The 57,671-nt window shown below is 69.2% G+C and carries 38 protein-coding genes (1 of these 38 running past the window's edge); 6 read left to right on the plus strand and 32 right to left on the minus strand.

The features are described from left to right. Positions 1–231: 231 nt before the first annotated feature. From EGT67_RS24255 to map, 6 genes are all read right to left on the minus strand, one after another. Positions 232–720: a hypothetical protein gene (locus tag EGT67_RS24255; RefSeq protein ID WP_127918674.1), complete on the minus strand. Its 489-nt coding sequence runs from the start codon at positions 718–720 to the stop codon at positions 232–234. A 5-nt stretch (positions 721–725) separates the two neighbouring features. Further along, complete coding sequence (locus EGT67_RS24260; RefSeq protein WP_127918675.1) at positions 726–908, minus strand: hypothetical protein; 183 nt, start codon at positions 906–908, stop codon at positions 726–728. A gap of 14 nt (positions 909–922) precedes the next feature. Further along, positions 923–3,730, minus strand: a complete 2,808-nt coding sequence (locus EGT67_RS24265; protein WP_127918676.1) for an FAD-binding and (Fe-S)-binding domain-containing protein — start codon at positions 3,728–3,730, stop codon at positions 923–925. 22 nt (positions 3,731–3,752) lie between these two features. After that, positions 3,753–4,826, minus strand: coding sequence for a hypothetical protein (locus EGT67_RS24270; RefSeq protein ID WP_127918677.1), 1,074 nt, complete (start codon positions 4,824–4,826; stop codon positions 3,753–3,755). Positions 4,827–4,835: 9 nt separating this feature from the next. After that, entirely contained in the window at positions 4,836–5,012 is a 177-nt protein-coding gene (locus EGT67_RS25185; protein ID WP_164877648.1) for a hypothetical protein, read from the minus strand. A 262-nt stretch (positions 5,013–5,274) separates the two neighbouring features. Further along, positions 5,275–6,042: a type I methionyl aminopeptidase gene (gene map / locus EGT67_RS24275; RefSeq protein WP_127918678.1), complete on the minus strand. Its 768-nt coding sequence runs from the start codon at positions 6,040–6,042 to the stop codon at positions 5,275–5,277. Positions 6,043–6,089: 47 nt separating this feature from the next. Here map and EGT67_RS24280 point away from each other — a divergent pair, with 47 nt between their 5' ends. Beyond that, positions 6,090–6,371: a helix-turn-helix domain-containing protein gene (locus EGT67_RS24280; protein WP_127918679.1), complete on the plus strand. Its 282-nt coding sequence runs from the start codon at positions 6,090–6,092 to the stop codon at positions 6,369–6,371. A 27-nt stretch (positions 6,372–6,398) separates the two neighbouring features. Here EGT67_RS24280 and EGT67_RS24285 read toward each other — a convergent pair whose 3' ends face one another. The 3 genes from EGT67_RS24285 to EGT67_RS24295 form a co-directional block, all read right to left on the minus strand. After that, on the minus strand, positions 6,399–6,755 hold the full coding sequence (locus EGT67_RS24285) for a hypothetical protein (protein WP_241566226.1): 357 nt from the start codon (positions 6,753–6,755) through the stop codon (positions 6,399–6,401). Positions 6,756–6,826: 71 nt separating this feature from the next. Next, positions 6,827–7,168, minus strand: a complete 342-nt coding sequence (locus EGT67_RS24290) for an ArsR/SmtB family transcription factor (RefSeq protein WP_127918681.1) — start codon at positions 7,166–7,168, stop codon at positions 6,827–6,829. Continuing rightward, positions 7,155–7,607 (minus strand): SRPBCC domain-containing protein, encoded by a 453-nt coding sequence (locus EGT67_RS24295; RefSeq protein WP_127918682.1) that lies wholly within the window; start codon positions 7,605–7,607, stop codon positions 7,155–7,157. The genes EGT67_RS24290 and EGT67_RS24295 overlap by 14 nt, the downstream gene beginning before the upstream one ends. A 255-nt stretch (positions 7,608–7,862) precedes the next feature. Here EGT67_RS24295 and EGT67_RS24300 point away from each other — a divergent pair, with 255 nt between their 5' ends. From EGT67_RS24300 to EGT67_RS24315, 4 genes are all read left to right on the plus strand, one after another. Next, positions 7,863–9,668 carry a glycosyl transferase gene (locus tag EGT67_RS24300; RefSeq protein ID WP_127918683.1) on the plus strand — a complete coding sequence of 602 codons (1,806 nt, stop codon included), beginning with the start codon at positions 7,863–7,865 and terminating at the stop codon, positions 9,666–9,668. A 22-nt stretch (positions 9,669–9,690) separates the two neighbouring features. Beyond that, positions 9,691–13,008, plus strand: a complete 3,318-nt coding sequence (locus EGT67_RS24305; RefSeq protein ID WP_127918684.1) for an arabinosyltransferase domain-containing protein — start codon at positions 9,691–9,693, stop codon at positions 13,006–13,008. Positions 13,009–13,081: 73 nt separating this feature from the next. Next, complete coding sequence (locus tag EGT67_RS24310; RefSeq protein WP_127918685.1) at positions 13,082–16,405, plus strand: arabinosyltransferase domain-containing protein; 3,324 nt, start codon at positions 13,082–13,084, stop codon at positions 16,403–16,405. A 172-nt stretch (positions 16,406–16,577) separates the two neighbouring features. Continuing rightward, the gene (locus tag EGT67_RS24315; protein ID WP_421958165.1) at positions 16,578–17,555 is read left to right on the plus strand and encodes a hypothetical protein; all 978 of its coding nucleotides are present in this window, start codon (positions 16,578–16,580) and stop codon (positions 17,553–17,555) included. Positions 17,556–17,611: 56 nt separating this feature from the next. Here the strand turns inward: EGT67_RS24315 and EGT67_RS24320 are convergent, their stop codons facing one another. The 15 genes from EGT67_RS24320 to EGT67_RS24390 all read right to left on the minus strand — a co-directional run bounded on the left by EGT67_RS24320 (position 17,612) and on the right by EGT67_RS24390 (position 41,677). Then, complete coding sequence (locus tag EGT67_RS24320) at positions 17,612–19,156, minus strand: acyl-CoA carboxylase subunit beta (protein ID WP_127918687.1); 1,545 nt, start codon at positions 19,154–19,156, stop codon at positions 17,612–17,614. Beyond that, a complete protein-coding gene (gene pks13, locus EGT67_RS24325) occupies positions 19,157–24,064 on the minus strand; it encodes a polyketide synthase Pks13 (RefSeq protein WP_127918738.1) in 4,908 nt (1,635 codons plus the stop codon). A 46-nt stretch (positions 24,065–24,110) separates the two neighbouring features. Beyond that, the gene (gene fadD32, locus EGT67_RS24330) at positions 24,111–26,006 is read right to left on the minus strand and encodes a long-chain-fatty-acid--AMP ligase FadD32 (RefSeq protein ID WP_127918688.1); all 1,896 of its coding nucleotides are present in this window, start codon (positions 26,004–26,006) and stop codon (positions 24,111–24,113) included. Positions 26,007–26,244: 238 nt separating this feature from the next. Further along, positions 26,245–27,258, minus strand: a complete 1,014-nt coding sequence (locus tag EGT67_RS24335; protein WP_127918689.1) for an LLM class F420-dependent oxidoreductase — start codon at positions 27,256–27,258, stop codon at positions 26,245–26,247. A 167-nt stretch (positions 27,259–27,425) separates the two neighbouring features. Further along, entirely contained in the window at positions 27,426–28,418 is a 993-nt protein-coding gene (locus tag EGT67_RS24340; protein WP_127918690.1) for a cutinase family protein, read from the minus strand. 6 nt (positions 28,419–28,424) lie between these two features. Then, on the minus strand, positions 28,425–28,985 hold the full coding sequence (locus EGT67_RS24345; protein WP_127918691.1) for a DUF732 domain-containing protein: 561 nt from the start codon (positions 28,983–28,985) through the stop codon (positions 28,425–28,427). Between the two features lie 134 nt (positions 28,986–29,119). Further along, a complete protein-coding gene (locus EGT67_RS24350; RefSeq protein WP_127918692.1) occupies positions 29,120–31,006 on the minus strand; it encodes an alpha/beta hydrolase-fold protein in 1,887 nt (628 codons plus the stop codon). A 213-nt stretch (positions 31,007–31,219) separates the two neighbouring features. Beyond that, positions 31,220–32,218 carry an alpha/beta hydrolase gene (locus EGT67_RS24355; RefSeq protein ID WP_127918693.1) on the minus strand — a complete coding sequence of 333 codons (999 nt, stop codon included), beginning with the start codon at positions 32,216–32,218 and terminating at the stop codon, positions 31,220–31,222. Positions 32,219–32,587: 369 nt separating this feature from the next. After that, positions 32,588–34,468, minus strand: a complete 1,881-nt coding sequence (locus tag EGT67_RS24360; RefSeq protein ID WP_127918694.1) for an arabinofuranosyltransferase AftB family protein — start codon at positions 34,466–34,468, stop codon at positions 32,588–32,590. A 28-nt stretch (positions 34,469–34,496) separates the two neighbouring features. Next, on the minus strand, positions 34,497–35,402 hold the full coding sequence (locus tag EGT67_RS24365; RefSeq protein ID WP_127918695.1) for a decaprenyl-phosphate phosphoribosyltransferase: 906 nt from the start codon (positions 35,400–35,402) through the stop codon (positions 34,497–34,499). Then, positions 35,399–35,914 carry a phosphatase PAP2 family protein gene (locus EGT67_RS24370; protein ID WP_127918696.1) on the minus strand — a complete coding sequence of 172 codons (516 nt, stop codon included), beginning with the start codon at positions 35,912–35,914 and terminating at the stop codon, positions 35,399–35,401. Before EGT67_RS24370 ends, EGT67_RS24365 begins: the two co-directional genes overlap by 4 nt. After that, a complete protein-coding gene (locus tag EGT67_RS24375; protein ID WP_127918697.1) occupies positions 35,898–37,754 on the minus strand; it encodes a glycosyltransferase in 1,857 nt (618 codons plus the stop codon). Before EGT67_RS24375 ends, EGT67_RS24370 begins: the two co-directional genes overlap by 17 nt. Beyond that, complete coding sequence (glf, locus tag EGT67_RS24380) at positions 37,751–38,968, minus strand: UDP-galactopyranose mutase (protein ID WP_127918698.1); 1,218 nt, start codon at positions 38,966–38,968, stop codon at positions 37,751–37,753. The genes EGT67_RS24375 and glf overlap by 4 nt, the downstream gene beginning before the upstream one ends. Positions 38,969–39,058: 90 nt before the next feature. Then, positions 39,059–39,820 (minus strand): MerR family transcriptional regulator, encoded by a 762-nt coding sequence (locus EGT67_RS24385; RefSeq protein WP_127918699.1) that lies wholly within the window; start codon positions 39,818–39,820, stop codon positions 39,059–39,061. A gap of 144 nt (positions 39,821–39,964) precedes the next feature. Then, the gene (locus EGT67_RS24390; RefSeq protein WP_127918700.1) at positions 39,965–41,677 is read right to left on the minus strand and encodes a SpoIID/LytB domain-containing protein; all 1,713 of its coding nucleotides are present in this window, start codon (positions 41,675–41,677) and stop codon (positions 39,965–39,967) included. Between the two features lie 381 nt (positions 41,678–42,058). Between EGT67_RS24390 and EGT67_RS24395 the strand changes: the two genes are divergently transcribed. Then, positions 42,059–44,101 carry an N-acetylmuramoyl-L-alanine amidase gene (locus tag EGT67_RS24395; protein ID WP_127918701.1) on the plus strand — a complete coding sequence of 681 codons (2,043 nt, stop codon included), beginning with the start codon at positions 42,059–42,061 and terminating at the stop codon, positions 44,099–44,101. Between the two features lie 71 nt (positions 44,102–44,172). Here the strand turns inward: EGT67_RS24395 and EGT67_RS24400 are convergent, their stop codons facing one another. The 8 genes from EGT67_RS24400 to EGT67_RS24435 form a co-directional block, all read right to left on the minus strand. After that, positions 44,173–44,997, minus strand: coding sequence for an HAD family hydrolase (locus EGT67_RS24400; RefSeq protein ID WP_127918702.1), 825 nt, complete (start codon positions 44,995–44,997; stop codon positions 44,173–44,175). A 75-nt stretch (positions 44,998–45,072) separates the two neighbouring features. Further along, positions 45,073–45,825 (minus strand): lysophospholipid acyltransferase family protein, encoded by a 753-nt coding sequence (locus EGT67_RS24405; protein WP_127918703.1) that lies wholly within the window; start codon positions 45,823–45,825, stop codon positions 45,073–45,075. A 107-nt stretch (positions 45,826–45,932) separates the two neighbouring features. Next, complete coding sequence (locus EGT67_RS24410) at positions 45,933–47,447, minus strand: Ig-like domain-containing protein (protein WP_241566228.1); 1,515 nt, start codon at positions 47,445–47,447, stop codon at positions 45,933–45,935. 259 nt (positions 47,448–47,706) lie between these two features. Further along, entirely contained in the window at positions 47,707–50,226 is a 2,520-nt protein-coding gene (locus EGT67_RS24415) for an Ig-like domain-containing protein (RefSeq protein ID WP_241566229.1), read from the minus strand. A gap of 149 nt (positions 50,227–50,375) precedes the next feature. Further along, positions 50,376–52,406: an Ig-like domain-containing protein gene (locus tag EGT67_RS24420; RefSeq protein WP_127918706.1), complete on the minus strand. Its 2,031-nt coding sequence runs from the start codon at positions 52,404–52,406 to the stop codon at positions 50,376–50,378. Positions 52,407–52,513: 107 nt separating this feature from the next. Beyond that, positions 52,514–53,971, minus strand: coding sequence for an Ig-like domain-containing protein (locus EGT67_RS24425; protein WP_127918707.1), 1,458 nt, complete (start codon positions 53,969–53,971; stop codon positions 52,514–52,516). Positions 53,972–54,308: 337 nt separating this feature from the next. Continuing rightward, complete coding sequence (locus EGT67_RS24430) at positions 54,309–55,562, minus strand: Ig-like domain-containing protein (protein WP_127918708.1); 1,254 nt, start codon at positions 55,560–55,562, stop codon at positions 54,309–54,311. A gap of 238 nt (positions 55,563–55,800) precedes the next feature. After that, a protein-coding gene (locus EGT67_RS24435; protein ID WP_241566230.1) for an Ig-like domain-containing protein crosses the window boundary here: on the minus strand, positions 55,801–57,671 show its 3' portion. It continues 136 nt past the right edge of the window; 1,871 of the gene's 2,007 nt are visible here — the last part of the coding sequence; the start codon falls outside the window, past its right edge — the gene reads right to left on this strand; the stop codon is at positions 55,801–55,803.

Genomic DNA, 57,671 nt, shown 5'->3' on the forward strand with positions numbered 1-57,671 from the left:
CCCTACAGGATGTTTCACACTCGGATTACCAGGCGCTCCCCGTACAACCTCGTTTTCCCTCGCTGACCTGTGAAGATCGCGTCCGGGTCGGTGTCCGTGTCGCTCTGACCTGGAATAAGTTACGCGAACCGTTCGAAGAATGCCAAATCGCCTGGTCAAACCGCCTGAAGGGGTTGATTCGGGCGCAGATTCGGTGCATCCGGGTCCCCGACGCCCCCCGGAGTGCGGCTTCTAGGGCATCTCGATGGTCTCCGCACGTGCGATCTCCCCGATCGCGGCCTTCAGATACCCGTACGGTGCCGCGTCCGCCGCGGACAAGAGTTCGGCCATCACCAGTACTGCGCTCCGGAGGTAGTCGGCCTGGCCGATCCGCTGGGCGTCGTCACTCATCTCCGTCAGCCCCAGTGCCCCGGTGAGGACGGCGGCGAGCGCGGAGACGTCGAGACCGGGCAGCCACACGAGAGCCGCGCCGGCGACCCTCGTCAACGCGCCCTGGATGTCTTCGCCGGAGAAGCCGTCGGGATGGAGGTCCTCGAGCAGCGCCCGCACGACACCTGCGTGCACCAGGGTCACCTGTTCGAACGGCAGGACCGTCAGTTTCCCGATCGCCTCGGCGAACGGTTCAGCCGAGGCGGCGCGCGCCGCGTCGATCGCGGCGTCGGTCACGACCGCGATCTCACGCGGGATCGTCGGCCACTCGGCCGGCCAGTTGCTGCTCATCGGCGTCACACCGCCGCGCTCAGCGCGACCGACAGCGGCACAGCCGTCAGACACAGGACTGCCGCGACCAGCAGACCGATCACCAGGCGCTTGTCCCACTTCCCTCGCGCACCACTCGCTGCCAGAACGAACAGTACGAATCCGATGCAGACGGAGATGATCGTGACGAGGACCGGTGTGGAGAGCATGGCTGGATTGTGCCTCAGCCCTGTTTGCCCTGATCGGCCAGGAGTTCGGCCAGGTGAACGCCCTCACTTCGAGTCAGGTCGGTGATCTGCGTCCGACACGAGTAACCGTCCGCCAGGACGACGGCATCAGGGCCCGTCCGAGCGACGGCCGGCAGAAGTTGGTGCTCGGCGATCGCGACGGACACGTCGTAGTGCCCCTTCTCCACACCGAAGTTTCCCGCAAGCCCGCAGCACCCGCCCAGCCGCTCAACCTGTGCACCCGCCCGATGCAGCAGGGCCTCGTCCGCTCCCCAACCCATCACCGCGTGGTGATGACAGTGCGGCTGCGCCACGACGGTGATGCCCGACAGGTCCGGCGGCTCCCAGCCGTCACGGTCGACGAGCAGTTCGGCGAGGGTCCGGGTGGACCCGGCGACGGCGTGAGCCTCGGGAGTGCCGAGCAGGTCGACAGCGTCCGAGCGCAGCACCGCCGTGCACGACGGCTCCATCCCGACGATCGGCACTCCTTCTTCCGCGAGTGCCGTCACGGTGCGCCCGAGGATGCGGCGGGCGGCGTCGAGCTGACCCGTGCTGATCCACGTCAGACCGCAACACTGCCGCTTCGGGGTGAGGCGCGGGCGGAATCCGGCGTCCTCCAGCACTCGGACGGTCGCGATGCCCACCTCGGGCGTGAAGTGGTCGGTGAAGGTGTCGACGAACAGCACGACCGGGTCGCCGGTCGCGCGGCGCTGGGCGGCCGTCGACGCGAACCAGCGTCGGAAGGAGGTCGGCGCGAACTGCGGGACGTGGCGTCGTCGATCCGCGCCCCCGAGCGTGAGCGCGGCCGGCGCGACACCCGGAATCCGCGTCACGGCGTTGGTCAGGCGCGGGGCCCGTCCGGCGAGCGCCGCCCAGCGCGGCAGCCACCCGAGTGAATAGTGCGAGACCGGGCGCAGCCGCTTCCGGTAACTCTGGTGCAGGACCTCCGACTTGTAGGAGGCCATGTCGACACCGGTGGGACAGTCGGACGCGCAGCCCTTGCACGACAGACACAGGTCGAGGGCGTCGTGCACCTCCGGCGAACGCCAGCCCTGGTTCACGAGGCTGCCGTTCACCATCTCCTGCAGGACACGGGCCCTTCCACGCGTCGAGTCCTTCTCCTCCCGCGTCGCCATATAGGAGGGACACATGACGCCGCCGGCACCGGTGGTGTCGGCACGGCACTTGCCAACTCCCGTGCAGCGGTGCACGGCCTGGGCGAAGTCGCCGTCGTCGTCGCGGTAGCCGAGCGCGAGGTCCCGGCGCAGCGGCGACGTCTGCGGGACGCGCAGGTCGGCGTCCACCGGCCGCGGGTCGACGAGGACCCCGGGGTTGAGGACGTCGTCGGGGTCGAAGACGTGCTTGACGGCGCCGAACAGGCGCAGCGCGTCGGGCGAGTACATGAGCGGCAGCAGTTCGCTGCGGGCGCGGCCGTCGCCGTGCTCGCCGGACAGCGACCCGTCGTAGCGCGCGACGAGTTCCGCGGCGGAGGTGAGGAAGCGTCGGAAGACGGCGGTGCCGTCGGGCCGGTCCATCGGCAGATCCAGGCGGATGTGCAGGCAGCCGTCCGCGAAGTGGCCGTACGGCAGGCCGGTGATGCCGAAGTCGGTGAGCAGGGCGTCGAAGTCGCGCAGGTAGGGGCCCATCCGGTCCGGCGGGACCGCGGCGTCCTCCCAACCCGCGTAGGCGGGCTTGCCGGCAGGACTGCGGCCGGCGAGACCGGCGCCATCCTCGCGGATCCGCCACAGCGCCGCGGCCCGCGCCTGGTCGTCGACGACGAGGGCATCGATCGCCCCGCATCCCCGCGCCAGGGCCTGTGCCCACTCGAGCACCTCGGCGCGCTCGTCCCCCGCGATCTCCACGAACAGCCACGCCGCACCCCGCGGCAGCGGCGGCACCGCCTGGGGCCCGCGACGGTCGCGGACGACGTCGACCAGGCGCGAATCGATGCCCTCGCACGCGGTGGGGCGGAAGCCGAGGACCGCCTTGGCGTCGTCTCCGGCGGACGCGATGTCGTCGTAGCCCAGCGCGACCAGCACGCGGTGCGCCGGATCCCGCACCAGGTTCACGGTGGCCTGCGTGACGATCCCGAGCGTGCCCTCGCTGCCGACGAGGAACTTCACGACGTCGAAGCCGTTCTCCGGGAGCAGGTGCTCGAGCGCGTACCCCGACGCCTGCCGGCCGAAGCGGCCGAACTCCGTTCGGATCGTGGCCAATCCGGCGTGGGTGACGTCGCGGAGCCGGTCCAGGATCGGGGCGTCGGCCGCAGTAGGCAGCGACAGCGCCTCCCCCGTTCCGGTCAGAAGTTCGAGACCCACGACGTTGTCCGACGTCCGCCCGTAGCCGAGAGTCCTTGCCCCGCAGGCATTGTTGCCGATCATCCCGCCGACGGTGCAGCGGTTGTGCGTCGACGGGTCGGGACCGAACCGCAGGCCGTGCGGCGCCGCCGCACCCTGCAGTGCCGCCTGCACCGCGCCGGGTTCGACGACGGCGGTTCCCGAGTCGGGGTCGACCGCGAGCACTCGGCCCAGGTGACGGCTGAAATCGAGAACCACCCCCGGGCCGACCGCGTTGCCCGCGACCGATGTCCCGGCGCCGCGCGCCGTGAGCGGAACCCCCTCGGCGCGGCACACGTCGAGCACCGTCGCGACCTCGTCGACCGCGCGCGGGAACACCACCGTCGTGGGCGGCACCCGGTACAGCGACGCGTCCGACGAATACATCGCCCGGGTGGTGCCGTCGTCGCGGACGTCCCGCACCCCCGCGCGGCGCAGCGCGTCGGAGATCGGCGTCCAATCCGGCATATGAGCAGCCTAGTGCCGGGTGTCACGGCATGGTGCGCACGTCCAGAACCCACCCTTCGTCGCCGACCGGCGCGAATCCGAGCTCCGCGAGCCGCCGCTGGTCGAACGGCGTCTCGATGCGCACAGCACCGAGGTCGGCGAGCGTGTGGGTGATCGACCACATCAATTCTCCCGCCACTCGGTCCGGGCAGCCCTGCACGAGCTCGAGGACGTCGACCCGCGCGACATCGGTACCGATCCATCTCGCGGCCGCGTGCCCGACGTACGGTCGGCCCTCGCGGTTGTTCTCGTACGCCTGCAGCCAAGCGGCGAGCACCCCGTCGTCCTTCGCGGCCCGCGCTCGGCGGATGTCCAGACCTTCGGTGGCCAGCCAGACACCCGACCTGTCGTGCAGCGGGACTCCATCGATCGCGTAGTCGCGGTTCGGCGTCCGGCCCGGCTGCGGTGCGGAGATGTGCAGTACGCCGTCGACCCGCCGGCGTGTGCCGCGCACGATCAGGCCCGTGTCCAGCTCCTCCATCCAATCCATCAGGATCGTCCCCACCACCGCCGCGGGGTTGTGCAGAGGTGGTCCCCGAAAGTCGCTCTCCGACATGGGCAGCCGGAACGTCATCGCAAAGACGTTGGGGTTCTCCGCCCAGTGGAAGTAGACACGGACCCGATCGCCGTCGAGATCCAGACGCACCGGCCGGAATCGGCTCGTCACCGCCCCGCGCATCCGAAAGGCACGGCATGCACGGGCGAAGGTCTCGCGGGCGACATCGCCGAGACCATCGGGCGAATCGCCGCCGACCTCGATGCGCCACCCGCCGTCGGCCTCGGTGCGCGGATCTCGGATGGATTCCGTGTCGGCGAACGGCCCCGACTCCGCGAGCCGGCGGATCAGCTCGGTGTCGGACGGATCGGGCTCGAGTTTACGAGGTTCGATCCGACCGGCCCACAACCTGTCCCACTGCATGTTGTCCGGCGCCAGCACGGGCGCGCCCTCACCGTCGAGAAAGACGGCGTAGATCGACTGCAGCGGGATCTTCGTCCTCGGCGGAGATTCCCGAACCACGAGCTCGTAGGCCCAGTCGCCCCACGCCGTGCCCAGCACTGCGCGGGCTCATCCCTCGCTCTCGTTCACGCTCAAGGGAATTCGTTCCCCCTTCGCATCACCGAGCGTGGCGCACGAACCGGGATACCCCTGCACGTGAATCCGGACGACGACGGGATCGGCGCCGGCCGCGAACGAGCCGAGGTCGTCGACCTCCTGGTAGCTCGCACCGGCCCACACCTTCACCTCGGGCAGGCTGATCGCGTGACCGTCGACCTCGGTGCGGCCGGGGTACCGACCACAATGCAGATGCCCACGACGGGACCGATGTTCGAGAACCTCGCGGCAGGTTGCGAGTTGCGACGCGAAACGGATTCGGACGGATCTTTCGATGTCGGCGACGGAGAGCATCCGCCGCTGCGGCTCAGAGGCCGGCCTGGACATTCTTTCGACGTGTCGAAGTGTTCACGACGGCCACCGTACGCGTGAAACACGCCGTGCGCCAGCACTACCGCATCGTCAGCACCACCGCGCCGTCGTCGGTGATCGCAACGGTGTGCTCGCTGTGCGCCGCGCGGGCACCCGACACGGTCCGCAGGGTCCAGCCGTCCGCGTCGTGGCGGTACTCGTCGGAACCGTCGGCGATGAGCATCGGTTCGATCGCCAGGACGAGACCGGGGCGCAGTCGCATCCCCCGACCGGCGCGGGCCTCGTTGGGCACGTCCGGAGCCTCGTGCATCACGCGGCCGATGCCGTGACCACCGTGATCGGCCAGCAGACCGTAACCGAGACCACGGACGTAGGCACCGATCGCGGCACCGATGTCGCCCAGCCGGTTTCCCGGCCGGGCCGCGGCGATCCCAAGGCGAAGGGCCTCGTCCGCGGCGGCAACGAGGGCCTCGTCGACGGGATCCGCGGCGCCGACGACGAAGCTGATCGCCGAGTCGCCGCACCAACCGTCCAGCTTCGCGCCGCCGTCGATGCTCACCAGGTCGCCGTCACGCAGTCGATAGTCCGACGGAATGCCATGTACGACAGCGTCGTTCACGGATACGCAGACGACACCCGGAAACGGGGTCGGGGCCCAGTCCGGCCGGTAGTTCAGGAACAGCGGCTCCGCGCCGGCGTCGGATATGACGCGGGCGGCAACGGCGTCGAGCTCGCGAAGGCTCACCCCCACCTGCGCGTGGTCACGCGCGGCCGCGAGGGCGTCGGCGACGACGCGGCCCGCCGCCCGCATGCCCTGGATCTCCGATTCGGTCTTGAGTTCGACCACTGCACACCTCCGGTTCGAATAACTATACCGGTATTACTATAGGCATCATGGTGCGCGTGCCGTTGACGGCGGAGGAACTCGAACGTGGGCAGCGGCTCGGTGAGCTGCTGCGATCCGCGCGGGGCGAGACGAGCATGGTGCAGGTCGCGCACGACGCGGGGATCTCCGTGGAGACGCTCCGCAAGATCGAGACCGGGCGCATCGCGACGCCGGCGTTCTTCACGATCGCCGCCGTCGCGCGCGTCCTCGACATCTCCCTCGACCGCATCGCGGCGACACTGGACACCGCACTGGTCGATCCGGACCAGGAGCCTCGGCGCGCGTCCTGACCGGATCGCTTGCGACCCGCCACCGCCTTAGAGTTCGGCGAGCACCACGGCGGGCACCGTCGACAGCGGCGGGACCGGGTCCAGCGCGCGCAGGTCCTCGTCCTCGCTCACCTCACCCCAGAAATCGTCCGCTTCCACGTCGAGGCCGAGCACGATCCAGGGTCCACCGGAGCGCAGGAACGCGTACGAGACCATCGCGCGCTCCGGGGCCGGCGTCTCGAACAGCCGATCGCCGACCGGATACCCCTGCTGCTCACCGATCAGCGTCAGCGTCGACGGATCGACTCCCGACCCGGCCAGCAGGGATTCGACCGCGTGCTCCAGCAACCGCGCGGCCGCTCCCTCGTCGTCCGTCGACCACCCCCGGTAGTCGGGGTGTCGCACGCAGCAGAGGACGTGCGAGGCCTCCGTCCCGGACCGTCTCCGGTACAGCCGCAGAACAGGAAATCCACCGCTCATGTCTCAGTCCGGTCCGGCGCCTCGGCGCGCATCCTGATCCGCTCCAGGCGGCGGTCCCAGCCGGCAGCGATCCGCTCGAGCGCGGTGGCGGCCTCGTTCAATCGAGCCCCGACCGCGACGAACCGCACCTCGCGACCGTCGCGCTCGGACTCGACCAACCCGACCTCCTGCAGCACCGCCAGATGCTTCGCGATCGCCTGGCGCGACACGGGAAGCTCCCGCGCGAGCGCCGACGCCGACGCCGGGGACCGCCCGAGCCGGAGCAGGATGCTCCAGCGGGTGTCGTCGGCCAGGGCCGCGAACACCACGGGCGGAGCGAGGGATTCACCCGACCGCATCGACCGCCTCCTCCACGTGACTCTTCGCGAGAGCCATCTCGATCCGCCAGCCCCCGACGTGGTCGTCGTACCGGCTGCGCCGCTCCGCCGCGCTCTCGGGCAGCGACGCGAATCCGCTTTCGGTGACCCGCAATACGACACTCGTGGGTGAGGTCTCCTCGATCCGGAACTCCACCAGGGTCGACGCCCCGTCCGGCGCGTCGACGTCGGTGAACCACCGGAAGGCCGCGTAGCGGGGTTCGTCCAGTTCCACGGTCGCGAACGCGAACGCGCCGTGGTTCGCGTCGTGGACGACGTCCAGGTCGCCGCGCCGCTCGATGCGGTGCGGCACGATCTGCTCGTCGTTGATGTACCAGCCGGGCTCGCTCACGAGCTTCCACACTCGCGCGGCCGGGGCGTCGATCACGATCTCCCGCTCGATTCGATCCAAGACATCCATCGGTTCGTCCCTCCGTACGTCGAGAATTATCTGCAACCCCAGGATTGCAGGATGCGGCGGTCGATGCAACCCCCAAGTTGCACTTTGTCGGTGGTGGCCCGGATCGCCCGATCACCGTGTCCGCTATGTCCGCTCCCGGTTCCGGCACGGCAACTTCTCACAGGTAGAACCCAGCTACCTGCGGTAGTGTCGCCTCCGGCCAACCGACGGCTGCGCGGCGCCACGCCCCACCGTCCAGCGACGGAAGGGGGACGCGTGAGCGAGACCCTGCACCTGGTCGACGGAGACACCGCGGCCGCAACCACCACGACACCCACCACCACCGCCGCGCCCACCCGGGCGCGACGACTGCGGATCACACCGGCCGACGTCCTCGCCACCGCCTCGTTCGTGGCGCTCGCGGTGTTCGTGCTGGGCCGCCAGTGGAAGCACCTCGGCGACGGCTATCTCGTCACCAGCGGCCAGGACCAGACGATGTGGGAGTGGTTCTTCGCGGTCACCGCGCACTCGCTCGCGAACCTCGAGAATCCGCTGTCGAGCACGCTGCAGAACTACCCGCTCGGCGTGAACCTGATGGCCAACACGGCGATGTTCGGCGTGAGCATCCCGCTCGCACCGATCACGCTGCTGTTCGGTCCCACCGTCACTTTCACGCTGGCGCTCACACTCGGCCTGTCCGGCACCGCCACCGCGTGGTACTGGGTACTGTCCCGGCACGTCGTCGCGTCGAAGTTCGCGGCCGCCGTGGGCGGATTGTTCTGCGGCTTCGCGCCGGCGATGATCTCGCACACCAACGGCCACCCCAACTTCGTGGCGCTGTTCCTGCTGCCGTTCATCGCCCTGCTGGTGATCCGCCTCGGCAGCGGCGAACGTCCCGTCCGCAACGGCGTGATGCTCGGACTGGCCGTCGCGTACCAGATCTTCCTCGGCGAAGAGCCGCTGCTGATCTACTCGATCGCGTTCGTCATCTTCGGAATCGCCTACGGCGCATCGCGGCCCGGCGAGGCGATCGCCGCCGCCCGACGCGGATTCAAGGGACTCTGCGTGGCCGGTGTCGTGGCGCTGGCGATCGTGGCCGTCCCGCTGTGGTGGCAGTTCCTCGGACCGCAGAGCTACCACTCGATCGAGCACGGCCCGGTCGGCAACGACGCGAACGCGTTCACCCGCTTCCCGTCCCAGTCGCTCGCGGGCGATCCGGGATCGGCCGTCGGGCTGTCGATGAACGCCACCGAGGAGAACGCCTTCTTCGGCTGGCCGCTGCTGCTGCTCGTCGCGATGACCGCGGGGTGGCTGTGGCGTGTCCGGATCGCCCGCGCCGCGGCCGTCACCGTCACCGTCATGGCCGTGCTGTCCATGGGCCTCGAGTTGACCGTCGCGCACCACGACACCGGGATCACGCTGCCGTGGTCGTGGTTCGCGAAACTGCCGCTGCTCGAATCCGTGCTCGAGTCCCGCTTCGCGATGGGCTGCATCCCGGCCATCGCGATCCTGCTGGCGCTCGGCACCGACCGGGCGATCGCGGCCGGACGCGTCGGGCAGCGGTCGACGACGCTGCTGTGGCTGGGCTGGCTCGCCGTCTCGCTGCTGCCGCTGGCCCCCGCACCCGCACCCGTCGCGCACCGCGCCCCGGTGCCCGCCTTCTTCGCCGACGGAACCTGGCGCTCGTACGTGTCCGACGGATCCGTCGTCACCGTCCCGCTGCCGCGCCCCGAGGACGCCAAGGCGCTGCAGTGGCAGGTCGGGCAGAAGTTCGGCTATCCCATCGCCGGCGGCTACTTCGTCGGCCCCGCCGGACCCGAGGACAAGGGCAAGTACGGGCCCGACGACCGCCCGACCGCGATGCTTCTCGGCAAGACGCAAAACACCGGCGAGGCCCCGACGATCGACGAGGCCACCCGCGCGACCGCGCTCGAGGACCTCAGGTTCTGGAACGCCGACGTCGTCGTGCTGCCGCCCGGAAAGAACGACCAGGTCCTCCGCGCCACCATCGACCAACTCCTCGGTGTCCCCGGCCGACGCGTCGACGGCGTCTGGGTGTGGGACGTGCGGGATCTGACCTGATCGGGCCACTCACCTAGAGTCGATGAACGTGCCCGACGTCCTGACTGCCCCAGCCCCGGCCGCCGAACGCGCCTCCGCGAAGGACGTGCGGATCGCCCGTCTCGTCGCCACCGTCAGCGGCCTGCTCGGTGTGATCCTCGCGATCGCGACACCGTTCCTGCCGGTGAAGCAGGACGCGGCGTCGGTGAGCTGGCCCCAGAACGGCAGCCTCACCAGCGTCGAGGCGCCGCTCGTGTCGTACACCCCGCAGCAGCTGCACGTGACGGTCCCGTGCACCGCCGTCGCGCAGCTCGGCGACAAGGGCGGCGCGCTCGTCGCGACCGCTCCCCCGCAGGCCGGACGCGCCGAGGCCGACGGCCTGGTGATCAAGGTCGACCCCGCATCCGACACCGAGCCCGCGCGCCTGCGCGCGATCCTGCGCGACACCGCGCTGCTGTCGCTGCCGCTGAGCGACCTGCAGGGCTGCTCCGAGATCGTCGTGACCTCCGACGCGCAGGGCACCACCGCCGCCGTCGCCGGACTGCCCGACCAGCAGGCCACCACCGTCAGCGGCGACTTCCGGCCGCAGATGGTCGGCATCTTCTCCGACCTGCAGGGCACCCCGCCGCCGGGCCTGGACGTGCGCGCCGACCTCGACTCCCGGTTCTCGTCGACCCCCACCCTGATCAAGCTGGTCGCGATGATCGTCGCGGTCCTGGCCACGATCGTCTCGCTGGTCGCGCTGCACCGCCTCGACAGCGTCGACGGCCGCCGGGCCCGCCGCTTCCTGCCGTCCCGCTGGTGGAGGTTCACCGGCATCGACGCCGTCGTCATCGGTGGCCTGCTGGTGTGGCACGTCATCGGCGCCAACACCTCCGACGACGGCTACCTGCTCAACATGGCCCGCGTCTCCGAGAACGCCGGCTACATGGCCAACTACTTCCGCTGGTTCGGCGTCCCCGAGGCCCCGTTCGGCTGGTACTACGACGTGCTGGTGCTGTTCGCCAAGGTGAGCACCGCGAGCATGTGGATGCGCCTGCCCGCCCTGATCGCCGGCGTCCTCTGCTGGATGATCATCAGCCGCGAGGTGATCCCCCGGCTGGGCGCGGTGGTGCGCCGCAGCAGCGTCGCCATGTGGACCGCCGGACTGGTGTTCCTCGCGTTCTGGCTGCCGTTCAACAACGGACTGCGCCCCGAACCGATCATCGCCCTGGGCGCGCTGCTGACGTGGTGCTCGATCGAACGGGCCATCGCCACCGGGCGCGTGCTGCCGGCCGCGATCGCCGTGCTGATCGCCGCGTTCTCCCTGGCCGCCGGCCCGTCCGGCATGATCGCCATCGCGGCGCTCATCGCCGGTGCCCGATCGATCGTGCAGACCGTCGTGCGCCGCAGCCGGAAGGTAGGCGTCGCCGGGCAGATCGCGCCGATCCTCGCCTCCGGCACCGTGGTGCTCGTCGCCGTGTTCGCCGACCAGACCCTCGCCTCGGTGCTCGAGGCCACCCGGGTCCGCACCGCCGTCGGCCCCAACGTCCCGTGGTTCGACGAGCGCGTGCGCTGGGACGCGCTGCTCAACATCTCCCCCGACGGCTCGCTGGCCCGCCGCTTCGGCGTCTTCGTCATGCTGCTGTGCCTGGTCGTGTGCGTGATGATGATGCTGCGCCGCGGTGGCCGCATCCCCGGCACCTCCGTCGGGCCGTCCCGCCGCATCCTCGGCATCATCTTCGCGTCGCTGCTGCTTATGAGCTTCACGCCGACCAAGTGGACCCACCACTTCGGCGTGTACGCGGGCCTCGCCGGCTCGGTGGCCGCGCTCGCCGCCGTCGCGGTCGCCGGCGCCAGCCTGCGCTCCAAGCGCAACCGGACCCTCTTCGCGGCCGGGGTGCTGTTCATCCTGGCGCTGTCGTTCACCGGATCCAACGGCTGGTGGTACGTCTCGAGCTACGGCGTCCCGTGGTGGGACAAGCCGCCGTCCATCGCGGGCAAGGGCTTCTCCACCGCGCTCCTCGCCCTGACGGTGCTCGCACTGCTGCTGGCCGCCTGGTACCACCTCCGCGAGCCGTACGAGAAGGACCGCGGCGCCGGCAACGGCAACGGCGGTCGCCTCGCCCGCATCCGACGCTGGTCGCCCGCACCGCTGACACTCGCGGCCGCCGCCGTCGTGCTGTTCGAGATGCTCTCACTGCTCAAGGGCGCCGTCGCGCAGTACCCGGCGTACTCGATCGCGAAGTCGAACCTGCGCTCGATGACTGGCAGCACCTGCGCGCTCGCCGACTTCGTCCTCGTCGAGAACGACCCCAACGCGTCGATGCTGACGCTGCTGAACCCGCCCGCCGACCGGGCCGGGGCCGGCGCCTTCGGCGCGACCACGGCCACCGGTTTCACGGCGAACGGCGTGGCCGGCGACCTCACCGCCGACAAGGAGAACGTCGCGACCGGCGGCGCCAACAGCGTCGACCGGGGCACCGACTCGAACTCGCAGACGGAACCGACCGGCACCGGTGCCGGCACGAGCGGCGGCACCGAGACCACCGCCGGCGTCAACGGCAGCACCGTCAGCCTGCCGTTCGGGCTCGACCCGGCGACCACACCGGTGCTCGGCAGCCACCAGAGCGGCGCCCAGCAGTCCGCCGACCTCGTCACCGGCTGGTACGGGCTGCCCGAACGCAGCGACGACGCCCCGATCCTGACGATCGCCGCCGCCGGACGCATCCACTCCGTCGACGCCGACGGGCTCGTCACCGAGGGAGGACTACTCGAGGTCGAGTACGGCACCCGCACCGCCGACGGCGGCGTCGACGTGCGCGGCCGGGTCGCGCCGATCGACATCGGGCCGGCGCCGTCCTGGCGGAACCTGCGCGTGCCGCTCGATCAGCTGCCCGACGACGCGAACGCCGTCCGGGTGGTGGCGTCCGACACCGGGCTCGCGCCCGATCAGTGGCTCGCCGTCACCCCGCCGCGGGTGCCGCACATGCAGACGCTGCAGACCGTCGTCGGGAGCAGCGCCCCGGTGCTGCTGGACTGGTCGGTGGGCCTGGCGTTCCCGTGCCAGCGGCCGTTCGACCACCACGACGGCGTCGCCGAGGTGCCCGAATACCGGGTCCTGCCCGACCGCGTCGGCGCCCAGGCCACCAACGCGTGGCAGGACGCGATCGGCGGCGGACCGCTCGGCTGGACCCCGCTGCTGCTGAACGCCCAGACCATCCCGACCTACCTCGCCGACGACTGGCGCCGGGACTGGGGTTCGCTGGAGCGGTTCACGCCGATCGACGAATCGGCGCAGCCGGCGGCGGTCGATGTCGAGCAGACCACCAGATCGGGTCTGTGGTCGCCCGGACCGATCCGGGAGACGCCGCCCGCCTGACCAGCCTGTGAACCAGCTGAGAGCCGTCGGCCTCGTTTAGATAACGGAAGCATCTCGCCTACGATCGACAACCGTGCCAGACGTTGTAACAGCCCCCGCGCCCGGTCCCGAAGCCAGCGCTCCGCCCCCGGCTTCGACAGCCCGCGACGGTGACTTCCGCAAGGCGCGGCTGATCGCCGTCGTGACCGGACTGATCGGTGTGCTGTTGGCGTTGGCGACGCCGTTCCTGCCGGTCGAGCAGACCGCGGCCACCGTGTCGTGGCCCGAGAACGGTGTCGCCGCCAACGTCGAGGCCCCGCTGGTCTCGCAGGTACCGGTGTCGCTGTCGGCGACCATCCCGTGCCGGGCCGTCGCCGAACTGCCCGCCGAGGGCGGCATGCTGCTGTCCACCGCGCCCGCGCAGGGTGAGAAGGCCGCGGTCAATGCGATGTTCGTGCGCGTCTCCTCCGAGACCGTCGACGTCCTCGACCGCAACGTCATCGTCGCGTCGGCTCCGCGCGCCGACGTCGAGTCCGGACAGTGCACGGAGATCCGGATCGCCTCCGACGTCACCGGAACCACCGCGGAGTTCGTCGGCCTCACCGACGACGACGGCAAGCCCGTCACCGGCGAACTACTCCACGACTACCGCCCCCAGGTCGTCGGCATCTTCACCGACCTCGACGGCAAGTCCGTCCCCGGCCTCAGCTTCACCATGGACGTCGACTCGCGGTTCTCGTCTAGCCCGACGGTGATCAAGCTGGTCGCGATGCTCGGCGCCGTGCTGGCGACGATCGTGTCGCTGGTGGCCCTGCACCGCCTCGACGGTGTCGACGGTCGCCGCTCCCGCCGTTTCCTGCCCGCCCGCTGGTGGAAGATCACCGGCGTCGACGCCGTCGTCGTCGGCACCCTCGTCGGCTGGCACTTCTTCGGCGCCAACACCGCCGACGACGGCTACCTGCTCACCATGGCGCGCGCGTCCGAGCACTCGGGCTACATGGCCAACTACTTCCGCTGGTTCGGCGTCCCCGAGGCCCCGTTCGGCTGGTACTACGACGTCCTCGCCGCGATGGCGAAGGTCTCCACCGCCAGCCCGTGGATGCGCCTACCCGCGCTGATCGCCGCGATCCTGTGCTGGATGGTGATCAGCCGCGAGGTGATCCCGCGCCTCGGTCGCGCGGTGCGCACCAACTCGGTCGCGCTGTGGACCGGCGGCCTGGTGTTCCTCGCGTTCTGGCTGCCCTACAACAACGGCCTGCGCCCCGAACCGATCGTCGCCGTCGGCGCGCTGCTGACGTGGTGCTCCATCGAACGGGCCATCGCCACCGGCCGCCTGCTGCCCGCCGCGATCGCCGCCCTCGTCGGCGCGTTCACGCTCGCCGCCGCGCCGACCGGCCTCATGTGCATCGCCGCGCTGCTCGCCGGCCTGCGCCCGCTCACCCGCCTGATCGTCCGACGCCGCCACCAGATCGGCACGCTGTCGCAGCTGCTGCCGCTCACCGCGGCCGGAACTTTGGTCCTCGTCGTCGTGTTCGCCGACCAGACGTTCGCTGCCGTCATGGAGGCCACCCGCGTCCGCACGATCATCGGCCCGAACGTCGAGTGGTACCAGGACTTCCAGCGCTACTACTGGCTGCTCCTGCCGACCACCGACGGCTCCCTGGCCCGCCGGTTCGCGTTCCTGATCATGCTGCTGTGCCTGTTCACGGTGCTGTTCGTGTTCCTGCGCCGCAAGCGGATCCCCGGCGTCGCAGCCGGGCCGTCGTGGCGACTGATGGGCATCGTGTTCGGAACGGTCTTCCTCATGATGTTCAACCCCACGAAGTGGACCCACCACTTCGGGGCGTACGCGGGCATCGCCGGATCGTTGGCCGCACTGGCCGCCGTCGTCGTGTCCGCCAGCGCGCTGCGCTCCCGCCGCAACCGCACGATGTTCCTGGCCGGGCTGCTGTTGGTGCTCGCGCTGACCTTCTCCGGCATCAACGGCTACTGGTACGTGTCCAGCTACGGCGTGCCGTGGTTCGACAAGACCGTCTCCCTCGGCGGCCGCCAATCGAGCACCCTGTTCCTGGCGCTGTTCGGGCTGTCGCTCGCCCTCGTGGCGTGGCAGTACCTCCGTGAGGGCTACGCTCCCCCGCCCGAGCAGGCCGGCAGTGCCAAGGGCCGACGGATCCGCAAGTTCGCGGCCGCGCCGCTGACCCTCGTCGCCGGCCTCATGGTGCTGTTCGAGGTGCTGTCACTACTCAAGGGCGCGGTGTCGCAGTACCCCGCATACTCGCTGGCACGCTCCAACATCGAGGCGCTCACCGGCAAGACGTGCGGTCTCGCCGAGGACGTCCTCGTCGAACAGGATCCCAACGCCGGCGCACTCAGCCCGGTCCTCGATCCGAAGAACCCGCTCGCCGACCCGAACGATCCCCTCGCCGGCAGCAAACCCGTCGGCTTCACCCCGAACGGCGTGCCCGGCGACCTCACCGCCGACTACGTCGAGGTCAAGGCCGGCATGGGCAACACCGACAGCCAGAGCATCGGGCCGACGTTCGAGACCGGCAGCGGGTCCGGCACCACCGGCGGCGTCGGCGCAATCGGCGTCAACGGCAGCACCGTCAAACTGCCGTTCGGCCTCGACCCCGCCCGCACCCCGGTGCTCGGCAGCTACCAGGACGGCGTCCAGCAGCAGGCGTCCGTCGTCTCCAGCTGGTACCAACTGCCCGAACGCAGCGACGACGCCCCGCTCGTCGTGATCTCCGCCGCCGGCCGCATCTGGTCCGTCGACCAGATCAGCGGACAGACCAACTACGGCCAACCACTGAACCTCGAGTACGGCAAGCTCCAGCCCGACGGCAGCGTCGACATCCAGGGCACCTACGTGCCCCGCGACATCGGCCCCGCGCCGTCGTGGCGGAACCTGCGGATCCCGCTCGACGAACTGCCCGCCGACACCGACGTCGTGCGGATCAACGCCGCCGACCCCAACCTCACCGGCGACCAGTGGTTCGCCTTCACGCCGCCGCGCGTGCCCAAGCTCGAATCGCTCAGCAGTGTCGTCGGCAGCGAGCAGCCCGTCCTGCTCGACTGGGCCGTCGGCCTGCAGTTCCCGTGCCAGCGTCCCTTCGATCACCTCAACGGAATCGCCGAGATGCCGAACTACCGGATCCTGCCCGACCGACCCCTCGCCGTCAGCTCCACCGACACCTGGCAGTCGCTCGAGAACGGCGGCCCCCTCGGCTGGACCGAAATGCTCGCCGGCGCCACCACCGTCCCGACGTACCTGAAGAACGACTGGGCACGCGACTGGGGCTCCCTCGAGCGGTACAACCGGTACTACCCCGACGCCCAGCCCGCCGACGTCGCCACCGAGCAGATCAACCGCTCCGGCTTCTGGTCGCCGGGGACGATGCGGGTGTACGAGCCGTAGCTGGCCCTTGGTCGAAAGCTGAAGGGTCCCTTCATGCGCTGACAGCGCGTGAAGGGACCCTTCAGCTTCTCCGGAGGAGCGTTTCTCCACAGGGACTGCGGCTATCCACAGGTCGAGACTTGGACGGTGTTCGGCGGTCCTGGAGGTCGAGCCTGGGCGCCATGCTGTGGGCGTGGGAGTACGAAACTGGAATTCGAACGCCGTGGACGAACTCCGCCGCTTCGCGATCAACGGGATCGTGCGGGCGCGCGACCTGCTCTCGGCGGGAATGTCGGGCTCGGCCATCAGCTTCCGCTGCCGACCGGAGGGACCGTGGCAACGGATTCTGCCCGGCCTCGTCCTCATGCACAACGGTGTGCCGAGCCAGCGCGAACGGCGGACCGCAGCTCTGCTCTACTGCGGATCCGGTTCGATGCTCACCGGTCGTGCCGCCCTGGCCGAGCACGGATACCGATCGTCCGAATCGTTCTCGGACGTGCACGTCCTGATCGCGCATGCGAGGCGGATGCAGTCGACCAGCTATCTCGTCGTGGAACGGACGACCCGACTTCCGGCGCCGGTGACCAGCAGCGGGCTGGCCTGTAGCCCACTACCACGGGCTCTGCTCGATGCGGCACGGCGCTGCACCACCACGCGCTCGGCGCGGGCACTGCTCGCGGAGGCAGTCCAGCGCGGCGACGTCACCCCCGCTGTGTTGGCACGCGAACTCGAGACCGGCAGCAACCGTGGATCCGCCCTACCCCGAAAGATCCTGCGAGAGGTCAGCGCCGACGTCCATTCCGTCGCGGAAGCCGACGCCCGGGCATTGTGGCTCCGCAGCGGACTGCCGGCCATGAACTTCAATCGCCGGATTGAAAGCGCTACAGGGGAATTCATCGCCCAACCGGACGGGTGGATCGACGAGGTGGCACTCGCCTGGGAGATCGACTCACTGGAGTGGCACCTGTCACCGGACGAGTACGCGGAAACGCTCGCCCGACGGGCCCGCATGCAGAGCGCCGGGATCATCGTGCTCGCCGTCATTCCACGTCAGCTCCGGGACGCACCGGATCGGGCGCTGGCCGACCTGCGCGCCCACTACGAACTGGCACGCGCCCGACCCCGTCCGCCGCTGCGGATGGCTCCACAGTCGACCTCCTCGAACGGCTGAAGGGACCCTTCACGCGCTGACAGCGCATGAACGGTCCCTTCAGCTTCGGAGCAGGGTCAGAACGGGAGCAGATGGTGCTTGCGCGGGTTCTTGAACACCGTCTTGTCGCGGAGCATCGTGAGCGCCTTGCGGATCTCGAGGCGGGTGGTCGACGGCTCGATGACGGCGTCGACGTAGCCGCGCTCGGCCGCGATGTACGGCGTCGCGACATGCTCGTTGTAGAAGTTGATGAGCTGCGCGCGCACCGCGGGGGCGTTCTCGCCGGCGGCCTCGAGCTGCTTGCGGCCGATGATGTTGACGGCGCCCTCGGCACCCATCACCGCGATGCGGGCAGTGGGCCACGCGAAGTTGACGTCGGCGCCGAGCTGCTTGGAGCCCATCACCGCGTAGCCGCCGCCGTACGACTTGCGCACCACGACGGTCACCTTCGGCACGGTCGCCTCGACATACGCGAACAGGAAGCGGCCACCGCGCTTGATGACGCCGACCTTCTCCTGATCCACGCCCACGAGGAAGCCGGGGGTGTCGACGACGAACACCAGCGGGATGTCGTACGCGTTGCAGACCCGCACGAAGTGCGCGGCCTTGTCCGACGCGTCGGCGTCCAGCGCACCCGACAGGTGCATCGGCTGGTTCGCGACCACACCGACAGGACGACCGTCGACGCGGGCGTACCCGGTGATGACGTTCTGCGCGGCCTCGGCGCGGACCTCGAGGAACTCGCCGTCGTCGAAGATCTTGAGGAGGATGTCGTGCATGTCGTAGCCGGCGTTGTCTGCGTCGGGCATGAACGAGTCGAGCGACAGATCGTCCTCGGTGATCTCCGGCTCGAGACCCGGGTTGATGATCGGCGGCTGCTCGGTGCAGCTCGACGGCATGTAGCTCAGGTACTGGCGCGCGTACTCGAACGCCGCCTTCTCGTCGGCCGCGACGTGGTGCACGTTGCCGTACCGCGCCTGGTTGCGGGCGCCGCCCAGCTCGTCGAGGCTGACGTCCTCGCCGGTCACGGACTTGATGACGTCCGGGCCGGTGACGAACATGTACGACTCTTCGGTCGCGATCACGATGTCGGTGTTGATCGGGGCGTAGACCGCACCGCCGGCGCACTTGCCGAGGATGATCGAGATCTGCGGGCACATGCCCGACAGCGGCTCCTGGCGGCGGCCCATCTCGGCGTACCACGCGAGCGACGTCACCGCGTCCTGGATGCGGGCGCCCGCGGACTCGTTGATGCCGACGACCGGGCAACCGATCTTGATGGCGAAGTCCCCGATTGCCGCGACCTTGCGGCCGAAGATCTCGCCGGCAGCACCGCCGAAGACGGTCTGGTCGTGCGCGAACACCGCGACCGGACGGCCGTCGACCAGTCCGTGTCCGGTGACGACGCCGTCACCGTACGGGTTGGACGGGTCGCCGGGCTGGCGGGCCAGCTGACCCATCTCGACGAACGTGCCCGGATCGAGCAGCATGTCGATGCGCTCGCGCGGCGTCGGCAGGCCCTTGTCCTTGCGCCTCTGGATCGCCTTCGGATTACCCGGGGCCTTCGACAGCTCGAGCTTTTCGTGCAGTTCCGCAAGCTTTTCTGCGGTGGTAGTGCTCACTCAGTTGCTCCGCTTCTCGATCTCGGCCAGCTTGTTCGACAGGTCCGCGCCCACCTTGGAGATGTATGGCTCGTCGACGATCTGGATGTGGTCGCCACCGATGTAGACGACCTCCAGGTTCTTCGCCACCTCGCCCCAGCCGCCGTCGGGCTGACGGGTACCGAACGAGGGCTCGAGGTTGATCGCGTCCTCGTGGTAGCTGTCCGCCATGTACAGCACGACATCGCCGTCGTATTGCTGCGGGTCCGCCGTCTGGATCGCCCGGTTGTCGAGCCACGACGTGCGCTGATGCTCGATGATGCCGCCGGGGATCTTCGCGCCGCTGAGCTTGAGCAGATCCATCAGGATCGTGATCTGCTCCTCGTCGCTGCCCGCCTCCGCGAGCTTGTCGAACGGCAGGGGCGCGTCCACACCGTACGTCTTCTTCGCGAACTTCGCGTAGCGCTGCCAGCGGGCCCGGATCTCGTCCGGGGTGTCCTCGATCTTCTCGCCGGCCATGACCGTGTCGATCAGGCCGACGATGCGGACGTCGGCGCCCTGCTCGCGCAACAGACGGGCCACCGCGTAGGCGAGCACGCCGCCGAGCGACCAGCCGGCCAGCACGTACGGGCCATCGCCCTGGATCTCACGCAGCAGCGGCACGTACGCCGCGGCACGCTCGTCGATCGGGCCCTCGACCCGCTCGAGACCGAACATCGGCGTGTGCGCCGGCAGACGCTTGAGCAGCGGCTCGTACGCCACCGTCGAACCACCCGCCGGATGGAACACGAACACCGGCACCGCATCCGAACCCTCGGCCCGCGGACGCAGCGTCCGGACCAGACCGTCGATCTTCAGCCCGTCCTCGAGATGCTGACGCACCGTCTCCGCCAGCTGCTCGATCGTCTCCGCGTCGAGCACGTCGTCGACGCTGATCTCGCCGCCCGACCGCTCCGACAGGCGTGCCGCCAACTTCTCCGCGGACTCGTCGTCGAGGATCGGCAGCGTCCCGAAGATGCCCGGCGCCGACTTGCCCGTCACCACGGCCCACGACGCGAACGTAAGGCGCTCGGCCGCATCACGCGGCGGCACGTCGACCTCGCCGGACTCGGCCGGGGCCTCGTCCGCCGACTCGACGACCGGAGCAGCGACAGCCTCGACCGTCTCCCCGGCTTCCTTCTCCGCCTGCTGCTGCGCGGCCATGGCCGCGACTTCCTCGCGGTTCTCCACCGCGTAGCGCAGGTACTTCGCGACGTCGTGCAGGCTCGCGTCCTTCACCGCCGCCAGCTGCAGCTGCGGGATGTCGAACTCGTACTCGACGCGGTTCTTGATCCGGACCGCCATCAGCGAGTCCAGGCCCAGATCGATCAGCGGAATCTCGCCCGGCACGTCCTCCGGCGCGTATCCCATCGACTCCGCGACGATGATCCTCAGGCGGTCCTCGAGGGTCTGCGAGCTCTCCGGATCCCAGCGGTCACCGAAGCTCTCTGCGGGCTCGTCCGACACCGTGTCCGACACGGTCGGCTTCGCGGCGACGGCCGCGACCACCGGCTCGGGCAGAGCCTCCCCCGACGACACGACGGCGTCGAGCAGCAGCGTGAACGAGGCACCGGTCTTCCCGTGGACCTGCACGGACGCGCCACCGAGGTGCGGCACCAGCGTCGTGGTCAGGGTTCCGGTCGCCGGCACGTCACCGTGCGCGACGGCGCCGGTGAGCGCGACGTCCGCGAACAGCTGCGACGCGGCCGCGGTCACAAGCGCGTTCAGGTCGGTGACGGCGGACGCCTGCACCTCCCACGCGTGGCGGCCGTCCGGCAGCGCGACGTGCGCGCCGGGGACGCGGGTGTTGCCCGACGACGACACCCGCGCGTCGATCCAGTGCCGCTTGCGCAGGAACGCGGTGCGCGGCAGGTCGGCGTAGGCGCCGGCCGGCAGCAGCGACGACAGGTCGACGGCGTGCCCGTGGACGTACAGCTGCGCGAGGGCGGTGAGCACGCCGAGCGGCTCGTCCTCCTTGCGCTTGAGCGTCTGGATCAGCTGCGTGTCGGCGACACCGGCGGCCCACGCGGTGGCCGCGACGGACATCAGCGTCACCGGGTTGGGCGCGAGCTCGACGAACGTGGTGTGTCCGGCGTCGACGGCGGCCTTGACGGCGTTGGTGAAGTACACGCTGTGCCGCAGGCCCTTGGTCCAGTACTCGACCGGGTGGATCGGCGCGTGCCCCGCGGGGTAGAACGCGTCCTGGTCCACCGACGAGTACTGGCCGATCTTCAGCTTGTGCGGCTCGATGCCGGCCAGCTCGGCCGCCAGCTCGCCGAGCAGCGGATCCACCTGCGACGTGTGGCTGGCGCCCTTGGTCTGCAGGACGCGGGCCAGCTTCTCCTCGGCCTCGGCGCGCGCGACGATCGCGTTCACCTCGGGCTCGGGACCACCGATGACGGTGTGGGTGGGGGCCGCGTAGACGCACACCTCGAGGTTCGGGAAGTCCGGCAGGACGCTCTCGATCTCGGCGGCGGTGTACTCGACGAGCGCCATCAGGCGGATGTCGTCGCCCTCGAGCAGGCCCTCGGCCTCGCCCATCAGGCGCGAACGCGAGCAGATGACGCGGACGGCGTCCTCGAGCGACAGGCCACCCGAGACGTACGCGGCAGCCGCCTCACCCATCGAGTGACCGACCAGCGCGGACGCGTCGGCGCCGTGGTGGCGCAGCGTCTTCGCGAGCGCGACCTGGATCGTGAAGATGCCGACCTGCGACGTCTCGACGTCGTAGTCGAGCGAGTCGTCGAGGAACTTCTCCTTCATGGAGTAGCCGGCCTCGTCCTCGATCAGCGCGTCGACCTCGTCGACGGCCGCGCGGAACACCGAGTTCTCGATGTACAGCTGCTTGGCCATCTTGCGGTGCTGCGAGCCGTAGCCCGAGAACACCCACACCGGACCCTTCGCGGCGGGCGCGTCGGCGGTCAGCACACCCGGGGCGGGCTTGCCGGCGGCCACGGCGCGCAGGCCGGTGACGGCCTCGGCGTGGTTCTTCGCGATGACCACGGCACGGGTACGGCCATGGTTGCGCTTGGCGAGGGTGCGCGCGACGTCGGCGAGCGGCGTGCGGCTGCCCTCCTCGGTCTCGAGCCAGTTGGCCAGGTCCTCGGCGGCGCGGCGACGGCGCGACGGCATCGACGCCGACACCGCCAGCAGGACCGCGGTCTCCGCGACCTCGACGGCGTCCGACGCCTCGTCGAGCCCGACCGACTCGGCGGCCTCGGCGAGCATCCGCTCCGCCTCGGCCTCGATCGTGGTGTTCTCGTTGTCGAGGTCGACCTGCTCCGTGGCGGCGTCGTCGCCCTTCGCGGGACCCGTGTACTCACGGACCACGACGTGCGCGTTGGTGCCGCCGAAGCCGAATCCGGACACGCCCGCGACGGCATTGCCTGTGTAGCGCGGCCACGCCGTCGCCTCCGGGATGACCTGCAGGTGCGCCTTGTCGAACTGGATGTACGGGTTGGGGCCCGCGTAGTTGAGCGACGCCGGGATGACGTCCTCCTGCATCGCGAGCACGACCTTGATCAGGCCGGCCGCGCCCGCGGCGGCCTCGAGGTGACCGAAGTTGGTCTTGGCCGAGCCCAGCAGCGCCGGCTTGTCGGCGTCGCGGCCGCGGCCGACGACGCGGCCGAGGGCGTCCGCCTCGATCGGATCGCCGAGGATCGTGCCGGTGCCGTGCGCCTCGATGTAGTCGACGCCGGACGGGACGATGCCCGCGTCGCGGTAGGCGTGGCGGAGGCAGTCGGCCTGCGCGTCCGGGTTCGGCGCGAGCAGACCGTTGGAGCGGCCGTCCTGGTTGACGGCGGTACCGGCGATGACCGCGAGGATCGTGTCGCCGTCCCGCTCGGCGTCCTCGAGCCGCTTGAGGACGACGACGCCGCCGCCCTCGGCGCGGACGATGCCGTTCGCGTCGGACGAGAAGGCCTTGATCTTGCCGTCCTCGGTGAGGATGCCGCCCTCGTCGAAGCCGAGCGTCGCGGGCGGGGCGAGCAGCATGTTCACGCCACCGGCGAGCGCGATCTCCGACTCACCCGCACGCAGGCTGCGCACCGCCTGGTGCACCGCGACCAGCGACGACGAGCATGCCGTGTCGAGGGCGATCGACGGCCCGCGGAAGTCGTAGAAGTACGAGACACGGTTCGCGACGATCGCCGTCGACGTGCCGGTCAGCGCGTACGGGTGCGCCGACGCCGGATCGCTCACCGCGATCAGCTGGTAGTCGTTGGCCGACGAGCCGAGGAACACGCCGACCTCGCGGCCCTTGAGCTCGTTCGCCGGGATGTGCGCGTGCTCGAGCGCCTCCCACGTGAGCTCGAGCGCGAGCCGCTGCTGCGGATCCACGTTCTGGACCTCGAGCGGCGACATCGCGAAGAACTCCGCATCGAAGCCCTGCACGTCGTCCAGGTAGCCGCCCTTGGTGGCGGCCTTCTCGACGGCCGCCGCCACGTACGGATCGGCGGTGAACTCGGCCCAGCGGTCCTCGGGCAGATCGGTGACCGCGTCGCGGCCCTCGATCAGCAGCTTCCACAGCTCCTGCGGCGTGTGCCCGGCGCCCGGGAAGCGGGTGGCCAGACCCACGATCGCGATGTCGTGGGACTGCCCGGCCGGGACGCCGCCGCGGTAGTACGCGCCGTCCACGCCGTCGTCCGGCGCGTCCGGCTCGCCCTCGATGATGCGAGTGGCCAACGAGGCGATGGTCGGATTCTGGTACACGATGGTGGCCGAGAGCGTGACGCCCACGAGATCCTCGATCTCACCGGACAGCGCGACGGCGTCGCGGGAGGAAAGCCCGAACTCCTCCATCGGCCGGTCGTCGGAGATCGCCGAGGCCGGTTGCCCGGTGGCCTCCGCGATCCAGTTGCGCAGCCATTCGCGCAGCTGCGCGACCGTCATCTCGTGTTCAGCCATCAAATCACCAAGCAATCGGTCAGGTTAAGGACTAGTCGGAAACGCTGTCGGGGAATGCCATCTGGACGTGACCGCCACGCAGGGTCCCCTCGACGTACGCCGCCTTGCAGGCTCGGCGCGCCAGCTTTCCGCTGGACGTACGCGGAATCGAGCCCGCCGGGACCAACAGCACGTCCCGTGCGGTGACTCCGTGACGCGACGAGATCGCGCCACGGACGGTGTCCGCGATGGGCTGCGGATCGGCCTTGCCGGCGCCCGGAGCACGCTCCGCGACGACCACCAACTGCTCGGAGGCGTCGTCCTGGTCGAAGACCAGTCCCGAGTGCGAGTTCTCGAACACCTGCGGCGGCAGCTGATTGGCCGGCACCGCGAACGCGGCGACGAAGCCGGGGCGCAGCGCCGGGCTGGCCTCCTGCGCCGAGTACTCGAGGTCCTGCGGGTAGTGGTTGCGACCGTCGACGATCACCAGGTCCTTGACGCGGCCGGTGATGTACAGCTCGCCCTCGACGTAGACGCCGTAGTCGCCGGTGCGCAGCCAGTTGGCGTCGTCGGGAGCGCCGTCGGCGTGCGAGTTCTCCGGCAGCCGCTCGAGAAGCTTGTTGTGGAAGGTCTCCGCGGTCTCCTGCTCACGACCCCAGTAGCCCTGACCGATGTTGTCGCCGTGCAGCCAGATCTCGCCGACGTACCCCTCGGGGCGCTCCGACGCGGTGTCGGGGTCGACGATCGTGGCCCACTGGCTGCGCGAGACCTCGCCGCAGGCGACCTGCGCGACCGCACCGGGCGCGTCCTGGTCGACCTGGACCATGCGGCCGGCGTTCAGCTCGTCGCGATCGACGTAGATGACCTTGGCTTCCTCGGCCGGATGCGTCGTCGACACGAACAGCGTGGCCTCGGCCATGCCGTACGACGGCTTGATCGCGGTCTTGGGCAGCCCGTAAGGCGCGAACGCCTCGTTGAACTTGCGCATCGACGACACGGTCACCGGCTCACTGCCGTTGATCAGGCCGATGACGTTGCTCAGATCGAGGTGCTCGCCCTCCTTCGGCAGACCCCGGACGGCGGCGTGCTCGAACGCGAAGTTCGGCGCCGCCGCGTAGGTGCCGGCGCCGTCGGCGACCGCGGCGAGTTCCTTGATCCAGCGGTACGGGCGCTGGACGAACGCACGGGGGCTCATGATCGTGATGTACTGGCCGCCCAGCGCGGGCAGGATCACCGTCAGCAGGCCCATGTCGTGGTACAGCGGCAGCCAGGTGACACCGCGCGAGTGCTCGCTCAGGCCGATGGAGTCGACCATCTGCAGCACGTTGGTGGCGACACCGCGGTGCGTGATCTCGACGCCCGCGGGGGTGCGGGTGGAGCCGGACGTGTACTGCAGGTACGCGATGTCGTCGAGACCGACCTCGGGACGGACCCAGCTCTCACCGACGCTGTCCGGGATGGCGTCCACGGCGATGATCCGGGGGCGCTTCGCGGCGGGCAGCGAACGGAAGAACTGCCGAACACCGGCGGCGGACGACGTCGCGGTCAGGATCGCGGCCGGCTCGCAGTCGCCGAGCACCGCGTGCAGGCGGTCGGTGTGACCGGGCTCGTCCGGATCGAACAGCGGGACGGCGATGCGTCCGGCGTGGATGGCCGCGAAGAAGGACGTGACGTAGTCCAGGCCCTGCGGCGCGAGGATCGCGACGCGGTCGCCGGGCTGGGTCACCTGCTGCAGGCGCGCCGCGACGGCACGGAGGCGCAGACCGAACTGACCCCACGTCAGCTCGTGCGCCTCACCGTCCCGCTCACGCGAGTAGTCGACGTAGCGGTACACCAACTCGCCTGCGTTGTTGCGCGTGTGGTCGTCGACATAGTCGACCAACGTGTGACCCGGCGTGAGCCGAATCTGGCCCTGTTCGTCGAGGTAGTCGTCGAACATTGCGTTCATTCCTTCTCCTGTCGAAGCGATCACACAACCATCAACGGACATGGTTGCGCCCCAGACTTCCTTCGCCGCGCGGATTCATTTGCATTGTCACTACTTCGTCGGTTCTGCCTGCTGGTTCTCACTGGTCGTCGCTACATTCCCTAGTTGTAGCGACTTGCAACCATCTGGACGCAGACGACACACCTACGAGTCAGTCCATCGGCTCGAAACCAGCAACATGTTACAGATGTGCATCGGCTCACTCGCCTCGGAGCAACGGGATCACCGGAGCGAAAGCTTCCAGCTGAGTCGGGAATACGCCCACATATGACATCGACGTCTTCTCCCGTACGTTACGGATCTGGTCGGCGATCTCCTGGTAGGTGCCGATTGCGAGGTACGGCGAGTTCAAGATCTCCTCGACCGACAATGTGACGTCCGCCTCGATGTTCGGCGGGAAGCCCTGGTCGATCGCGGCCAGGGCCATCTCGGCGGCCTGCTCGCGATCGTCGGTCACCATGATCGCCGTGATGGTCCAGTTGAGCTCGATGTCGTCGAAGCGATCGCCTGCGGCCTCGCGGATCCGCTCGACGCGCGCGATCGTCTGCTCCATCGTGATGCCCGACAGCAGCAGACGCCCGTCGGAGCTGGTCGGGGTCGCCACCGAGATGATGTCGGCGTACTTGGCCGCCAGCGCGAGCATCTTCGGGCCGCCGCCGCCGACCGCGATCGGCGGACGCGGGCCCTGCCGCGGGCGGGGGCTGCCCTTGAGGCCGCTGATCTTGTAGAACTCGCCCTCGAAGTTGCACTCCTGGCCACGCAGCAGCGTGTCCAGGATCTGCAGCGACTCCTCGAGTTTCGCAATCCGGACACCGGGGCGCTCGTACTCGATGCCGCCCTTGTCGAACTCTTCCTTCATCCAGCCTGCGCCGATGCCCAGTTCGAGTCGGCCGCCCGACAGGACGTCGATGGTCGCGGCGTCCTTCGCGAGGACCGCCGGATGCCGGAATCCGTTCGCGAGTACGGCCGTGCCCAGCCGGATCTTGTCGGTCGCGATCGCGAGGGCGCCGAGCGCCGCGATCGGTCCGACCTGGTTGCCCAGGTGATCGGGGATCATGAAGCTGTCGTAGCCGAGTTCCTCGGCCTTCTGCGCGAGCTTGACGAATCGACGGGCACCGCCCTCCTCGGCGTTGCCCTCGCCACCGGCCGCGAACCGGAACTTACGCGGCGCCTGGACGCCAGAGCTGACGCCCGAGCCGTCGGTGGAACTCATCAAAGCCTTCTTCCTCGTTCACGCATGCAGGCAGGGCGGCACCCCACGGGCACCAACCCATCAGCATAGGGACCCACCCCCGCGACCCGTGCTCGGGTCGCGAGGACGGACACTACCGCCCGCAGACGAGTCGGGTAGGCGCTTCGCGCAGACTCGGGCGAGACTCGCTACTCGTGCGCCGGCGACGGGGCGGATTCGACCTTCTCCGTGGCCCAGTTCGTGATCCACTGGGTGGCGGTGGTCCCGTTTCCGTCGACGACGAACGAGTTGTATTGCGCGTGAACCGGATTGTTGTAGTACTCGGTGAGCCGGGACGCGCTGCTGAGCCAGTTTCCGACCTTGAGCGCGTCCGCGGGGGCGTCACAGATGCCGTCCGTGGGGGCACAGATCTGGACCGCCCGGTCGGCGAGGGCCCCGAATCCGCCGGGGCGTGCGCCGGTCATGGTGATGCCGGGAATCTTCAGTCCGGAGAGGGACAGCTCGGCGCCGACTCCGCCGACCGACGGGCCGACGGTCGGCGCTGCCGCCGGATCCCGTCGGCCGTCGGCGATCAGACCCACACCCAACACCAGATCGGGTGACACCGGGCCGTCCCCGGCCCCGATGCGCGCCGCGACGTCGCCCGCGATCACCGCGCCCTGCGAGAACCCGGTGAGCAGGTACGTCGTCAGCGGGCACTCGGCGTGCCGACGCTCGATGACGTCGATCGTCGCCGCGGTCCCGGCGGCACGGGAGTTGTTGTACGACTCCTGCCCGTCCGGCGGAAGCGCGATCGGGTTGGAGAACTGCGCGACGTACGGGACCGTGTAGACGTCGGCCCGTTCGGGCGAGAACGTCTGCTGCAGCGGCCGTGTGACATTGAGCATGAGCGCGGCGGGATTCGCCGTCGGGTTGTACGGGTCGTCGGCGGCACTGGACTCCCACGTCCCGGGTATCGAGATGACCTGGACGTCCGGGCAATCGGCCGCCTGCGCACTCGGCGGCGTAGGTCCGGGAGGCGTCGGGGGCGCAGGCTCGGGCACGCGCCCCGCCAGCACGTACCAGATCGCCAGCAGGACCAGGAGCAGCACCAGGACCGCCGCCACGACAGCGACGATCCCGAAGCGACTACGCCCCCGGTTGTTTCCGGACTTCCGCGTTCCGCGGCTGCTCACACTCATCCGCCGCTACTTGCAGTACTCGGCCTGCGCGACGCGGATGTAGATATCGGCGTTCTTCCCGGCCTGCTCCGTCGTCAGCTCCTGGCCCGCCGCACTCGCCTCGCTGCCGACGGCGGCGGTGACGAACGTGGTGATCTCCTGCTGCGAGCTGCCCTGCTCCTGCGCGGCGCAGATGTAGTCGGCCGTCGAGATGGCGATGACGCCGTCGGCGGCGGGCGTGATGCCCTCCTTCTTCAGCGCGGCCAGGTAGGCCTCGGCGCGCGGCGAGACCGGGACCTCGGTGGGGCCGGGGAACCCGCTCGGCACCGCCTGCGGCTGCTCGGCCTGCTCGTCGGACTCCTCGGCGGGGGCGGTGGGTGCCTCCGACGCCTCCGACGCCTGCGACGCACCGCTCTTTGCGGCTGCCTTGGGGGAGGTGGTGGACGCAGCGGAAGTCGTCGTCGGGCTACCCGTCGCGGAGGAGTCGTCGTCACCGCAGGCGACGAGCAGGCCGCCGGCCACGAGGCTCAACGCGCCTACGGCCACCGTGCGAGCCAGAGCGGAACGGGTACGAGAGAAGTGCGACATATCAGTCCTCGAGTTTGCGGTGTCGTGTCGGCGCGGGCGTACCCGCACCGACTCTGGGAACAGGCTACAGATGACGTGCGGGCGGTGACCGGATCGTGAGATCCGGTCACCGCCCGCACCAGGTCAACTCACGGTCAGCCGATTTCGGCCTTACCGCCCTTGACGGTGATGACGCCGTGCTGGAAGTTCTGCTGCACGCCGCCGGCGATGTCGAACTGGTCGGAGATCGGGAAGCCGAGGCGGCCGTTCTCGTACCCCGCCGACTTCCAAGCGTCGAAGATCGGGCCGTTCTTCACGGACCACGCGCCGGAGGCCGGGCTCCAGTAGATGTTGCCGTTCTGGAAGCGGTTGAAGCGGCCGCCGTCCTTGACGACGTTCTCACTGGTCATCGGGAAGCCGAGCCAGCCGTTCTCGTAACCCAGATCGGCGTACTTCTTCATGATCAGACCCTGGACGGCGTTGGTGCCGGTCTGCGGGTTCCAGTACATCGCACCAATCTCGAAGCTCTGGACCAGCCCCTCCTTGCCCGGGGTCTTCATCTGGTCGGCGGTCGGGTAGCCCAGCGGACCACGCTCCCAGCCCTGCTTGGCCCACTCGTCCCGGATCGGTCCGCTCACCGCATGAGCACCGGTCTGCGGCGTCCAGTAGACCGAGCCCTTCTGGAAGTGGTTGAGGCGGCCACGGCCGTCGTTGAGTGCGATCTCGTCGGTGGTCGGCATTCCGAGGACACCGGCCGGTCCGCCCGCACCCTGGTAGGCGCCGCCGATACGGCCCGCGACCGGGTGGGTGCCGTCGCCGGAGCTGAAGATCCGACCGAAGCGGTAGTCCTGCGCGGTGCCGCCCGGCACCGAGTACTGACCGGTGAGGCAGTCACCGATCCAGTTGTTGCCGTTGGCGACCGGCGCGAAGGCACCGGACGGGCTGCAGGCCGGCTTGTCGGCCTCGACACCGAGCGCGTCCGCGAGCTGCGGCCACAGCTGGTGCAGCTCGAACTCCCAGTACGGCCACGAATGCGTGCCGGAGGGGCGGTAGTTCACGGTTGCCGGGATGCCCAGCTTGCGCAGCTTGGTGGTGAACGTCTGAGACGTCAGGCGGGACAGGATCTCGAGACCCGTGCCGGCGTAGTTGGTGCTGATGCCCGGGATGGCCGACGGCTGGTCGTACGGGCCGGTGGTTCCGCTGCCGCTGGAGATGTAGAGGCTCATCCCCTTGAGCTGGTCGGCCAGCAGGTACGGGTCGTGCGCCGCCCACGCGTCGTTCGTGGGGTTGCCCCACATCGCGTCGGCGTCGTATCCGCCCGCATCCGCCATCGCGAACGAAATCGCCTGCGGCATGCCGAGCGTCGTGGTCGTGAGGATGCCCGACAGCGAACCGGCGAACTTGAAGAAGCCCTGGTTACGCGCCGAGAGCATCATCGCGGAGGTGCCGCCCATGGACAGGCCGACGACGCCTCGCGTCTGCGTGCTGCGCCAGTCGTTCTCGAGGATCGGCGGGAGTTCCTTGGTGAGGAACGTCTCCCACTTGTAGTTCTGCCCGTTGTTCTGGTCGAGCCAGTCGGCGTAGAAGCTGGACTGGCCGCCGATCGGCAGCACGACGTTGACGTTCTTGTCGGCGAAGAACGGCTCGACATCGGTTTCGATGGTCCAGCCGTTCTCGTCGTCCCGCGCGCGCATGCCGTCGAGCATGTAGACGACCGGGAACTTGGCGTCGGACTTGGCGTTCCAGTCCCGGGCCAGCAGCAGCTGGACCTGGATCGGGATACCCATCGACGGCGAGTTGACCCAGAGCGCGACGCGGCGGTCGCTGAGCCAGTCGACGCGACTGACGGTTCCGGGCGCGGACTGCGCCACGGAGGGCGCCCCGTCGGGGGTGCCGAGCGACTGTGCGACCGCGGTGCCGCCCGATGTCAGGCCCGCGGCGATCGGCAGCACGAGCGCGGCTGCGGCGAAGCCGAGCGCCCGCTTGCGCCACCCACCCCCGGCTCTATCGCGGCCCTGCGGCCGCTCGAGACCTACTCGCATCGGGACAACTCTCCTTCGTCGTAGCGGACTCCCCGGACGGGCCTGAAGATCGCTTCCTTACTACACGGAAGGAGCTTCAGAGTGGGGTTGCCGCGCTGGTTGGATAGTGAATTGGCGAAATCTCACCGGCGGATCGGGTTCCGCCCGAACGCGATATGCCGCCTCCCGCGCGACTGCGCGGGAGACGGCATACCGGTTCAGCTCATGGTCTCGTCACCAGGCGTTGAGGGTGTCGAGAATCTGGCCGCGGGCCTTGAACAGTTCAGCCGACCAGTACGCCCAGGAATGGGTGCCGTTGGCGGGGAAGCTGTAGGTGGCGGGGATCTTCAGCGTCGCGAGGCGCATCTGGAACGCGCGGGTGTTGACCAGCGAGAGCGCCTCGAGAGCCATCGCGTTGGAGGTGTTGTAGTAGTCGATGGCCTTCTTCGGGTTGTCGTACTGACCGGGCAGGCCGCTGGCCGCCGAGATGTACATCGACAGGCCCTCGAGCTTCGGGGCGAAGACGAACGGGTCGTTGCGCAGCCAGGACGGGCTCCACGGCGGACCCCACATCGAGTCGACGTTGTAGCGGCCGGCGTCGAGCATCGCGACACGGATGGCCTCACGCATACCGGGCGCGGAGATGTTCAGGTAGCCGGAGAACGAAGCGGCGAACTTGAACTGGTCGCGGTGGTACGCGGCGAGCGTCAGCGCGGCCGAGCCACCCATGGACAGGCCGAGGATGCCGTTGTTGCTGCGCGAGACGCCGCGGGTCTCGAGGTAGGCCGGAAGGTCCTTCGTCAGGAAGGTCTCCCACTTGTAGGTGATCTTCTGGCCGTTCAGGTTGCTGGGCGAGTACCAGTCCGTGTAGAAGCTCGACTGGCCACCGACCGGCATCACGAGGGTGAGGTTGTTGTCGCGGTACTGGTCGAGAGCATTGGTCTCGAAGCTCCACGCGTTGCGGTCGTCACGCGCCCGCAGTCCGTCGAGCAGGTAGAGGGCTGCATTGCCACCGCGGGCGGCCCACTGGATCTGGACCTTGATCGGGCCCATGCTCGAGTCGACGAAGACTTCTTCGTAGCCACCGGACGGCGCGCGGTGCGCGACCGGGGCGGCCGATGCGACGGCCGTGCCGGCGACGCCGGCGGCGACCGGCAGAACCAGCGCGGCGGCGGAGATCCCGAGTAGGCGCTGCTTGAGACGCTGCGACAGCCTTGGTCGAGCTAAACGCATGAACACTGCTCTCTTTCTTCATCTCCGGCGTCCGCTGGGCGGCCCCGGGGGACTCCGTCGGTGGGCAGCCACTCGTCCGCCCGCCGCATACGGCGGCGGAGGTGCTGCTCCAGGTCACACTGCGCGACGTGGACTGTATGCGACAGATCGGACTGTGACAAACATTCCGGTCTGGTTGCCCGGAGTCCATTCCGGCCCACCCAGACATCGTTTCGCGCACGTTCCGCGTTACGGATCCGAGATGAAACGGGCGGTTCACCGCAATGGCGGCGAGAACTACCGAACGGCGTGAACTAAACCACACCGGCCGCCGATTCCGGAATGAATCACACAGATGTCATTCGAGGAATCGGCGGCCAGATGCGGGACTCAGCGATTACCCTGCGGTTCGGGCATCTCGAGGTCGCAGCGCTGGATCTCGTACTTCGGGACCCGATCGAATCGATAGCCGGCGTAATCCAGGGCATTCCGCAGATTCCGCTTGAAAAGTGGCCAGTCCAACTCGCCGGTGTAGGACTCCTTCAGCTCGACCGTCTCGGGGCACGTGAGCGCCACCCGAGCCTGCGCGACCCAATCCTCGTCCAGGTACCACGGCAGCCACGGATGGACCGGAACCATGCCGGTATCCGCGACCACCCAGTCCGGGTAGAGCACCTTGTCGTGCCCGATGCGACCGCCCTCGAGGCGCTCGGTGTGGGCCGCGATCGGGTACGCGAGACCCATCTGGTCCAGGACTTTCACGTCCAGTCCGACGTTCATGCTCGTCATGCCGAGATTGAGGAAGTAGACCGTGTGCCCCACGCCGCCCTCGGGGATCGGCATCGGCGGCGGGACGACGTCCCAGTTCGTGAACGACGGGGTCGGGAGCACCAGGCCGCCGTCCGGGGTGTCGGCGATGGCCTGGACCATCGCCCGCATCCGCGGGTAGTCCAGGTAGTCCTCGGCGAGGATGGGGTGCCGGTGGCCCGTGTTGAGCGAGTAGAAGGCACGCTCGTCGACGATTCCGGACTTCCCGACGGCCGCGCCGGCGGGCATTCCGACCGTGTTCGCCGCGATCAGCGCCCACCCCATCGTCGCCAACCACGCGACCGCGGAAACCGCAAAAGCGAGTGTGGCGTTGTTTCGCCCCCATTCCGAACGCGACGGCACACGAATAGGTATGACCGAGATCGGAATGAGGAAACAGAACAGCGCCGGGAGCAGAACGCGGCCGTGCATGAAATCGCCGCCGACGCGAATCGAATAGATCGCCAGGATCAATCCGCACCCGAGAATGAATACGACGACCGCCGTCGGGGAATGCAGTCGACGTGAAAATCGCGCCCACACACCCCCGATCGAGTGATCCACATCACGTTCCGGAAGGTTCGCGGGGCGGGCCGGTTCGCGCCACCACGCGACGGCGACGGCGACGGCAAGCAGCAGGAGCGGCAGCCACAGCAGGTACGGCCCCACCAGATTCCACAGGTACGCGAAGCCCTGGGACCACTTGGCGCCGCCCGCGTCCTTCGAGACCGCGGTGTTCGGGTAGGGCAGGGCGTAGTAGCCCATGCGCCAGATCTGGTACGCGACCGGTGCCACGCCCGCGGCCACGACGATCCACGTCCGCAGCTTCCAGCCGATGGGCGCGAGGAAGACCAGCAGCAGCGCGAGGCCGCCGACGATCGCCATCTCGGGCCGGACCAGCGGTCCCAGGCCGGCGACGAACGCGAACAGCAGGACCGACCGCCACGACGGCGCGGGATTCTGCGCCCACCGGACCAGCAGGAGCCACACCAGCGCCAACCAGAAGATGACCAGGCAACTCTCCAGCCCGGACGTCGCGAAGTCGCGGGCCGGGGGAACCGCGATGTAGACGATGGCACCCGCCGGGAGCAGCAGCACCAGACCACCGCGGAAGCTGGCCCGGTACAGGCGGGCGGTCCCGATCATCGCCAGGACGACCGCGGACACCGAGAGCACGAGCGCGAGTCCGAGCACCACGTACTCGAGCCGGGCCTGGGTGATCCACCCGAACGCGTAGACGAGGTACGTCCACAGCGTGCTGGTGTTGGCCTCCACCCGCTCGCCCGCGTTGAACACGGGACCGTTGCCGGCGAGCAGGTTTCGGACCGTGCGGAGCACGATCAGTCCGTCGTCGGCGATCCACCGTCGCTCCCACGCACCCCACGCGAACAGGAGTGCCGTGAGCACGACGCCGCCGACGAACACCGCACGGGAGGTCCGGGCGCCCTGCGTGCGCGGCTCCACCGCGGGTTCGTCGGCTGTGCGTGTCGGCTCAGACGAGGTAGACAGCGACACCTACTACTCCGATCCAGGCAATCGCGAGGAACTGGAGCACCCGGTCGCCCAGTGCAATCTCTTCCGGCTCCCCCGCCTCGCCCCCATCGACGTCAACGGCGTAACGCAGGATCGCGATCGTGAACGGCACCATCGAGATCGCGAACCAGTTGCTGTCGTGGGCACGATCCTGCTCGAACGCCCACAGTCCGTAGCAGATCACGACGGCGGTGGCCGACAGCGTCCACACGAACCGCAGGTAGGTGCCGGTGTAGTACTCGAGGGACTTGCGGATCTTCGCCCCGGTGCGTTCGGCCAACTGCAGCTCGGCGTATCGCTTGCCGGCCGCCATGAACAGCGAGCCGAACGCCATGATCAGCAGGAACCACTGCGACAGCGGGATTTCCGCGGCGACGCCACCGGCGATCGCGCGGATCAGGAAGCCGGACGAGACGATGCAGATGTCGAGCACGGCCTGGTGCTTGAGGCCGAAGCAGTACGCCAGCTGGATCGCGATGTACACGGCCATGACGACAGCGAGCTGCCAGTTCGCGGCGAACGACAGCAGGATCGAGCCGGCGAGCAGGACGACCGCCATGCCGTACGCGATGTTGACCGGCAGCACGCCGGCCGCGATGGGCCGGAAGCGCTTGGTCGGGTGCGCGCGGTCGGCCTCGACGTCCATCGCGTCGTTGACGAGGTAGATGCCCGACGCCGCCATACAGAACACGACGAACGCGAGCGCAACCGGCAGCAGGACGTCGAGTTCGGTGACGGACCCGGCCGCGAGCGGTGCCGCGAGCACGAGCACGTTCTTGACCCACTGGCGCGGGCGGACGGCCTTGACGATTCCGCCGGCCAGGGTCTTCGGGGGCCCGGTGACGACCGCCGGCTCCTCGCTCATTTCACTCCAAACTTCTGCTCGGCCCGCAGCACGGCAGCCGCGGACACGGCGCCGAGTGCCGACCCGGCCAGGACGTCGGTCGGGTAGTGCACGCCCAGGACGAGGCGCGAAAGCAGCATCGGCGGGACCAGTACCGCAGGCAAGGGTAGCCCGGTGAGTCGGCCGAGTAGCACCGCCGCCGCGGTGGTGGACGTGGCGTGCGACGACGGGAAGCTCAGCTTGCTCGGCGTCGACACGTTGACCTGGACGGACGGGTCGTTCGGGCGGGGACGGCGGACGACGCGCTTGATGACGATCGATGCCGCGTGCGCGCCGACGGCGCCGACCGCGACACCAGCCCAGCGGCGGCGGCGCGGCTTGTCCAGCGCGGCACCGACACCGGCGACAGCAACCCAGCCCAGGGCGTGCTCACCGAAGTGCGACAGGCCGCGGGCCGCCTTGACGACCGCCGGCTTGGCGCCGATCGCGCCCTGGACGGTCTGCAGGATCCGGACCTCAGATGCCGAAGACACGTTCCCACCTCTCCTTGCTGGTCAGCTCCGGCACGGCAGCCTTGTACTCACGCTTGAGATCCGGGAAGCGCTCGGCGAGTTCGCGACGCAGACGCAGGGATTCCTTGAACAGGCGCGCCGCGATGCGCGGGTCGCGCTTGCGGTAGACGACGCCACGCCCGTCGGCGGTGGTGACGGTGACACCGTCGACCTGCGAGAGCAGGAACCAGCGGGCGTCGAGCGTCGGCACGTTCAGCTGCGGAGTCTCGAGGTGCTCGCGCTTCGCCTTCTTGGCGTTGTGGACCAGTCCCTTGACCAGGCGGGTGGCGATGGCCACCTTGTTGGTCGGCAGGCTCACGTTGCCGACGTCCTCACGCGACGGCAGCGGAAGGGTCGTCGACGACGGCAGCACGACAGCGTCCGGGTACTCCTTGCGGAGCGCGTGGACGGTGCCGAGTGCGGTCGGCAGCAGGTCGGCGACGTGCTCGGGTCCGGCCAGGAAGTCCTGGATCGCGAGGTTCTGGATCGCGACGGTCGAGTACTCGAGGCACAGCAGGTGCTTGACCGTGGCCTTGACCGTGTCGGCGATCAGGCTGGCGACGCCGTTCTTGTCGGGCATGTGCAGTGCGGCGACGACGAGGCGGTTGCGCAGGTGGAAGTACGCCTGCCAGTCGATGGCGTCGTCCTTGTCGCTCCACGCCATGTGCCAGATCGCGGTGCCCGGCATGGTCACCGTCGGGTAGCCGGCGGCCTTGGCGCGCAGGCCGTATTCGACGTCGTCCCACTTGATGAACAGCGGCAGCGGCTGACCGATCTCCTCGGCGACCTGCCGCGGGATCATGCACATCCACCAGCCGTTGAAGTCGACGTCGATGCGCCGGTGCAGCAGCTGCGAACGGTCGCGATCGCTGAGCGGGCGCTTCGCGAAGTCGTGGTCGTACTCGACGTTGGGCGCCGCGGACCACATGAAGTTCTCGCGCTTGATCACCTCGCCCATCGTGTGGAGGTGGCTGCGCTCCTGCAGGTTCAGCATCTGGCCGCCGACCAGGATCGGGCTCTTGGCGAAGCGCGACATCGCGAGCGCCCGCAGGATCGAGTCGGGCTCGATCTCGATGTCGTCGTCCATGAACAGGATCTGCTCACAGTCGGTGTTCTTCAGCGCCTCGTACATGATGCGGCTGTAGCCACCGGAACCGCCGAGGTTGCCCTGGTCGTGCATCGTGAGCTTGTCGCCGAGCGCGGCCGCAGCCTCGTCGAAGCCGGGCTCGTCGCGGACCTTGCGGGTGCCCTGGTCCGGCACGATGACCTTCTTGACCACGTCGGCCACCAGCGGATCCGACGCGAGCGCCTGCAGCGCCTTGACGCAGTCGGTGGGCCGGTTGAACGTGGGGATACCCACCGCGACGTTCGCCTGGCCGGGTGCGTCGATCGGCGCGTTCCAGCCGGCGCTCAGCAGCTCGACGTCGGCGTCGGCAGTGATGTCGAACCAGATCCAGCCGCCGTCCTCGAACGGGCCGAGATCGATGTCGAACTCGAGAACGCCCTCGCGGAACTCCTTGCCCTCGATGTGGATCCGCGATCCGTCGGCCTTGGAGCGGTAGACGTCCACCCGGCAGTGTCCGGACAGCTCGATCCGCAGCACGACGGACTCGAGGATGCTCCACCGGCGCCAGTAGCTCGCGGGGAAGGCGTTGAAATAGCTGCAGAACGACACCTCGGACTCGGCGCCGATCGACACCGAGGTGCGCGACGTCGCGTGCGCGCGCCGCGAGTTGGTCTCGGACTCCTCGATGTAGAGGCTGCGGACGTCGAGCGGCTCACCGGCGCGGGGCAGCAGCACCCGCTGCAGCAGCGCGCTCACGCGAGGTCTCCGGCGAGCGCCTCACCGGACTCGAGGTGCGGGCGCAGGGTGTTGTCGAACATCGACAGCGCGCTCGCGATCGCCATGTGCATGTCGAGGTACTGGTAGGTGCCCAGGCGACCACCGAACAGCACCTTCGCCTCCGCGGCCTCGGCCTTGGCGAGCACGCGGTAGGCCTCGAGCTTCGCTCGGTCCTCGGGTGTGTTGATCGGGTAGTACGGCTCGTCCCCGCTCTCCGCGAACCGGGAGAACTCGCGCATGATCACTGTCTTGTCCTTCGGGTAGTCCCGCTCCGGGTGGAAGTGGCGGAACTCGTGGATGCGGGTGAACGGCACGTCGGCGTCGTTGTAGTTCATGACCGGGGTGCCCTGGAAATCTCCGGTCGACAGCACCTCGGTCTCGAAGTCGAGGGTGCGCCAGCCCAGCTCGCCCTCGGCGTAGTCGAAGTAGCGGTCCAGCGGGCCGGTGTACACGACGGGGGCGTCGGGGCTCGCGGCACGGATGTCGTCGCGGACGTCGAACCAGTCGGTGTCCACCCGGACCTCGATCTTGTCGTCCTTCGCCATGTTCTCGAGCCACGCGGTGTAACCGTCGACGGGCAGGCCCTCGTAGGTGTCGTTGAAGTAGCGGTTGTCGAACGTGTACCGGACCGGCAGGCGGCTGATGTTGCCGGCGGGCAGGTTCTTCGGATCGGTCTGCCACTGCTTGGCGGTGTAGTCGCGGACGAACGCCTCGTACAGGGGGCGGCCGATCAGCGCGATCCCCTTCTCCTCGAGGTTGGATGCGTCCTTGACGTCGAACTCGGCGGCCTGCTCGGCGATGAGCGCCCGCGCCTCGTCCGGGCTGAAGTAGCGCCCGAAGAACTGAGAGACCAGGCCGAGGCCCAGCGGGAACTGGTAGGCCTGCCCCTTGTGCATCGCGAAGACGCGGTGCTGGTAGCCGGTGAACTCGGTGAACTGGTTCACGTAGTCCCACACCCGCTTGTTCGACGTGTGGAACAGGTGGGCGCCGTACTTGTGGATCTCGATCCCGGTCTCGGGCTCGGCCTCCGAGTAGGCGTTGCCGCCGAGGTGGTGCCGGCGCTCGACGACGAGCACTCGCTTGCCGAGCTGCGTCGCGGCCCTTTCGGCGATCGTCAGTCCGAAGAATCCGGATCCGACAATGATGAGGTCGTACTGACCTGCGGACGACTGGGGCGCGTTTTGGGCAGTCACGGAAGACAGGGTAGGCGACGGCCGCGGGAACGCGCGTGCCCGGTGGCATCAAGCACCTGATACGCGCGCGCCCGCCTCCGCCCGCGCCTGCTACAGCCGGTCCGCGGCGTACGCCAGCATGGCGTCGCGCACGAAGGCCGCGGTGCCGGCACCGTGCCGGTCGTAGTTCTCCGCGAACCGCGGATCGGCCACATACATCTCCCCCAGGCCGGCGAACGCGTCGGCGCCGGGGCCACGGCCCTGCCAGCCCGCGGCCACCCACTCGTAGTGGCGTCGGGTGATCTCCTGCACCTCGGGCCCGTCCGGGGCGAGGCCCGCGGCGTGGGCGCGGCCGTAGTCGGCGGCGATGTCGAGTTGGCGCTGCCGGAAGCCGGACTTGTCGTCGTCGGACAGCGACCGCCACCACGTGTCGCTGCTCCGATACGCCTGCTCTCCCCACCGCTCGATCACCTCGTCCTTGTAACGGGTGTGATCGAATCCGTCGAACATCTCTTCGGCCATCAGTGGCTCACCTCTCCTCGTCTTCTTCAGGGTCGTGCGCACCGACGCGATCTGACGCCCCAATCGGGCCTGCTCCTGCTCGAGCAGTTCGAGGTGGGTGTCCAGCGCGGTTGCGGCATCGGTCTCGCCGGCGAGGACGTCGCCGATCGCGGCGAGCCCGAGCCCCAGTTCGCGCAGCAGCAGGATTCGCTGCAGCCGCACCAGGGCCGACTGGTCGTAGTACCGGTACCCGTTGGCGCCGATGCGGCTGGGCGCGAGCAAGCCGAGGCTGCCGTAGTGCCGCAGCGTCCGGCTGGTCGTGCCGGTGATCCGCGCCAACTGCTGGATCGACCATTCACCGGTCCGGTTCACGGTGTCCCCCTCTCGAACGTTGTCGGTACACCCCAGCCTGCAGATTGACGCAGCGTCAAGGTCAAGCCCGCTGCGACGGGAAGACGAAAACCGGGCAGGACCCCGCGCTGCGGAGTCCTGCCCGATCGGTAATGCCCGGTGGATCTAGGTGACGGCGCCGTCCTGCTGCGGCACTGGCTGCAGCACCACGCTCGAATCGACGACCTGCGCACCCAGCGTCGGCGTCCACACGATCGTGCCGCCCGCGTAGGTCCGGAACTTGCCGGACTCGTCGACCAGCATCAATTCCGGACCGGTGGGTTCACCGAGGTCTCCGGCAGCGCCCCCGAGCTCCCGGTACTTCGCGTCGATCGGCGACTCGGCGTCGGCGACGGGCTGATCGAGCGGTGCGGAGATCGGCAGCGGGATCGAGTCGATCGAACCCGGCGACAGTTCGGGCAGCGGCGGGAGCGGAGGCAGCGGGAGCGACTCGAGCGCCGACTCGACCGAACCCGGCGTCAGCTCGGGCAGCGGCGGCAACGGGAGCGTCTCCAGCATTTCCAGCGAACCCGGCGGCAGCTCCGGCAGCGGCAGGCCCGGGATCGGTCCCGGCGCTCCCCCACCACCGACGGTGAACCAGTCCGACTTGAGGCCGAGCTTCCATCGCGCGTCGTCACCGGACGCCTCGACGGTGCGGGCCGACCCCACGACCCGGACCCGGGTCACGCGGCCGCCGTCGGCGCCCAGGCCGTTGCGCCCGATCACCTCGAACGAGTGCAGTTCGCCGACACCGAACGCGTTCGCGATCGCCCCGGCGGTGACGGTCTGCGTCCAGTTCCGGTTCGGCGAGGCGACGTCGCCGTCGTCGATCACGGCCGGGAAGACGCCGCCGGCGGTGTAGCCACCGGACGAGGACGAGAACTCGGCGGCCACGGTCTGGTTGCCCCGCTTGAGCACGGTGCCGGCGGTCGAGTTCACGGCGTCGGTGGTCCGGCGATCCTCACGCGCGGAACCGCCGTACACCTGGCAGGACTGGGTGTCGCAGGTCTGGGCGTAGCCGTAGCGGCGCTCGGCCGCGGCGTACGAGCGCGCCGCGATGGCCTGGGCGCGCAGCGCCTCCCGGCCACCGGAATCGGCCCACGACGGAACCGACTCCGCCGGCACGACGCCGTAGAGATAGTCCTCCATCAGGACCCGGTTCACGGTCCGCCAGGCGCCGTTGCCATCGCGCAGCGCGCCCATCGCGCCGCGATACGGGACGTTGCCGTCGCACATCCGCAGATGTTCGTTCGACGGACGGCTGCCGCCCATGTTCACCGGGTCGACCCACGGGGCATTGGTGGAACCACGCCAGATCTCGCGGCCGCCGCACCCTTCGGTGACGACGACGTCGGCGCCACCGGGCTTCGGGGTCAGGTGCGCGGCCGAGTTCGCCCCGAAGAAGCGACCGGCCACGTTCAATCCGGCCGGGGAGTAGACGTCGAGTCGCTTGTCGTCACGGCCGATGAGTCGCACGCCGACCCAGGGGTCGTCGACGCGCCCGAGCGTCGTGTTGCCGTAGTAGTGCCCGACGATGCGTTCGGCGGACCAGCCCTGGTTCTTCGCGTATCCGTACGCGCCGTACTGTCCCATGCCGCGCCCGTGCCCGTAGCCGTGCCCGTTCAGCGTGATCGGCGTTTCCGCGGCGACGACGGGTGCGATCTCCGGGTTGGCGCCGCGGTCGGTCACGAGCAGGCCCACCGCGGCGCCTATGGCGAGCGCCGGCGCGAGACCGAGTGCGACGGCCTTGGGGAGCGATGTGGACGGGCCGGCGATGAATCGCTTCCGGCGGGTTCGGACACCACGATTCACGATCGTGCGGAGGCGGGGTTTCGCCATACTGCGCTCCTCATCACTGAAGTCCGGGACATCGTTCGAGATCCGGGGCGGTAACGGCTGGGTGGATCACGGGCGAAGAACGGAATGGGCGCCGCGACCCACCTGTCTAAAAGGCTCAAGCTTAGGTTGAGCGTTATGGATGTTGCGACTAGTGTGGCAACAGTGACTGGTGTTGGCAACATCTGCCACATAAGTAACTGCAGTCACATCGGTAACATAAGCATCACAAGTTGCAGACATCCTCGGATGAACCCTGGACGCGAATCCCGGCCAGCGCCCAGGATTCAGTCCGAACCCCGACCCCACCGGGATCGGTCCGGCCGAAAGGTCGCTCGCAGCGCACGAAGACACCCCGCGCACTGAACACGAGGAGAATTCGCCTTGCCGCACCGTCGACCCAGGAACTCGATCGTTCTGGCCGCAGTCGCCGCAGTGGCGGTTGCCACCCCGTTCGCCGTCCAGGCACTGGGCAGCGATTCCGCGGACGTCCGCTCCGCCAGTGAGACCGCACCCTCGATCCCCACGCAGATCGCGGAGGTCGTGCTCGCATCCGTGCCCGACATCGTGATCCCGCTCAAGGAACTCACCGGGCTCGACCTGCCGGACATCCACCTGCGCGATCTGCCCCTGCCGACCGAGATCCCGCTCCCGGGTGGCGGCTCGATCCCGCTGCCGTCGCTGACGACTCCGAACGCGCCCGGCGACATCGCCGCTCCCGCACCGGCGCCCGCACCGACACCCGAGACCACCTCCATCCCGGCCGATCAACTGGGCGCTTCGGTCAAGGAGATCACGCGGGAGGAGCCGTTCTCGATGGTCGCGCTCACCGCGTCGAACCTCGAGTCGACGGTCACCAAGATCCGCGCGCAGTTGGCCGACGGCTCGTGGGGCGAGTGGTTCACTCCCGACGTGATCGACTCCGGCAGCGCCGACATGTCGACAGGGTCCGGCAAGCAGGGCACCGATCCCGTCTTCGTCGGCGAGACCAATGCCGTCCAGATCCTGGTGACGCCCAAGGACTCCGGCGCCGCCGGCACCGCAGCACCCGGTGACGCCGGCGCGGCTCCGGCCGAGGCGCCCGCGTCGGCTCCGGCTCCGGCTCCGGCTCCGGCTCCGGCTCCGGAGGCGGCATCGGAGGCACCGCAGCCGCTCGGCTACGTGCCCGCCGCGGTCGCGAAGCCGCTGCAGGCCTCCACTGTCACCGCGAACGACATCGCCGCGGTCCTCATCAATCCCGGTAGCGGACCGCAGGATTCGAACCTCGCGGACATCGCCACCCCGACGTCGGTGAACGGGATCAACGTCATCTCGCGCCGGGCGTGGGGCGCGGACGAGGGCATCCGCTGCCAGAACCCGACGTACGACGACTCGACCGGCGGCGCGACGGTGCACCACACGGCCGAGAGCAACAACTACACGCGGGAGCAGTCCGCGGGCATCGTCCGCGGCATCTACGCCTACCACGCGCAGACCCTCGGCTGGTGCGACATCGGCTACAACGTGCTGGTCGACCGCTACGGGCAGATCTTCGAGGGCCGCTTCGGTGGTCTCGACCGACCGGTCCAGGGCGCGCACGCCGGCGGCTTCAACGAGAACACCGTCGGTATCGCGATGATGGGCAACTTCGTGAGCCAGCCGGCGCCGGCTGCGACGATCGAGTCGGTCGGCAAGTACCTGGGTTGGCGTCTGAAGCTCGCGAACCTGAACCCCAAGGGCCAGGTCACCATGTACTCCGAGGGCACCCAGTACTCGAAGTTCCCGCTGGGCCAGCGGGTCGACCTGCCGACCATCTTCGCGCACCGCGACGTCGGCTACACCGAGTGCCCGGGTAGTGCCGCGTACGCCCAGATGAACCAGATCCGCGACATCGCCGCGGCCAACTACGGCGGCGGCGGGGGCGGCAACAACGGTGGCAGCACCCCGCCGACGAACCCCAGCTCGGGCGGCGGCAACACCCCGGCTCCGGGTGTCCCCGGCTCGCTCGACCTGAACGCGCAGATCCCGGCGGTCGTGAACGGCATCCTGTCGATGGCCGACTCCAACCCGATCGCACGGCAGTGGCTCGCCATGGGCGGCAACCGCGGCATGCTCGGCGACGCGCTGACCGGCCTGCTGACCACGGCGACGGGACAGCTGTACGCCTTCTTCCAGAACGGCGCACTCTTCACGTCCGCGAACGGTGGGGTGGTCTCGACGGTCGGCGAGATCTTCAACGCCTGGAAGGCCGCCGGCGGCGTCACGAACGACATCGGATTGCCGATCAGTGACGAGTACCAGGTCTCGAACGGCTTCCGTAGCGACTTCGAGCGCGGCTCGATGATCTACGACGCCGCCACCCAGCAGGTCACGACGATCCTGAACACCCCGCCCGTGGCTCCGGCCGCGGCGGGCACGGTCTCCGAGGCCCCGGTCCAGGTCAACTGATCGTCACTCCCGACGACGGAAAACGCCGCTGCCCCTCCACGAACTGTGGAGGGGCAGCGGCGTTTTCGGGGTCAGTCCGCCCAGATGCGTTCGAGGACCCGGGCGACACCGTCGTCGGAGTTGGTGGACGTGATCTCGTCGGCCGCGGCCTTCGCCTCCGGATGCGCGTTCTCGACGGCGACACCGAGACCCGCCATGGACAGCATCGGGATGTCGTTGGGCATGTCGCCGAACGCGACGATCCCCGACTCGGCGACCTCGAGTCGCCGCGCCACGAGCCGCAGCCCCGACGCCTTGGTCACGCCGGGCGCCGACACCTCGATCAGGCCGTTGTTCGTCGAGTAGGTCAGGTCCGCCCGCTCCCCCACCAGGGGTCGCAGCTTCGCGGCCATGTCCGCGCTGCTCGCGCCGGGGATGCGGATCAGCATCTTGATGGCCGGCGCGGACAGGATGTCCTCGGGGGCCATCTCGGTGTGGTCGGGGTTGAGCCACGCGTGCTCGTACCCCGGCGCGCTGACGAACTGGGCGGTGGCGGTGTCGTGCGCGGTGGCCCCGACCCGTTCGGCCGCGAGGCCCGCGCCGGGAAGCTCGTAGTCGACCAGGTCGGCGAGCCAGGCGAGGGTCTCGACGGGGAGCGTCGCGGCCTCGAGCACACGGTCGGCCTCCGAGTCGTAGAGGACCGCGCCGTTCGCGCACACCGCGAGCGGCGCGAACCCGAGCCCGTCGACCACGGGGCCGAGCCAGCGCGGCGGTCGACCGGTGGCGAGGACGAACGGGGTGCCGGACGCGACGACGGTCCGCACCGCCTCGCGGGTCCGGGCGGTGACGCGTTCGTCGTCGTCGATCAGGGTGCCGTCGACATCGCTGGCGACGAGGCTGGGCAGTTCGGGGCGCACCGGGCCATTGTGCCCCCATCGGGTGGCACCACGCCGACGGGAACGCGCAGATGAGCGCTAGCTCACGACGCGCGGTTACTTCCCCTCGGTCTCCTTGCGTCGCGCGGCCTTGGCCTCGGCCTCGGCGGCGTCCATCTTGTTCGCTTCCTCGAGCGTCGGCGCCCCACCGCCGAGCCGGGCCGGCACCCAGTACTCGCCGGCCGGGTGCTCGTAGTTGGCCTGCACGCCGCGCAGCAGTTCTTCCATGCGGCTGTGCAGCAGCGTCGTCATCTCGGAGGCCGGTTCGAACGGCGCGATCGGCTCGCCGACGGCGATGGAAATCGGGGTGTTGGTCCGGCCCAGACGCTTCGGGTAGCCCTTGGTCCACACCCGCTGCGATCCCCAGATCACCATGGGGATCACCGGTGTACCCGATTCGATCGCCATCCGTGCGGCCCCCGACTTGAACTCCTTGAGTTCGAAGCTGCGACTGATCGTCGCCTCCGGGAACACGCCCACCAGTTCGCCGTCGCGCAGCGCCTGCACGGCCGCCCGGTACGAGTCGCCGCCGGCGGCCCGGTCGACGGGAATGTGCTTCATCGCCCGCATCATCGGTCCGGAGATCTTGTGGACGAACACGTCCTTCTTCGCCATGAAGCGGATGTAGCGCTTGACCGCACGGGCCGGCAGGCCGGCGTAGGTGAAGTCCATGTAGCCGGTGTGGTTGATGGCCACCACCGCACCTCCCGTCGCGGGAATGTGCTCCGCGCCGGTGACGGTGAACTTCAGCCCCTGGCCTGCGAACACGCCGCGGGCAACTCCGATGATCGTTCGGTAGAAGGGTTCCACAGTGAGCAGCGTAGTCGGCGCCGCGTGATCGAGAGCACTTCGCGCCCCCCGAAGACGACCGGTCCCCTGCCGGGTCACGGCAGGGGACCGGTTATCCGGTTCGTGGATCAGGACCCGAACAGCGGGGTGATGCTGTCGAGCGATCCGGCGCTACCGGTACCTGCGCCACCGTCCTGGTTGGTGACCTGGACGGTCTGCGGCGCCGACGACGAACCGGTGACACCCGATCCGCCGGAGTAGACGGCCACGAGCTCGTGCGTACCGGCCGTGGTGAACGTGTAGGTCAGCGTCGCGGTACCGCCGGAGAGCGGCTGCGGCGTCCCGATCGCGGTAGTGCCGTCGTAGAACTGCACCGTCCCCGGAAGCGTCGCAGCGCCGGCGACCTGTGCCGACAACTGGACCTGCTGCCCCACCGTCGCGTTCGCGGGCGCGGTGAGCGTGGTCGACGTGGTGACGTCGTTCGGTGCCGGATCCGTCACGAGGACCGTGCGCACCGGCGAGGTGGAGCCGACGAATCCACTGCCCGGGTTGAAGATCGCGACGATGTTGTGCGTTCCCGTGGCCGTGAACGTGTGCTGCAGGCTCGCGCCGCCACCGGACACCGGGACCGGGGCGCCGATGTCGGCGCCGTTGTCCCGGAACTGCACGGTGCCGGTCGCGTTCGCCGGCGTCACGGCCGCCGTCAGCTGCACGGACGTGCCGGTCTTGGCGTCGGTCGGCACGGTCAGCGCGGTCGAGGTCGCCACGTCGGGCGCGGTGACGGCGACGGTCTGCGGCTCGGACGTCGACGACGCGAAGGTGGACGTCCCGGTGAACACGGCGGTGACGGTGTGCGGACCCGTGGCCGTGAACGTGTGCGAGGTGGTGGCGAATCCACCCGAAACCGATACCGGCGCACCGATGTCGATGCCGTTGTCCCGGAACTGCACGGTGCCGGTCGCGGTGGACGGGGTCACGCTCGCGGACAGGGTGACCGGGGTGCCCGTCACGGCGGTGGCCGGAGCGGAGACGTTGGTCGTCGTCGCGCGGGGATCGACCTTCACGGCGAGTCCGGTCATCGGGTTGAAGTCCTGACGCGAAAGCGTGTAGGGCTTGAACGCCATGCCGGTACTGCGCGGACCCGGCTGGGCGTCGTCGGCCACCTTGTACGTGAACGTCAGTTCCGGCGTCTTGTTCAGGAGCCCGTTTCCGGGAATCAGACCCAGCGCGACCGGCGCGTCGGTCCACTTGAGCGAGACCGCTCCGTCGACCGAACTCTGCACGGCTGCACCGTCGTACAGCGACGGATTGTTGAGGTTTCCAAGGGCACTGCGCCACACGTTGCCGGTCACGCTCTGCAGCACGTATCCGGCCGGCGGGTAGTCGACGAGGTACTCGAGGTAGCGGTCGACGCCGCCGTTCGTCTTGAACGTGATGGTGGTGGTGACGGTCTCACCCGGGTGGGCAACAGCGGGCTCGACCTTCTTGGTCGCCACGATGTTGGAGGTGGTGACCGTCTGGGAGATCGGGTCCGCGGCGGCCGTGCCGGCCCCGAACACAACTTGACCGACGGCGGCGACGCTGACGGCCGTCGCACCGGCGACTACCGCCGCGGCGACGCGACGGCTGATGGAGCGAACCACAGGCATTCCTCTCGAAGCATCGGAGAGCGGAACCCGGATGAAGACATGCCGGAACCACGCTCAGGAGAACACGTTTGCCGAACTCGGCCTGCGTTCTCCCTCATCCGAACGCGTGCCGTGCCTCACCCCAACTGCCCCGACGAGTGAATTGCGCTCACACTGTAACGGCGAGCCCTGGATGCCGGACGCAAAACGATCGATTCCGTGAAAGCACGCGAGGCCCCGGCCGAATGGCCGGGGCCTCGCTGTATGCAGTCCGTCAGAAACCGAAGCCCGAACGGCCTGCGCCACCGAGCGAACCGAACATGGTGCCGAGCGAACCGGCGCTACCGGTGCCGCCGCCGCCTGCGGAGACCTGGACCACCTTCGCAGCCGACACCGACGGCTTCACTCCTTCACCGCCGGAGTACTTCGCGGTGATCGTGTGCGGGCCCTCCGTGGTGAAGGTGTGGTCGAGCTCCGCGACCCCGCCCACCACCGGGACGGTGTCGCCGATCGGCGTCTCACCGTCGAAGAAGCGCACCGTTCCCGGCAGCTGACCGGCCCCCGACACCGTCGCCGACAGCTTGACCTGCTGACCCACAGTCGCGGAGCCGGGAACCGTCAGAACGGTCGACGTCACGACGTCGCCGGGAGCGGGATCCGACACCTGGACCTGCTGCTGGGTCGCCGACGAGCCGGCGAAGCCGGGCGCGCCGGTGAACACTGCACCGATGTCGTGCGCGCCGGCGGTGATGAACGTGTGTTCCAGTGTCGCAGTGCCGTTCACGACCTGGACGGGGGCGCCGATGTGAGCGCCGCCGTCCGTGAACTGCACCGTGCCCGACGCGTTCGCCGGGGTCACGTTCGCGGTCAATGTCACGGACTGCCCCGTCTCGGCCGTGGCCGGAACACTCAGAGTCGAGGTGGTCGTGACATCCGGGACCACCGGGTCGGTGACCGACACCGACTGCGCGGCCGTCGAGTTCAGGAAGCCGGCGTTGCCGGTGAACGCGGCCGCGATGCTGTGGCTTCCGGCCGTGGTGAACGTGTGCTGAACGCTCGCAACACCGTTCGACACCGCCACCGGCGAACCGATGTTCGCACCGTTGTCCTGGAACTGCACCGTGCCCGACGCGTTCACCGGATCCACGTTCGCGGTCAACGTCACCGACTGGCCCGTCTCCGCCGTGGCCGGGACACTCAGAGTCGTCGCGGTCTCGACGTCCGGAACACTCACGTTCACCGTCTGCACGGTCGAGGTCGAACCGGTGAACCCGGCCGAGCCGGTGAACACGGCGGTGAGGCTGTGAGCACCCGCGGCGGTGAACGTGTGCTGCAGGCTCGCAACGCCGTTCGACACCGACACCGGCGAACCGATGTCCGCACCGTTGTCCTGGAACTGCACCGTGCCCGACGCATTCACCGGATCCACGTTCGCGGTCAACGTCACCGACTGCCCCGTCTCCGCCGTCGGCGGGACCGTGAGCGTCGTCGTGGTCGCGGCATCCGGAACGCTCACGGCCACCGTCTGTGCCGTCGACGCCGAACCGGTGAAGCCGGACACACCGGAGAACTCCGCGGTGATGCTGTGCTGACCGGCCGCCGAGAACGTGTGCGGCAACTGCGCGCCACCGTTCGACAGCGCCACCGGCGAACCGATGTCGGCGCCGTTGTCCTTGAACTGCACGGTGCCACCGCCGGGGTTCGGCGTGACATCGGCCGACAAGGTCACCTGGGCGCCGGTCTGCGCCGTACCCGGAGCCGTCACGGTCGTCGTGGTCGCGACGTCGGGAACGCTGACGTTCACCGTCTGCGCGGAGGCCGACGAGTTCACGAAGCCCGAACCGGCGATGAAGTCCGCGGTGATGCTGTGGCTGCCGCCGGCCGTGAATGTGTGCTGCAGGCTCGCCGCACCGCCCGCCACCGCTACCGGCGATCCGATGGCGGTGCCGTTGTCCTTGAACTGCACCGTGCCCGACGCGTTCGACGGCGTCACCGTCGCGGACAACGTCACCGCGGTACCCGCCACCGCCGTCGCGGGCGCCGACACCGTCATCGAGGTCGACACCGACACCGACACCGACTGCGCTGCGGACTGCGACGCGCTCGCCTTCGCCGTACCCAGGTACTTCGCCTGCAACGAATGCGCACCCGCGGACGGCGTCCACGCCGACGTCGCGACACCCGACGCGTTCAGTTGACCCGAACCGATCTTCGTGGCCCCGTCGTAGAAGTCGACGGCGTCACCCTGCGCACCGCCGGTCACCGTGGCGCTGAGCGTCACCGACTGACCCACGAGAACCGGGCTCGGCACCGTTGCCAGCGACGTCGTCGTGGCGTCCTTGGCGACCGTGATCGTCGGGCCCTTGTCCGCGTAGGTGCCGCTGCCCAGGCTGCCCGAGTAGTGCATCGTCGTCATCAACGGGGTTTCACGGGCACAGTTGGCGGTCACCAGATAGTTGAACTCGAAGGTCTGCGACTGCGGGCTGATGTTGGGATACACCGGCCAATTGCCGGTGACCCGAACGTAGTCCGCGGCGACCTCCGGCCCGCCCGTGTTTCCGCTGACGTAGGTCAAGCACGTCGGATGCAGATCCTTCACGGCCTGCAACCACTCGACCACGCCACCGGTGCGCTCGAACTTGGTCGACACCTTGACGGTCTCGCCCACCGATGGGGTCGAGTTGCTGACGGTCCGGGTGAACTTGCTGTTGCCGTCGTTCCACGTCACCGAACCCGGCGCCGCACCGGCCGGACCGACACCCATCGTCACCACGAATCCCGCAGCAACGGCCACCGCACTCACTCCGCCGACAAATCGGCGAATACTTCTGTCAGACATGGCATTCCTCTCGACGACAGACTTCGCCGGTCGTCACACGGTGAGAAGTAGGACTTCCGGTCCGAGGCCCGGAGGGGCCCCGGACCGGAGGTGAATCGAGGGGGTCAGCCGCCCAGCGACCCGAACATCGTGCCGAGCGAACCGGCGCTGCCGGTACCGCCGTCACCGCCACCGGCGACCGTCACCTGGACGGTCTGCGGAGCGGAGGTCGACGCCAGGGAACCGGCGCCGCCGGAGTAGACGGCCTTGACCACGTGAGCGCCGGACGTGGCGAACGTGTGGTCCAGCACCGCGACACCGTTGATCACCGGAACTGCGGCACCGAGGGGCGTCTCGCCGTCGTAGAACTGGACCGTTCCGGTCAACTGGGCGGCGCCGGTGACGCGGGCCGAGAGACTCGCGACCTGTCCGACGGTCGCCGTGCCCGGGCCGGTCAGCTCGGTGGTGGTCGCCACGTCACTGGGGGCCGGGTCCGAAACCTGCACCGACTGAGCCGGTGCCGACGATCCGGCGAAGCCGGCGCCCGGGGTGAACACCGCCGTGATCGAGTGGCTTCCCGCCGTGGTGAACGCGTGCTGCAGGCTCGCGGCACCGTTCGACACCGTCACCGGTCCGCCGATGGCGGTGCCGTTGTCCGCGAACTGCACCGTGCCGGCCGCGTTCGACGGCGTCACCGAAGCGGTCAACGCCACGGTCGCGCCTGTCTGTGCCGTCGGCTGAACCGTCAGCGCCGTGCTGGTCTGCACATCCGGCGTCGGCGGGTTGGTCGCGATCACGTTCCGCGCCGCAGCGGTCGACCCCAGGAAGCCGGTGCTCCCGGTGAAGACCGCCGAGATGCTGTGGTTGCCCGCCACCGTGAAGGTGTGCGACAACTGCGCCTTGCCGTTCGACACCGTGACCGGAGCACCGATGTCGCCGGCACCGTCCTTGAACTGCACCGTGCCCGCCGCGGTCGCCGGGTCCACCGTCGCGGTGAACGTCACGGCCGCGCCCAGTTCGGCGGTGGGAGGCACCTGCAGGGTGGTCGTGGTCGCGACATCCGGGTCGCGCACCGTCACGGTCTGGGCCGGCGACGACGTGGAACCGCTGAAGCCCGGCGCGCCGGAGTACACGGCGGTGATGTCGTGGCCACCGGCCGCGGTGAACGTGTGGTCCAGGCTCGCAACACCGTTCGACACCGCCACCGGCGCGCCGATGTTCGCGGTGCCGTCCTTGAACTGCACCGTGCCGGCCGTGGTCGCCGGGGCTACCGTCGCCGTGAGGGTCACCGGCACACCGGCCGTTGCAGTGGCCGGCGCCTGCACCGAGGTCGACGTCGCCGCATCCGGTGCCGCCACCTGCACCGACTGCACCGTCGAATCCGACCCGTTGGCGCGCGCCGAACCCGGGAACTTCGCCTGCACCGACCGCGCACCCGCAGTCGACGGCGTCCACGTGAACGTCGCTGCACCCGAACCGTTCAGCGCGCCCGAGCCGACCTTCGCGCCGCCGTCGTAGAAGTCGACCGAATCACCCTGTGCCGCACCGGTCACCGTCGCGCTCAGCGTCACCGGCTTACCGACCTGCGCACCCGACACCGCCGCCAACGACGTCGACGAGGCGTTCTTGGCGACGGTGATCGCCGGACCCTTGTTCGAGTACGTGCCGTCGCCGAGCGAACCGCTGTAGTGCATCGTCGTCATCAACGGCACGCCGCGATCGCAATCCGCACCCACCCGGTACGAGAACTCGAAGGTGTGCGACTTCGGGTTGATGTTCGGGTACACCGGCCAATCGATGCTCGAACCCTGGATCCGCGCGTAATCGGCTGCCTGGCTCTGCAGCCCACGCGGCGACCCGTCGACCTTCGCCGACCCGTCCACGTAGGTCATGCAGGTGGGATGCAGATCCTTGACCGCGTAGATGTACTCCACCGGAATCCCGGTCCGCTCGAACTTCGTCGACACCGTCACGATGTCGCCCTCGTTCGGCGTCGTGTTCGACACCGTCCGCGTGTATCGGCTGTTGCCGTCGTCCCACGTCACCGAACCCGACGCCGCACCGGCCGAACCGACACCCACTGTCGCCACGAACCCCGCAGCGACGGCTACCGCACCCACACCGCCGATGATCCGGCGAAATCTTCTGTCAGACATGGACTTCCTCTCGACGACAGACTTCGCCGGTCGTCACACGGTGAGAAGTGGATCTTCCGGTTCGGGGTCCGGTGGGGACCCCGAACCGGAAGTGAATCGAAGAAGCGTCAGCCGCCGAGCGAGCCGAACATCGTGCCGAGCGAACCGGCGCTACCCGAGCCGCCGTCACCGCCGTCACCGCCACCGGGCGAGGCCGGCGCGACAGCCACCGACACCTGGTCGGCGGAGGCGTTGACCGTGCCGGAGCCCGAGTACTCGGCCCGGATGACGCGCTGCCCCTGGACCGCCGGGGTCCAACTGACCGATGCGCGGCCGCTGCCGTCGACGGCAGCGGTGCCGATGACGATGTCCCCGTCCTTGAAGGTCACGGTGCCGCCGGCGCTGCCGGTGACCTGTGCCGAGATCGTCTTTGCCACGCCGACCTGAGCGCTGCCCACGGTGAGATTCGTGGTCGAGTCGGTGTTCTGGACCGGCTTCGGGGCGACGCTCACGGTCGCGGTCGCGGTGGACGCCGCGACACCGGTGCGCCCGGAGTAGTCGACCGTGATCGAGTGATTGCCCTCGGTCATCGGGGTCCACGCGTAGGTGGCCTCGCCGGAGGCGTTCACCGTGGCCTCCGCGAGCACCTGTCCGCCGTCCTTGAACTTGACGGTGCCACCGGCGGCGGCCGCCGGGGTCACGATGGCCTTCAGGATCGTCGACTGTCCGACCCGAGCGCCCGACACGGGGGCGAGCTGCGTGGTCGACACGATGTCCGAGGAGAGCACGTCGATGTTCTGCTTCGCCGAGTCCGAGCCGTTGGCCTTCGCGGTGCCGAGGAAGCGCGCCATCAGCTCGTGCGCGCCACGCGAGTCCGGCGTCCAGGCATAGGTTGCGGTGCCGTTCGCGTTGAGGGTGCCGGTTCCGATCCGGTTGCCACCGTCGAAGAACTCGACGGTGTCGCCCTGCGCGCCGCCGGTCACGGTCGCGGCGAGGGTGGTGGCCTGCCCCACCTGGGCGCCGGTGACCTGCGCGAGCGACGTCGTCGTCGTGTTCTTGGAGACGGTGATCGCCGGGCCCTTGTTCGAGTACGTGCCACTTCCGAGTGAACCGCCGTAGTGCATGGTCGTCATCAACGGCACACCACGCTCACAGTTCGCACCCACCCGGTACGAGAACTCGAACGTGCGCGACTTCGGGTTGATGTTCGGATACACCGGCCAGTCGATCGCCGAGCCCTCGACCCGAACCCAGTCGGCCGCCATGCTCTCGAGTCCACGCGGCGACCCGTCCACCTTCGCCGACCCGTCCACGTACGTCATGCACGCCGGATGCAGATCCTTGACCGCGTAGATGTACTCCACCGGAATCCCGGTCCGCTCGAACTTCGTCGACACCGTCACGATGTCGCCCTCGTTCGGCGTCGTGTTCGACACCGTCCGCGTGAACCGGCTGTTCCCGTCGTCCCACGTCACGGAGCCGGGCGCCGCGTTCGCCGAACCGAGTCCCGCAGTGACCGCGAATCCGGCTGCCACCGCGAAGGCGCTCAGGCCGCCCACGACGCGGCGGATGTTCCTGTCAGACATGCATTTCCTCTCGACGACGAACCTCGATGGATGCCCGACGGGAGTTGCAGCCCTGCATGACTTCGCGCGTGGATCGGGCCATTCTCCGACTCCCTTCAGAGCACGGTCGCCGCGGATCCGCACCAGGTGTCGTCGGAACCGCGTCTACTGCCGCCCAGGTTTCGGCCCGACTCCGCACACCCGGCTCGTTCCCTTCGGCACCGATGTGCCGATAGAAACGCGCCTCACTGTATCGGACGTACGTCCAGGTCTGTGCCGAATCGGTGAATACACCGAACGGGGCCCCTCGCGCTGTGCGCGAGGGGCCCCGAGTCGATCAGAGTTCGTAGCTGAAGTGTCAGCCGCCGAGGCTGCCGAAGCCGCCGCCGAGGCTGCCCAGGCTACCGGTGCCACCCGGCTGCGTCGGAGCATCGGCGACCTGAATGGTCTGCGGCAGCGAAGCCGAACCGTTCACGCCCTGACCACCGGTGTAGGCGACGCTGATCTGGTGCGGGCCGGCAACGGTGAAGGTGTGGTCGATCGCGACGGCACCGTTTCCGACCGCGATGCGCGGCCCGATCGGGTTGCCGGCGTCGTAGAACTGCACCGTGCCGGGCAGCTGCGCACCGTTGGCCGAAATCTGCGCGGACAGGCGCACGGACGTGCCGACCGTCGCGGTCTGCGGCGCGGTCATGATGGTCGCGGAGTTGACGTCGTCCGGGGTCGGGACCGACACGTCGACGATCGCTCCGGGGGAACTGGAGTTGATGAAGCCGCCGCTACCGAAGAAGGCCGCCGTGATCGCATGCGGGCCCGCCGCGGTGAAGGTGTACGGCAGCGACGCGGCACCGTTGACCACCTGGACCGGCGCGCCGATGGGGGTCGATCCGTCCATGAACTGCACCGTGCCGGTGGCGTCCCCCGGGGTCACCGACGCCGAGAGCTGAACGGGCTGTCCCGTCTTCGCGCTCGGCGGGACGGTCACCGTGGTATTCGTCGCCGTAGGCGGACGCTGAACCGACAGGTTGAGGCCGGTCAGCGGGTTCCAGGTCTGCGTGCTGCCGAAGGTCTCGACGTTGAAGGACATGCCCGTCTCACGCGGACCGGGCTGAGCGGTCGAGGGGACCTTGTACTTGAAGGTCAGCGTGGCGCCCTTGTTGATGACAGCCATTCTGCCGGCAGCGCCCATCGCGGTTCCGTGATCGGTCCACCACAGCTTCACCGCACCGGAGACCGGATCCTGCGTGCCGGGGCCGTCGTACTGGGCCGGGTTGTTCCAGTTACCGATGAGCGGTCCGCCGCGCCACACGTTCGCCTTGGCTTCCAGCAACTGGTAGCCCGCGGGCGGGTAGTCGGTGTAGTCCCGGAGGTAGCGGTCGACTCCGCCATCCAATTCGATCACGACCGTCGACGTCACCGTGTCACCCGGGAACGGGTTGGGATTGTCGATCGTCTTGGTCGCCTTGATGTTCGAGGTGGTGACAGTCTCCGACACGGGCGCCGCGGAGGCGGCACCGCTACCGAATGCGACCTGTCCGGCCCCGAGCGCGGCTACCGCCATCGCGCCGACGAGCACCTTCGAGACAGTTCGCCGCATGACCGATCGGGCCATTCCGACTCCTTCCAGAGCGTTCGCGCCCCGGGCGGGAATTCCACCGACGCGGCGCAGTACATGCATGTGCATCCTGTGTCGACCGCCGGCCCGACCCCGAACGTTCGACTGTGTTCGGCGTGCAAAGACATCCGCGCGCAGAACAGCTTCCGACTTTATAGAACAAACGTCCAATATCGGAGAGTTTTCGTTACAGCCCGATTGGGGGTGGCCGCTCAAAGCGACCACCCCCGATCGACTAGGAGCCGAACGGAAGCCCGGCGAGGCTACCGGTCCCGGGCGTGCCACCCGGATTGGTTCCGGTCGTGGTGATGTCGATGGTCCGGACGTCCGAGGACGAGCCCTTCAGTCCGGCCGCTCCCGAGTACACCGCGGTGATCCGGTGGACACCGGACGACGCGAAGGCGTGGTCCAGGGTCGCGGTGCCGTCGACCAGTGCGACGGCCTCCCCGATCGGCGTGTCACCGTCGAAGAACTGCACCGTCCCGCTGACCGCGCCGGACGACACCACCGATGCCCACAGCTTCACCGTGCTGCCGGCCGTGGCCGAGGCCGGGACCGTCAGCGCCGTCGCGGTGTCCGCGTCGGTGGACGCCGGCACCGTGACGTTCACGATCCGCGCGACCGCGGTGGAACCGTCGAGGGCGGGAACGCCGGAGAACACCGCCGAGATCGAGTGCGCGCCCGCCGTGGTGAACGTGTGCGACAGACGTGCGGCACCGCCGGTCACCGCGACCGGAGAACCGAGGTCGGTACCGCCGTCGCGGAACTGGACGGTCCCGCCGTCGACGGGATCACCCGCGGAGGTCCGGACGGTCACCCACAGATCGGTGGCCGCACCGGTCTTGGCCTCGCCCGGCACGCTGAGCATCGTGACCGTGCCGCGCGGCGTCGTCACGGGGTCGGTGACGGACACCGAACCGGCCGACGAGGTCGACGGCTCGAATCCCGCAGCACCCGAGTAGACCGCGGTGATGGCGTGGTTACCGACGGACGTGAACGTGTGCTCCAGGGCGGCGGTGCCGTTCACGATCGCGACCGGCGCACCGAGCGCGGTGACGCCGTCCTTGAACTGCACCGTGCCACCGGCCGGCGTCGGGCTGACCGACGCCGAGAGGGTCACCGATGCACCCGTCTGCGCCGACGAGGGCACGGTGAGGGTCGTGGTGGTCGCCCGGTCCGGGACGGTCACCGAGACCGTCGCCGGTGCGGACGTCGAGGAGACGAAACCTGCACCGGTGAACACGGCCGTGACCGGGTGCGAGCCCGCCGCGGTGAACGTGTGCGACAGCTGGGCGACGCCGCCCGAGACCGGCACCGGGGCACCGATGTTCGCGTTGCCGTCCCGGAACTGCACGGTGCCCGACGCGTTGTTCGGCGCCACCGTCGCGGACAGGTTCACCGGCGCTCCGGTGAACGCCGTCGCCGGCACCTGCAGCGTCGTGGTGGTGACCACGTCCGCCGCAGCCACCTGCACCGACTGCACCGCCGACTCGGATCCGTTCGCGAACACCGTGCCCGCGAACTTGGCCTTCAGCGACCGCGCACCGGCAGTCGACGGCGTCCATGCGAACGTCGCCACGCCCGAGTCGTTCAGCGTGCCGGAACCGATCTTCGCGGCCCCGTCGAAGAAGTCGACCGGGTCACCCTGCGCGCCACCGGTCACGGTTGCGCTCAGCGTCAGCGACCTACCGACCTGCGCGCCCGACACCGCCGCCAGCGACGTCGACGACACGTTCTTGCTCACCGTGAGTGCAGGACCCTTGTCCGAGTACGTGCCGTCACCGAGCGAGCCGCTGTAGTGCATCGTCGTCGGCAGTGCAACGCCCCGAGCACAGTCCGCGCCGACCCGGTACGAGAACTCGAACGTGTGCGACTTCGGGTTGATGTTCGGGTACACCGGCCAATCGATGCTCGAACCCTGGATCCGCGCGAAATCGGCTCCCTGGCTCTCCAACTGACGTGCAGTGCCGTCCACCTTCGCCGACCCGTCCACGTACGTCATGCAGGTCGGATGCAGATCCTTGACCGCGTAGATGTACTCCACCGGAGTCCCGGTCCGCTCGAACTTCGTCGACACCGTCACGATGTCGCCCTCGTTCGGCGTCG

Source organism: Prescottella agglutinans, from assembly GCF_004011865.1.
Lineage (GTDB): Bacteria > Actinomycetota > Actinomycetes > Mycobacteriales > Mycobacteriaceae > Prescottella > Prescottella agglutinans.

Excerpts from the sequence above, each read along its gene's own strand:
- EGT67_RS24425 (WP_127918707.1), bottom strand. The coding sequence starts at position 53,971 with ATGTCTGACAGGAACATCCGCCGCGTCGTGGGCGGCCTGAGCGCCTTC.
- EGT67_RS24290 (WP_127918681.1), bottom strand. The coding sequence starts at position 7,168 with ATGCGGTCGGGTGAATCCCTCGCTCCGCCCGTGGTGTTCGCGGCCCTG.
- EGT67_RS24430 (WP_127918708.1), bottom strand. The coding sequence starts at position 55,562 with ATGGCCCGATCGGTCATGCGGCGAACTGTCTCGAAGGTGCTCGTCGGC.
- EGT67_RS24390 (WP_127918700.1), bottom strand. The coding sequence starts at position 41,677 with ATGGCGAAACCCCGCCTCCGCACGATCGTGAATCGTGGTGTCCGAACC.
- EGT67_RS24260 (WP_127918675.1), bottom strand. The coding sequence starts at position 908 with ATGCTCTCCACACCGGTCCTCGTCACGATCATCTCCGTCTGCATCGGA.
- EGT67_RS24355 (WP_127918693.1), bottom strand. The coding sequence starts at position 32,218 with ATGCGTTTAGCTCGACCAAGGCTGTCGCAGCGTCTCAAGCAGCGCCTA.
- EGT67_RS24280 (WP_127918679.1), top strand. The coding sequence starts at position 6,090 with ATGGTGCGCGTGCCGTTGACGGCGGAGGAACTCGAACGTGGGCAGCGG.
- EGT67_RS24265 (WP_127918676.1), bottom strand. The coding sequence starts at position 3,730 with ATGCCGGATTGGACGCCGATCTCCGACGCGCTGCGCCGCGCGGGGGTG.
- EGT67_RS24255 (WP_127918674.1), bottom strand. The coding sequence starts at position 720 with ATGAGCAGCAACTGGCCGGCCGAGTGGCCGACGATCCCGCGTGAGATC.
- EGT67_RS24345 (WP_127918691.1), bottom strand. The coding sequence starts at position 28,985 with ATGTCGCACTTCTCTCGTACCCGTTCCGCTCTGGCTCGCACGGTGGCC.
- fadD32 (WP_127918688.1), bottom strand. The coding sequence starts at position 26,006 with ATGAACGCAATGTTCGACGACTACCTCGACGAACAGGGCCAGATTCGG.
- EGT67_RS24350 (WP_127918692.1), bottom strand. The coding sequence starts at position 31,006 with ATGCGAGTAGGTCTCGAGCGGCCGCAGGGCCGCGATAGAGCCGGGGGT.
- EGT67_RS24340 (WP_127918690.1), bottom strand. The coding sequence starts at position 28,418 with ATGAGTGTGAGCAGCCGCGGAACGCGGAAGTCCGGAAACAACCGGGGG.
- pks13 (WP_127918738.1), bottom strand. The coding sequence starts at position 24,064 with ATGACGGTCGCGCAGCTGCGCGAATGGCTGCGCAACTGGATCGCGGAG.
- EGT67_RS24305 (WP_127918684.1), top strand. The coding sequence starts at position 9,691 with ATGAACGTGCCCGACGTCCTGACTGCCCCAGCCCCGGCCGCCGAACGC.
- EGT67_RS24420 (WP_127918706.1), bottom strand. The coding sequence starts at position 52,406 with ATGTCTGACAGAAGATTTCGCCGGATCATCGGCGGTGTGGGTGCGGTA.
- EGT67_RS24365 (WP_127918695.1), bottom strand. The coding sequence starts at position 35,402 with ATGAGCGAGGAGCCGGCGGTCGTCACCGGGCCCCCGAAGACCCTGGCC.
- EGT67_RS24295 (WP_127918682.1), bottom strand. The coding sequence starts at position 7,607 with ATGGATGTCTTGGATCGAATCGAGCGGGAGATCGTGATCGACGCCCCG.
- EGT67_RS24335 (WP_127918689.1), bottom strand. The coding sequence starts at position 27,258 with ATGAGTTCCACCGACGGCTCGGGCGTCAGCTCTGGCGTCCAGGCGCCG.